Annotated in this window: 63 protein-coding genes, 1 tRNA gene and 1 riboswitch; of the genes, 26 read left to right on the top strand and 38 right to left on the bottom strand. The window is 64.9% G+C overall.

Annotated elements, in window-relative coordinates; genetic code table 11:
* The first annotated feature begins 145 nt into the window (after positions 1 to 145).
* Positions 146 to 715 carry a MipA/OmpV family protein gene (locus tag ASE95_RS14790; RefSeq protein ID WP_268795842.1) on the top strand — a complete coding sequence of 190 codons (570 nt, stop codon included), beginning with the start codon at positions 146 to 148 and terminating at the stop codon, positions 713 to 715.
* Positions 716 to 738: 23 nt separating this feature from the next.
* Here ASE95_RS14790 and ASE95_RS14785 read toward each other — a convergent pair.
* A protein-coding gene (locus ASE95_RS14785; protein WP_156348068.1) for an IS3 family transposase occupies positions 739 to 1,865 on the bottom strand; the annotation gives its coding sequence in 2 pieces (ribosomal slippage) (positions 739 to 1,619 and positions 1,619 to 1,865; 1,128 coding nt in all).
* 199 nt (positions 1,866 to 2,064) lie between these two features.
* Here ASE95_RS14785 and ASE95_RS14775 point away from each other — a divergent pair.
* Positions 2,065 to 2,388, top strand: a complete 324-nt coding sequence (locus tag ASE95_RS14775) for a four-helix bundle copper-binding protein (RefSeq protein ID WP_156348067.1) — start codon at positions 2,065 to 2,067, stop codon at positions 2,386 to 2,388.
* A 34-nt stretch (positions 2,389 to 2,422) separates the two neighbouring features.
* Here ASE95_RS14775 and copD read toward each other — a convergent pair whose 3' ends face one another.
* Entirely contained in the window at positions 2,423 to 3,352 is a 930-nt protein-coding gene (gene copD, locus ASE95_RS14770; protein ID WP_056025251.1) for a copper homeostasis membrane protein CopD, read from the bottom strand.
* A gap of 2 nt (positions 3,353 to 3,354) precedes the next feature.
* Positions 3,355 to 3,726: a copper homeostasis periplasmic binding protein CopC gene (gene copC / locus ASE95_RS14765; RefSeq protein WP_056025248.1), complete on the bottom strand. Its 372-nt coding sequence runs from the start codon at positions 3,724 to 3,726 to the stop codon at positions 3,355 to 3,357.
* 119 nt (positions 3,727 to 3,845) lie between these two features.
* Between copC and ASE95_RS14760 the strand changes: the two genes are divergently transcribed.
* From ASE95_RS14760 to ASE95_RS14720, 9 genes are all read left to right on the top strand, one after another.
* Positions 3,846 to 4,118, top strand: coding sequence for a hypothetical protein (locus ASE95_RS14760; RefSeq protein ID WP_056025246.1), 273 nt, complete (start codon positions 3,846 to 3,848; stop codon positions 4,116 to 4,118).
* Entirely contained in the window at positions 4,115 to 4,555 is a 441-nt protein-coding gene (locus ASE95_RS14755) for a periplasmic heavy metal sensor (protein ID WP_056025244.1), read from the top strand. Before ASE95_RS14760 ends, ASE95_RS14755 begins: the two co-directional genes overlap by 4 nt.
* Positions 4,552 to 5,145: an RNA polymerase sigma factor gene (locus ASE95_RS14750; RefSeq protein ID WP_056025241.1), complete on the top strand. Its 594-nt coding sequence runs from the start codon at positions 4,552 to 4,554 to the stop codon at positions 5,143 to 5,145. Before ASE95_RS14755 ends, ASE95_RS14750 begins: the two co-directional genes overlap by 4 nt.
* A gap of 45 nt (positions 5,146 to 5,190) precedes the next feature.
* Complete coding sequence (locus ASE95_RS14745) at positions 5,191 to 7,167, top strand: copper resistance system multicopper oxidase (RefSeq protein ID WP_056637929.1); 1,977 nt, start codon at positions 5,191 to 5,193, stop codon at positions 7,165 to 7,167.
* 77 nt (positions 7,168 to 7,244) lie between these two features.
* Positions 7,245 to 8,378, top strand: a complete 1,134-nt coding sequence (locus ASE95_RS14740) for a copper resistance protein B (protein ID WP_192125836.1) — start codon at positions 7,245 to 7,247, stop codon at positions 8,376 to 8,378.
* Positions 8,369 to 9,124, top strand: coding sequence for a PepSY domain-containing protein (locus ASE95_RS14735; protein ID WP_056025355.1), 756 nt, complete (start codon positions 8,369 to 8,371; stop codon positions 9,122 to 9,124). Before ASE95_RS14740 ends, ASE95_RS14735 begins: the two co-directional genes overlap by 10 nt.
* Positions 9,124 to 9,714, top strand: a complete 591-nt coding sequence (locus tag ASE95_RS14730) for a DUF305 domain-containing protein (RefSeq protein WP_199860401.1) — start codon at positions 9,124 to 9,126, stop codon at positions 9,712 to 9,714. Before ASE95_RS14735 ends, ASE95_RS14730 begins: the two co-directional genes overlap by 1 nt.
* Before the next feature lie 81 nt (positions 9,715 to 9,795).
* Complete coding sequence (locus ASE95_RS14725) at positions 9,796 to 10,170, top strand: DUF305 domain-containing protein (RefSeq protein WP_056637924.1); 375 nt, start codon at positions 9,796 to 9,798, stop codon at positions 10,168 to 10,170.
* A gap of 58 nt (positions 10,171 to 10,228) precedes the next feature.
* Positions 10,229 to 10,669, top strand: a complete 441-nt coding sequence (locus ASE95_RS14720) for a DUF411 domain-containing protein (protein WP_056637921.1) — start codon at positions 10,229 to 10,231, stop codon at positions 10,667 to 10,669.
* A gap of 35 nt (positions 10,670 to 10,704) precedes the next feature.
* Here the strand turns inward: ASE95_RS14720 and ASE95_RS14715 are convergent, their stop codons facing one another.
* A complete protein-coding gene (locus tag ASE95_RS14715; protein WP_235528337.1) occupies positions 10,705 to 10,992 on the bottom strand; it encodes a hypothetical protein in 288 nt (95 codons plus the stop codon).
* Positions 10,993 to 11,330: 338 nt separating this feature from the next.
* Positions 11,331 to 12,098: a MauE/DoxX family redox-associated membrane protein gene (locus ASE95_RS14710; protein ID WP_056637918.1), complete on the bottom strand. Its 768-nt coding sequence runs from the start codon at positions 12,096 to 12,098 to the stop codon at positions 11,331 to 11,333.
* A gap of 63 nt (positions 12,099 to 12,161) precedes the next feature.
* Here ASE95_RS14710 and ASE95_RS14705 point away from each other — a divergent pair, with 63 nt between their 5' ends.
* Complete coding sequence (locus ASE95_RS14705; protein WP_056637915.1) at positions 12,162 to 12,569, top strand: MerR family transcriptional regulator; 408 nt, start codon at positions 12,162 to 12,164, stop codon at positions 12,567 to 12,569.
* On the opposite strand, the gene ASE95_RS14700 is transcribed toward ASE95_RS14705, so the two are convergent.
* The 5 genes from ASE95_RS14700 to ASE95_RS14680 are packed head-to-tail and all read right to left on the bottom strand — an operon-like array spanning position 12,560 to position 19,275.
* The gene (locus tag ASE95_RS14700; protein WP_056637911.1) at positions 12,560 to 15,781 is read right to left on the bottom strand and encodes an efflux RND transporter permease subunit; all 3,222 of its coding nucleotides are present in this window, start codon (positions 15,779 to 15,781) and stop codon (positions 12,560 to 12,562) included. The genes ASE95_RS14705 and ASE95_RS14700 overlap by 10 nt on opposite strands.
* A gap of 4 nt (positions 15,782 to 15,785) precedes the next feature.
* Positions 15,786 to 16,949: an efflux RND transporter periplasmic adaptor subunit gene (locus tag ASE95_RS14695; RefSeq protein ID WP_056637908.1), complete on the bottom strand. Its 1,164-nt coding sequence runs from the start codon at positions 16,947 to 16,949 to the stop codon at positions 15,786 to 15,788.
* Positions 16,946 to 18,208: a TolC family protein gene (locus tag ASE95_RS14690; protein WP_056637905.1), complete on the bottom strand. Its 1,263-nt coding sequence runs from the start codon at positions 18,206 to 18,208 to the stop codon at positions 16,946 to 16,948. The genes ASE95_RS14695 and ASE95_RS14690 overlap by 4 nt, the downstream gene beginning before the upstream one ends.
* A gap of 55 nt (positions 18,209 to 18,263) precedes the next feature.
* A complete protein-coding gene (locus ASE95_RS14685; protein WP_156348066.1) occupies positions 18,264 to 18,596 on the bottom strand; it encodes a hypothetical protein in 333 nt (110 codons plus the stop codon).
* 46 nt (positions 18,597 to 18,642) lie between these two features.
* A complete protein-coding gene (locus tag ASE95_RS14680; RefSeq protein WP_056637899.1) occupies positions 18,643 to 19,275 on the bottom strand; it encodes a cation transporter in 633 nt (210 codons plus the stop codon).
* Between the two features lie 65 nt (positions 19,276 to 19,340).
* On the opposite strand from ASE95_RS14680, the gene ASE95_RS14675 reads away from it, so the two are divergent.
* Positions 19,341 to 19,739 carry a MerR family transcriptional regulator gene (locus ASE95_RS14675; RefSeq protein ID WP_200918864.1) on the top strand — a complete coding sequence of 133 codons (399 nt, stop codon included), beginning with the start codon at positions 19,341 to 19,343 and terminating at the stop codon, positions 19,737 to 19,739.
* Between the two features lie 3 nt (positions 19,740 to 19,742).
* Here the strand turns inward: ASE95_RS14675 and arsH are convergent, their stop codons facing one another.
* The 9 genes from arsH to merC form a co-directional block, all read right to left on the bottom strand.
* Positions 19,743 to 20,486: an arsenical resistance protein ArsH gene (arsH, locus tag ASE95_RS14670; protein ID WP_056637896.1), complete on the bottom strand. Its 744-nt coding sequence runs from the start codon at positions 20,484 to 20,486 to the stop codon at positions 19,743 to 19,745.
* Positions 20,486 to 20,923 (bottom strand): arsenic resistance N-acetyltransferase ArsN2, encoded by a 438-nt coding sequence (gene arsN2, locus ASE95_RS14665; RefSeq protein WP_327196725.1) that lies wholly within the window; start codon positions 20,921 to 20,923, stop codon positions 20,486 to 20,488. The genes arsH and arsN2 overlap by 1 nt, the downstream gene beginning before the upstream one ends.
* Positions 20,920 to 22,206 (bottom strand): arsenic transporter, encoded by a 1,287-nt coding sequence (locus ASE95_RS14660; protein WP_056637893.1) that lies wholly within the window; start codon positions 22,204 to 22,206, stop codon positions 20,920 to 20,922. The genes arsN2 and ASE95_RS14660 overlap by 4 nt, the downstream gene beginning before the upstream one ends.
* Positions 22,206 to 22,634: an arsenate reductase (glutaredoxin) gene (arsC, locus tag ASE95_RS14655; RefSeq protein ID WP_200918849.1), complete on the bottom strand. Its 429-nt coding sequence runs from the start codon at positions 22,632 to 22,634 to the stop codon at positions 22,206 to 22,208. Before arsC ends, ASE95_RS14660 begins: the two co-directional genes overlap by 1 nt.
* 11 nt (positions 22,635 to 22,645) lie before the next feature.
* Positions 22,646 to 22,978 (bottom strand): ArsR/SmtB family transcription factor, encoded by a 333-nt coding sequence (locus ASE95_RS14650; RefSeq protein ID WP_056637887.1) that lies wholly within the window; start codon positions 22,976 to 22,978, stop codon positions 22,646 to 22,648.
* A gap of 93 nt (positions 22,979 to 23,071) precedes the next feature.
* Positions 23,072 to 24,418 (bottom strand): dihydrolipoyl dehydrogenase family protein, encoded by a 1,347-nt coding sequence (locus ASE95_RS14645; RefSeq protein ID WP_056637885.1) that lies wholly within the window; start codon positions 24,416 to 24,418, stop codon positions 23,072 to 23,074.
* A gap of 55 nt (positions 24,419 to 24,473) precedes the next feature.
* Positions 24,474 to 24,695 carry a GDCCVxC domain-containing (seleno)protein gene (locus tag ASE95_RS18525; protein ID WP_082450164.1) on the bottom strand — a complete coding sequence of 74 codons (222 nt, stop codon included), beginning with the start codon at positions 24,693 to 24,695 and terminating at the stop codon, positions 24,474 to 24,476.
* Complete coding sequence (locus ASE95_RS14640; RefSeq protein WP_156348065.1) at positions 24,695 to 25,102, bottom strand: mercury transporter MerT; 408 nt, start codon at positions 25,100 to 25,102, stop codon at positions 24,695 to 24,697. The genes ASE95_RS18525 and ASE95_RS14640 overlap by 1 nt, the downstream gene beginning before the upstream one ends.
* Entirely contained in the window at positions 25,102 to 25,527 is a 426-nt protein-coding gene (gene merC / locus ASE95_RS14635) for an organomercurial transporter MerC (protein WP_156348064.1), read from the bottom strand. The genes ASE95_RS14640 and merC overlap by 1 nt, the downstream gene beginning before the upstream one ends.
* Positions 25,528 to 25,639: 112 nt before the next feature.
* Here merC and ASE95_RS14630 point away from each other — a divergent pair, with 112 nt between their 5' ends.
* Complete coding sequence (locus tag ASE95_RS14630) at positions 25,640 to 26,035, top strand: MerR family transcriptional regulator (protein ID WP_082450163.1); 396 nt, start codon at positions 25,640 to 25,642, stop codon at positions 26,033 to 26,035.
* Positions 26,036 to 26,152: 117 nt separating this feature from the next.
* Here ASE95_RS14630 and ASE95_RS14625 read toward each other — a convergent pair whose 3' ends face one another.
* On the bottom strand, positions 26,153 to 26,737 hold the full coding sequence (locus ASE95_RS14625) for a recombinase family protein (RefSeq protein WP_056637875.1): 585 nt from the start codon (positions 26,735 to 26,737) through the stop codon (positions 26,153 to 26,155).
* A 331-nt stretch (positions 26,738 to 27,068) separates the two neighbouring features.
* Between ASE95_RS14625 and ASE95_RS17345 the strand changes: the two genes are divergently transcribed.
* Both ASE95_RS17345 and ASE95_RS14620 read left to right on the top strand, forming a co-directional pair.
* On the top strand, positions 27,069 to 27,362 hold the full coding sequence (locus ASE95_RS17345; protein WP_082450162.1) for an AbrB/MazE/SpoVT family DNA-binding domain-containing protein: 294 nt from the start codon (positions 27,069 to 27,071) through the stop codon (positions 27,360 to 27,362).
* Positions 27,359 to 27,745 carry a PIN domain-containing protein gene (locus ASE95_RS14620; protein ID WP_056637872.1) on the top strand — a complete coding sequence of 129 codons (387 nt, stop codon included), beginning with the start codon at positions 27,359 to 27,361 and terminating at the stop codon, positions 27,743 to 27,745. Before ASE95_RS17345 ends, ASE95_RS14620 begins: the two co-directional genes overlap by 4 nt.
* 429 nt (positions 27,746 to 28,174) lie before the next feature.
* On the opposite strand, the gene ASE95_RS14615 is transcribed toward ASE95_RS14620, so the two are convergent.
* From ASE95_RS14615 to ASE95_RS14600, 4 genes are all read right to left on the bottom strand, one after another.
* Positions 28,175 to 28,657 (bottom strand): c-type cytochrome, encoded by a 483-nt coding sequence (locus ASE95_RS14615; protein WP_055817270.1) that lies wholly within the window; start codon positions 28,655 to 28,657, stop codon positions 28,175 to 28,177.
* Between the two features lie 12 nt (positions 28,658 to 28,669).
* Positions 28,670 to 29,905 (bottom strand): molybdopterin-dependent oxidoreductase, encoded by a 1,236-nt coding sequence (locus tag ASE95_RS14610; RefSeq protein WP_056637869.1) that lies wholly within the window; start codon positions 29,903 to 29,905, stop codon positions 28,670 to 28,672.
* An 89-nt stretch (positions 29,906 to 29,994) separates the two neighbouring features.
* The gene (locus ASE95_RS14605; protein WP_056626653.1) at positions 29,995 to 31,146 is read right to left on the bottom strand and encodes a TDT family transporter; all 1,152 of its coding nucleotides are present in this window, start codon (positions 31,144 to 31,146) and stop codon (positions 29,995 to 29,997) included.
* A complete protein-coding gene (locus ASE95_RS14600; protein WP_056626652.1) occupies positions 31,143 to 32,015 on the bottom strand; it encodes a LysR family transcriptional regulator in 873 nt (290 codons plus the stop codon). The genes ASE95_RS14605 and ASE95_RS14600 overlap by 4 nt, the downstream gene beginning before the upstream one ends.
* Before the next feature lie 146 nt (positions 32,016 to 32,161).
* Between ASE95_RS14600 and ASE95_RS14595 the strand changes: the two genes are divergently transcribed.
* Positions 32,162 to 33,229, top strand: coding sequence for a sulfite oxidase (locus ASE95_RS14595; protein WP_055817283.1), 1,068 nt, complete (start codon positions 32,162 to 32,164; stop codon positions 33,227 to 33,229).
* On the top strand, positions 33,226 to 33,738 hold the full coding sequence (locus ASE95_RS14590) for an MgtC/SapB family protein (protein WP_056637866.1): 513 nt from the start codon (positions 33,226 to 33,228) through the stop codon (positions 33,736 to 33,738). Before ASE95_RS14595 ends, ASE95_RS14590 begins: the two co-directional genes overlap by 4 nt.
* A gap of 51 nt (positions 33,739 to 33,789) precedes the next feature.
* Here ASE95_RS14590 and ASE95_RS14585 read toward each other — a convergent pair whose 3' ends face one another.
* Genes ASE95_RS14585 through ASE95_RS14570 form a run of 4 tightly spaced genes read right to left on the bottom strand, consistent with a single transcriptional unit; the run spans position 33,790 to position 36,874 of the window.
* Positions 33,790 to 34,560, bottom strand: a complete 771-nt coding sequence (locus ASE95_RS14585) for an anti-sigma factor family protein (RefSeq protein ID WP_055817290.1) — start codon at positions 34,558 to 34,560, stop codon at positions 33,790 to 33,792.
* A complete protein-coding gene (locus tag ASE95_RS14580; protein ID WP_055817293.1) occupies positions 34,557 to 35,066 on the bottom strand; it encodes an RNA polymerase sigma factor in 510 nt (169 codons plus the stop codon). Before ASE95_RS14580 ends, ASE95_RS14585 begins: the two co-directional genes overlap by 4 nt.
* A gap of 1 nt (position 35,067) precedes the next feature.
* A complete protein-coding gene (locus tag ASE95_RS14575; protein ID WP_055817296.1) occupies positions 35,068 to 36,507 on the bottom strand; it encodes a YncE family protein in 1,440 nt (479 codons plus the stop codon).
* A gap of 1 nt (position 36,508) precedes the next feature.
* Entirely contained in the window at positions 36,509 to 36,874 is a 366-nt protein-coding gene (locus ASE95_RS14570) for a DUF305 domain-containing protein (protein WP_235528336.1), read from the bottom strand.
* Between the two features lie 163 nt (positions 36,875 to 37,037).
* Positions 37,038 to 37,114, top strand: a riboswitch (Fluoride riboswitch).
* A gap of 23 nt (positions 37,115 to 37,137) precedes the next feature.
* Between ASE95_RS14570 and ASE95_RS14565 the strand changes: the two genes are divergently transcribed.
* The 4 genes from ASE95_RS14565 (at position 37,138) to ASE95_RS14555 (ending at position 39,616) form a co-directional block, all read left to right on the top strand.
* A complete protein-coding gene (locus tag ASE95_RS14565; RefSeq protein ID WP_055817299.1) occupies positions 37,138 to 38,493 on the top strand; it encodes a voltage-gated chloride channel family protein in 1,356 nt (451 codons plus the stop codon).
* 124 nt (positions 38,494 to 38,617) lie between these two features.
* Entirely contained in the window at positions 38,618 to 38,890 is a 273-nt protein-coding gene (locus ASE95_RS14560; protein WP_235513449.1) for a DUF190 domain-containing protein, read from the top strand.
* A 119-nt stretch (positions 38,891 to 39,009) separates the two neighbouring features.
* Positions 39,010 to 39,255: a hypothetical protein gene (locus ASE95_RS18345; protein WP_235528383.1), complete on the top strand. Its 246-nt coding sequence runs from the start codon at positions 39,010 to 39,012 to the stop codon at positions 39,253 to 39,255.
* Positions 39,143 to 39,616, top strand: a complete 474-nt coding sequence (locus ASE95_RS14555) for a sulfite exporter TauE/SafE family protein (RefSeq protein ID WP_235528378.1) — start codon at positions 39,143 to 39,145, stop codon at positions 39,614 to 39,616. Before ASE95_RS18345 ends, ASE95_RS14555 begins: the two co-directional genes overlap by 113 nt.
* A 384-nt stretch (positions 39,617 to 40,000) precedes the next feature.
* Here ASE95_RS14555 and ASE95_RS14550 read toward each other — a convergent pair whose 3' ends face one another.
* Positions 40,001 to 40,387: a type II toxin-antitoxin system VapC family toxin gene (locus ASE95_RS14550; protein ID WP_055817303.1), complete on the bottom strand. Its 387-nt coding sequence runs from the start codon at positions 40,385 to 40,387 to the stop codon at positions 40,001 to 40,003.
* The gene (locus tag ASE95_RS14545; protein WP_055818096.1) at positions 40,384 to 40,629 is read right to left on the bottom strand and encodes an AbrB/MazE/SpoVT family DNA-binding domain-containing protein; all 246 of its coding nucleotides are present in this window, start codon (positions 40,627 to 40,629) and stop codon (positions 40,384 to 40,386) included. Before ASE95_RS14545 ends, ASE95_RS14550 begins: the two co-directional genes overlap by 4 nt.
* Positions 40,630 to 40,899: 270 nt before the next feature.
* Between ASE95_RS14545 and ASE95_RS14540 the strand changes: the two genes are divergently transcribed.
* Complete coding sequence (locus tag ASE95_RS14540; protein ID WP_056637863.1) at positions 40,900 to 41,538, top strand: recombinase family protein; 639 nt, start codon at positions 40,900 to 40,902, stop codon at positions 41,536 to 41,538.
* A gap of 353 nt (positions 41,539 to 41,891) precedes the next feature.
* Here the strand turns inward: ASE95_RS14540 and ASE95_RS14535 are convergent, their stop codons facing one another.
* From ASE95_RS14535 to ASE95_RS14510, 6 genes are all read right to left on the bottom strand, one after another.
* Positions 41,892 to 42,413, bottom strand: a complete 522-nt coding sequence (locus ASE95_RS14535; RefSeq protein ID WP_056637860.1) for a hypothetical protein — start codon at positions 42,411 to 42,413, stop codon at positions 41,892 to 41,894.
* A 15-nt stretch (positions 42,414 to 42,428) separates the two neighbouring features.
* Positions 42,429 to 42,617 carry a hypothetical protein gene (locus ASE95_RS14530; RefSeq protein ID WP_056637858.1) on the bottom strand — a complete coding sequence of 63 codons (189 nt, stop codon included), beginning with the start codon at positions 42,615 to 42,617 and terminating at the stop codon, positions 42,429 to 42,431.
* A complete protein-coding gene (locus ASE95_RS14525; protein ID WP_056637855.1) occupies positions 42,607 to 42,831 on the bottom strand; it encodes a hypothetical protein in 225 nt (74 codons plus the stop codon). The genes ASE95_RS14530 and ASE95_RS14525 overlap by 11 nt, the downstream gene beginning before the upstream one ends.
* The gene (locus ASE95_RS14520) at positions 42,828 to 43,454 is read right to left on the bottom strand and encodes a hypothetical protein (RefSeq protein WP_156348062.1); all 627 of its coding nucleotides are present in this window, start codon (positions 43,452 to 43,454) and stop codon (positions 42,828 to 42,830) included. The genes ASE95_RS14525 and ASE95_RS14520 overlap by 4 nt, the downstream gene beginning before the upstream one ends.
* 11 nt (positions 43,455 to 43,465) lie before the next feature.
* Entirely contained in the window at positions 43,466 to 44,041 is a 576-nt protein-coding gene (locus ASE95_RS14515) for a hypothetical protein (protein WP_156348061.1), read from the bottom strand.
* A gap of 484 nt (positions 44,042 to 44,525) precedes the next feature.
* The gene (locus ASE95_RS14510) at positions 44,526 to 48,215 is read right to left on the bottom strand and encodes a MobA/MobL family protein (RefSeq protein WP_162234698.1); all 3,690 of its coding nucleotides are present in this window, start codon (positions 48,213 to 48,215) and stop codon (positions 44,526 to 44,528) included.
* Positions 48,216 to 48,897: 682 nt separating this feature from the next.
* On the opposite strand from ASE95_RS14510, the gene ASE95_RS14505 reads away from it, so the two are divergent.
* Complete coding sequence (locus ASE95_RS14505; RefSeq protein ID WP_056637843.1) at positions 48,898 to 49,791, top strand: hypothetical protein; 894 nt, start codon at positions 48,898 to 48,900, stop codon at positions 49,789 to 49,791.
* Positions 49,792 to 49,919: 128 nt separating this feature from the next.
* Positions 49,920 to 51,230, top strand: a complete 1,311-nt coding sequence (locus tag ASE95_RS14500; RefSeq protein WP_162234697.1) for a hypothetical protein — start codon at positions 49,920 to 49,922, stop codon at positions 51,228 to 51,230.
* A 210-nt stretch (positions 51,231 to 51,440) separates the two neighbouring features.
* Here the strand turns inward: ASE95_RS14500 and ASE95_RS14495 are convergent, their stop codons facing one another.
* Complete coding sequence (locus ASE95_RS14495; protein WP_156348059.1) at positions 51,441 to 52,136, bottom strand: hypothetical protein; 696 nt, start codon at positions 52,134 to 52,136, stop codon at positions 51,441 to 51,443.
* Positions 52,137 to 52,593: 457 nt separating this feature from the next.
* Here ASE95_RS14495 and ASE95_RS18580 point away from each other — a divergent pair, with 457 nt between their 5' ends.
* Entirely contained in the window at positions 52,594 to 54,261 is a 1,668-nt protein-coding gene (locus ASE95_RS18580; protein ID WP_443025467.1) for a recombinase family protein, read from the top strand.
* Here the strand turns inward: ASE95_RS18580 and ASE95_RS14480 are convergent.
* Positions 54,218 to 54,294: transfer RNA gene (locus tag ASE95_RS14480), tRNA-Met, on the bottom strand. The genes ASE95_RS18580 and ASE95_RS14480 overlap by 44 nt on opposite strands.
* Positions 54,295 to 54,318 lie beyond the last annotated feature (24 nt).

Here is a 54,318-nt window from a genome sequence, read left to right as displayed (position 1 = left end):
CGCCGGCATTGAAAGCGGACCGGTCATACGCTGTGGGTATAGCCGTACTCCATCTACCGGGACTGGCGTTTACGACGCGCGGGGATAAGGTGGCTGCTGACATGACCGACCGACCGTCATCAACGGGGCCGAAAAAGGGATAAGGATGCGCTCCGCTCTAACCATCCTTGCGCTAGTCTCTGCTCAACCCTGCTTCGCGCAGACGGACCTGCGGCCGCCCCCCCCCCCCCCCGCAGGTCGGCCTTTGGAGGCAGGCACTGCCGGATGGAGCATCACCGTCGGCGTCGCACCAGTCTTAAGCCCTGCATGGCAAGGCTCGCGAGACATGGCCTTGTCGATCTTTCCCGACCTGCGGATCAACTACAAGGACACCATCTTCGCTTCGATCCCCGACGGTTTGGGTTGGAACGGGGTGAACCGGGACGGGTGGAAGGCAGGACCGCTCGCCAAGCTCCGCTTTGGGCGGGATGAAGAGCGCGGGGGATCGCCGTTCCTCATTACAGGCGGGAGTGACGCGCTACGCGGCCTCGGCGACGTAGATGCAGCTGTTGAGGTGGGAGGCTTCGTCGAGAAACGGGCTGGGCCATGGCGTGGACGGATCGAGGTTCGTCGCGGCTTCGGCGGGCATGACGGCGTTGTCGCCGACGGGTCAGTTGCTTACCAGGCGCGCCGGGGACGGACCATCATCAACATCGGGCCTCGCGCAACGCTGTGACGTGCTCCCCAAAGCTCTACCAGTCATAACTGGAGTCCGGGGTTGGTATGGTGCCCCTCTGGGCGGTGTTGCACAACCCGCCTGGCGGCATCGGCGGGCGTCAGCCCGCCAACACCACTATGCGGGCGCACATGGTTGTAGTCGTCGCGCCAGAGCCGCAGCACCGAGCGGGCATGGCCGAGCGACACGAACAACGTCTCGTTGAGGCACTCGTCACGCAGGCGGCCGTTGAAGCTCTCGACATAGCCGTTCTGCTGCGGCTTGCCCGGCGCGATGTAGTGCCACTCGACCGGTCGCTCCTGCGTCCATCTCAAGATCGCCAGGCTGGTCAGCTCGGTGCCGTTGTCGCTGACAATCTTCAGCGGCACGCCGCGCACAGCGATGATGGCGTCTAGCTCGCGAGCGACGCGTGCGCCTGACAGCGAGGTGTCGACCACCAGCGCCAGGCATTCCCGCGTGAAGTCGTCGACCACTGCAAGAATGCGGATACGTCGGCCACTGATCAGCGTGTCGCTGACGAAGTCGAGGCTCCATCGCTGGTTCGGACCCTGCGGCAGCGTCATCGGCGCACGTGTGCCCATGGCTCGCTTCCGGCCACGCCGGCGCCTGACCCGCAGGTTTTCCTCGCGATACAGCCGCAGCAGCTTCTTGTGGTTCATGACGATGCCCTCCCGGGCAAGCATGATCCCCAACCGCCGATAGCCGAAGCGACGACGCTCAGCCGCGATCTCGCGCAACCGCGACCGCAGGTCGCCATCATCAGATCGCCGATGCGCATAGCGCATCGACGTCCGATCCACGCTGAAGATGGTACAGGCCCGACGCTCGCTGATGCCGAACAACTGCCGCGCATGCTCGACAGCCTTCCGCCGAGCGGCAGGCCTCACCAGTTTTTTGCTGCCGCCTCCTTGAGCACGGCGTTGTCGAGCATCGCGTCCGCCAGCAGCCGCTTCAGCCGGGCGTTCTCGTCCTCCAGCACCTTCAGCTTGCGTGCTTGCGACACGTCCATGCCGCCATACTTCGCCTTCCAGGCATACAGCGTCGCGCTGCTGATCCCGTGTTTGCGGCACACGTCGGCGGTCTTCATCCCGCCGTCCTGCTCGCGCAGCACCGCGATGATCTGCTCCTCGCTGAACCTGCTCTTCTTCACATCCGTCTCCTCACGAAGGCGGACTCTAGCTCAAACTGGCGGAGTTTCAGGGGAGCACGTCAGTATCACTGTGATTACTCCTAATCGAAAGCCACGAACAATTAGCGATAAATGGAAGCACCTATCTAAGGGAAGCACCGGTGCGGCACGTACTGCGAATAAGGGGGGCCTTACGCGGAGAACGACGATGCACCACCACATGAGCGCCGAAATGCAGGCCTGCATGGATGCCTGCCACCACTGCCACATTACCTGTCTGTCGATGACGACGCAGCATTGCCTTCAGGTAGGCGGCCCGCACGCCGCGCCCGACCACATCAAGATCATGCTGGATTGCGCGCAGGTTTGCGCCACCTCGCTCGACTTCATGGCGCGCGGCTCCGACCAGCATAAGCTCGTGTGCGGCATCTGCGCTCAGATCTGCCGGGCTTGCGCGGCGAGCTGCAAAGGGCTGGACGGGATGGAAGAGTGCGTCGCCGCCTGCGAGCGGTGCGCCGAGGAATGCGAGAAGATGGCCGCCTGAGCGGCGAGGCGGGCGGCGCTTGGCCGCCCGCCCTTCACATCGCCGAAGCGGGCGGTTCGAGCGTCCCCAGCCATGCGACGAGCGCCAGGATCGCCACTGCGCAGCTCGCCTCGACCGCGAGGCTGCGCCGCAGGGCGCGAAGCGCGCCGTGATGATCGGCCGCGGCGATCGAGCGCTCGAACGCCGGCGTAAGTCTGAAGCGGTTGAGCGACGCGAGCGCGAGCATTGTGCCGAACAGCGCTAGCTTGGCGATCAGAAGCTGGCCGTAGCGCGTAGTCGGAAGGTCCGGCAGATTGGCGAGGCCGACCAGCAGCCACGCGTTGACGACACCCGTGACGACGATCGTGCCGACCAGGATCGTGCCGACCATGCCGAACCCGTGCAGTGCGCGGTGCGTCAGAGTCAGATGGGCGGCGTCGACGCGGCCGACCGGCCGGGCGACCAGAAGCACGAGCCCGAGTAGGGCTCCGGCCCAGGCTCCGCCCGCAAGCAGGTGAAGAATGTCGGCGCCCAGATGCACCCAGCCAACAGCGCCCTCGTCCATCGCGCCGTGTCCTGTCCAAGCAAGCGTGGCGAGCGCCACGGCCGCAGCGAACGTCACCAAGCCGAGCAAAGCCGCGCGATCGGTTGCCACGAGGGCCGCGACCGACGCCACCACGAGCGCAGCTATGCGCGCTTCCCACGCGGTGCCCGTTGCGGACCCGGAGAGGAGCATCCCGATCGCCTCCTGATCGACCGGCCAGGGCGGTGCCCCGGCCATCGCCGCCGCGAGCAGTGCGAGGGCGATCCCGGAGAACAGGAGGCCGAGCAGGCCGCTTCCGACGAGCCAGGGGCGCAAGGCGAGCGCATTGGCGCGCTCGCCGGCTTTGAGGCCGTAGAGACTAAAGGCCGACAAGCCGAACAACCCGCTCAGCGTTGCATAAAGCGCGACGCGAACCGCGATCAGCGGCCAGTCGGTCTCCACCCTTACTTGACCGCGAAGGCGAAGTTTCCGGCTACCCGGTGAGTGTCAACCGAGACCACATGCCAAGCGACGCTGTAGCGCCCCGCGGCGAGCGGCGCCTTGGGCGTGACGACGAGCGTGCGGCCATCATCGGCGACCCCGGCCGCAGCCGCGACCTTCATGGGCGCGTGCGCGGTGCCGCCATGCGCGGTCATCATCAGGTCCGCGCCCGAGAACTTCGGCATCAGCTTCTCGCTGAACCGCAGCGCGAGGCGCGCGGGCTTGGCGACAGTCGCGTTCGGCGCCGGTGAGGCGGACAGCAGCTTAGGATGAGCCTGGGCGGCGCTGGCGAGCCCGAGGATGGCAAGGGCGGCAGGGATTAGGGCGCGACGCATGCGGTTACTCCGTGATGTTCTGTCCATTCTACGCGGCACGGTCGCGCACCCCTCACGCGACCGATGAGGGATGATGGGCAGCGCTGCGTAACCAGTGTTAGAGGGGCGGAGTGGAAAACATGGATGATCTGGACAGAGCGTTGGTGAGGTTGGCGGGAGCACCTGTTCCGGCTGCGCTGGACGACGTCGAAGCACGTGTTCTCGCGCGCATCGGCACACGGCCGGTCGTGCGACAGGCCGGGCTCGGCATCGGTGCGGTGACGGTCGCGGCATTGGCGATCGGCATGATCGGCGCCGAGCTGCCCGCGACCGCGAGCCCCGCGGTGTCGCTCGCACCGCTCGGCGGGGCCTCGCCGCTCGCACCCTCGACTTTGCTGATCGGCGAGCCGTGACCTCGACCAAGCGCGTCCTGCTGTGTGTCGTACTCGCCTTTCTCGCGGCGATCGGGGGCGTGTTCGTTGGACGTGCGCTGTTGCCCCAGCCCAAGCAGCCGGGCGCCGCGCTGCACGAGGTCCTGCACCACAAGCTCGCGCTCGATGCCGATCAGCAGGCAAAGCTGAAGGTTCTGGAGGACCGGTTCGCGGTGCAACGGCGCGCTCTCGAGCTGGAGTTGCGCGCGACCAATGCTCGGCTCGCCGAGGCGATCGAGGCCGAGCACGGCAACGGCCCGCGGGTCACGGCCGCGGTCGATCAGAGCCATGCCGCGATGGGCGAGCTGCAGAAGGCCACGTTGGCGCATATCTTTGCCATGCGGCAGCTTCTGCGCACCGATCAGACCTCTCAATTCGATGCTGCGGTGGTGAAGGCGCTCACCGACGGCCAGGGGTGAGCCTCGATTGGACCACGCTGTCCGATGGCGAGCTGGCGACGCTCAGCATTGCCGGTCGGCAGGCCGCTTTTGCCGAAATCGTGCGACGCTACCAACAGCCGGTGTTCCGGCTCGCGCGGGCATGCGTCGGCGAACCCGACGAAGCGCTTGATCTGGTGCAGGAGACGTTCGTCGCCGCACACCAGGCCCTCCCGCGCTACGACGGGCAGCGCGCCATGAGAGCGTGGCTTTCGACGATCGCGATCAACAAATGTCGTGACTGGGCGCGAAAGCGCACGGTGCGCCGGTTCTTCTCCTTCGCGGCCCCCATCGATCATCGGGCTGAAGCTGTGGTGGACGATCAGGTGGCAATCGACGACGGCGCAGCCGACCGCCAGGAGTTGGACCGGGTAACAGATGCCATTTCCGCTCTGCCCATGAATCTAAAAGAGGCTCTGGTGCTGCGCACCATCGAGGGTTTGAGCCAAGCCGAAACCGCCGACGTGCTGGGGATCAGCCAGAAGGCTGTCGAAACCCGCCTCTACCGTGCCCGCTCGCGCCTCCTCGAAAAGTTGAACACCGAACAAGGGATCGGCGTGCGGGACGCGTAGAAGGAGTGAAACGGGCCGGTAGCGGCCCACCTTCTAGGAGCTTTCATGTCGCGCGTTCTCGACCGCCGCCAAGTGCTGCGCGGTGCCACCCTAGCCGGAAGCGGCCTTGCTCTGTCGGCCTATATGCCGGCGTGGGCGCAGCCGGTGTCCGCGGGCATCGCCAAGCCGTTGCCGACAGTTTCGGGCGACGACATTACGCTAAAGATCGCTCACCAGATGATGATGATCGACGGGCGGCAGAGCCACGCGATCGGCATCAACGGCACCGTGCCTGCTCCGCTCATCCGCTTGCGCGAGGGGCAGAACGTGCGCCTCCACGTCGTTAATGATCTGGATGAGGAAACCTCTATTCATTGGCACGGGCTGCTGGTGCCCTTTCAGATGGACGGCGTGCCCGGCATTGCCTTTCCAGGCATCCCGGCACGATCGACCTTCACCTACGAGTTCCCGATCATCCAGAGCGGCACCTACTGGTATCACAGCCACTCGGGGCTCCAGGAGCAGGAGGGGCACTACGGGCCGATCCTGATCGACCCCAAGGACCCCGACCCGGTGCAGTTCGATCGCGAGCACGTCATCGTGCTGTCCGATCACAGCTTCCAGCACCCGCACTACCTGTTCGACCGCCTCAAGAAGGAGTCGGGCTACTTCAACCGCCAGCGCCAGACCCTAAGCGGGCTGCTGGCGGGCAAGGATCAGCCGCTCAAAGAGCGGCTGATGTGGGGCAAGATGCGGATGGACCCCGCCGATGTCGCCGACGTGACCGCCTCGACCTACACCTATCTGGTCAACGGCCATGGTCCCAAGGACAATTGGACCGCGCTGTTCCGGCCGGGCGAGCGGGTGCGGCTTCGGTTCATCAACGCATCGTCCATGACGACCTTCAACGTCCGCATCCCCGGCCTGCCGATGACGATCGTCGCGGCTGATGGGTTGAACGTGCGCCCCGTTCAGATCGACGAGTTCCAGTTCGGCCCGGCCGAGACCTATGACGCGATCGTCACGCCGCCCGACATGCGCGCCTACACGCTGGTGGGCGAGAGCGTCGATCGCTCCGGCATGGCGCGCGCGACGCTCGCACCCCGCGAGGGCATGGCTGCCGAAGTCCCGCCACTTCGCAAGCGGCCGCTCGCGACCATGAAGGACATGGGCATGGGCGGCCATGACATGAGCACGATGGATCACGGCTCCATGCAGGGCATGGGAAGCGCTGCGACGGGCGCACAGGCTGGATCAATGGCGGGCATGGACCATGGCGGTATGGACCATGGCGCAGGTGCCGGTTCGATGCAGGGCATGGACCATTCCCAGATGAACCATGGTGCCGCCGGCGCTGCTGCCGGCGCCATGGCCGGGATGACCGCGCCGCAGGGTCAGAGCGGCGCCATGCCCGGGATGGATCATGGGTCGGGTGCGATGCCGGGCATGACAGATGGGCAGCCGATGGCCGGAATGGACATGGGCAGCATGAACATGCGCGATTTCTCGAAGGCCCCGGGTGTGAAGAAGGGTCCGGGTGTCCAGACCATTTCGGCCATGCCAGTCGATCGCACGGGCGAGCCCGGTCAGGGCCTCGAGAATGTCGGGCACCGCGTGCTGACCTATCGCGATCTGGTGGCACTCGATCGCAATCCCGACACGCGGGCACCCGAGCGCGAGATCAAGCTCCACCTTACCGGTAATATGGAGCGGTACATGTGGGGTTTCGATGGCGAGAAGCTGTCGGAGAGCCCCGATCCGATCACCCTGCTGCACGGCGAACGGGTGCGTGTCACCCTCATCAACGACACGATGATGGGCCATCCCATTCACATCCACGGTCACTTCTTCGACCTGGTGACGGGGAAAGGTGCCTATGCGCCCCGGAAGCATACCGTGCTCGTCCAGCCAGGCGGCACGGTGAGCTGGGACGTGACAGGCGAGGAAGGCGATTGGGCGTTCCACTGCCACATGCTCTACCACATGCACGCAGGGATGATGCGCGTCGTCCAGGTCCGCAAGGCCGGGGAGGCAGCAGCGTGAACCGGTCACTCCTTCTCGCCGGCCTTGCCTCGGCAGTCGTCGCCGGCCCTGTGTTCGGGCAGAGCATGGATCATTCCATGCACAACATGCCGGGAATGACCATGCCGGCGAAGCCCGCGGCCAAGGCGACCCCCAAGCCCGCGCGGAAAGCGGCAGCCAAGCCCGCGGCCAAGCGGAAGGCCCAGGTTCGGAGGGCCCCGCGTCGCGCTCAGGCCGCGCCGGCTCGGGTGGCCGATCCGCACGCCGGTCACGACATGAGCGGGATGCAGGGAATGGACATGGGCGCTCAGCAGCAGCCCGCGCCCGCGCAAGATCCGCACGCCGGGCACGACATGTCCGCCATGCCCGGCATGGGTTCCCCGGCAGCAGCCGGGCAGGACCCGCACGCCGGGCACGACATGAGCGCGATGCCCGGCATGGCGATGGATGGTAGCCAGACAGGCGCCAAGATCGGGACCGACCTCCCCCCCGGCAACAAGCCCGCTCCCGCTCCGCCCGGCGATCATCTCGCCGATCGTTTCTGGGGGGCGGATGCCATGGCCAGCTCCCGCGAGAACGACCTGCGGCGCGAGCATGGCGGGATGACCTACTATCAGGTGCTCTTCAATCTTGCGGAGTATCAGGCCCGCAAAGGAAGCGACGGCTACCGCTGGGATGGCGAGGCTTGGGTCGGAGGCGACATCAATCGCCTTTGGCTGAAGTCAGAAGGCGAAGGTGGTTTCGGCAAGGCGCTGGAGAGCGCCGAGGTGCAGGCGCTCTACAGCCATGCCCTCGATCCCTATTGGAATCTCCAGGCCGGCGTCCGCTACGACTTCAAGCCGAACCCGTCGCGCACCTATGCGACGATCGGGATCGAGGGCTTGGCCCCCTACCAGTTCGAGGTCGAGGGCGCGCTGTTCCTCTCCGACAAGGGGGACGTGCTCGCCCGCGCCGAGGGCTATTACGACCAGCGCATCACCAACTACTTCGTTCTCCAGCCCAGGGTAGAGGCCAACTTCGCCGCCCAGGACGTGCGGGAGACCGGGATCGGCTCCGGGCTGACGGACCTGGAGGCCGGTTTGCGGCTTCGCTACGAGGGCCGCCGTGAGTTCGCGCCCTATATCGGCGTGTCGTGGGAACGGCAGTTCGGCGACACCGCCCGCTTCTCGCGGGCGCGGGGCGACGACACAGGGGGCTTCAGCTTCGTCGCCGGCGTGAGGACCTGGTTCTGAGCCCGCGGCTCCGCCTCCACCTTGGAGCGAGCAAGATCCACCGCTGGCTTGCTCTCCTGATCGGCGCGCAGGCGATCGTCTGGTTCACCAGCGGCCTTGTGATGAGCCTGCTCCCCATTGACACCGTGCACGGCGATCACCGGATCGAACGGAACGCCGAGCCGGCGCTGTCGAGCACCCAAGGCTTCGCATCGTTGCCTGCCTTGCTGGCGTCGGCCGGAGCGCCGGTCCGCCAGCTTCAGCACCGAATGCTGCTCGGGCGAGCGATCGTTGAGGCACAGCTTGTGGATGGTCGCATCCGTCTGCTGGACGCTCGCACGGCTGCGCCGATCCCACCATTGGATGCCAGGGTGGCCGGGACGATCGCTCAGAAGGCGTATCGGGGGGCTGGTGTGCCCGCACCCACCATCGAGCGGATTGAACGAGCCAGTACCGAGTATCGCGGGGCGCTGCCGGCATGGAGTGCAACGTTCGCCGACGATGACGCCACCCGAATCTATGTAGCGGCCGAGACGGGACGGCTCACGTCGGTCCGAACAGGAACGTGGCGGCTGTACGACTTCTTCTGGGGTCTCCACATCATGGATTGGACGGAGCACGAGCGGTTCAACACGCCGTGGCTCAACGCTTTCGCCGCAGGCGGTCTCGTCTTCGCAGTGTCGGGTGCGATCCTTCTCTTCATGCGCTGGCCGAGACGGCCGCGCCGCAAAGCCGGGGGGCGTATTTCCAGACAGGGAGTCGCATGATGGACGAGCACCAAGGCAAGATGAACATGGGCATGGGCTACGGTCGTTTTGCGGCAATGGTGGCGACTTCGACCGTTGTCATGTTCGGGCTGATGTACGTGAACGTCTATGCCCTCGGGCATATAGAGTTCAGCCAGACGCGGTTCTGGATGGCCTTCGTGATGGGCGCCACGATGGCGATCATCATGCTCCTTTTCATGTGGTCGATGTACAAGAACAAGCGGACGAATGCCGCGATTATCGGCGGTAGCATCGTAGTGTTCGCGCTCGCGCTGTGGCTCGTCCGCAGCCAGGAGACGGTGGATGACGTGAGCTGGATGAAAGCCATGATCCCGCACCACTCGATCGCGATCCTGACGAGCGAGCGCGCGCACATCAAAGACCCCGAGGTGCGCAAGCTGGCGGACGGAATCATCGATGCTCAGGTTCGTGAGATCACGCAAATGAAGCGGGCCATTGCCAGGCTTGAGGCAAATCCTACGCCTGCGAATGCGCCCGACCTGCCTTCCTATCGTGACAAGCAGGTTCCCCCTCCCCCACCTGAAACTGATGATAGCGTCGGGGTGAATACCCTTCAGCCGATCCGCTGAATTCGATCATGGGCGTGAGGGATACGGTACGCGCGCCCGTATCCCTCCTGTGGGCGGGGGCGTTTACCCAGGAGAGACACGATGAAGAAGATGACTGTTTTGGCCCTCGCGGCCGCGCTCGGCGCCGCTCCGGCCATCGCCCAGATGCAGGGCATGGATCATTCGGGCATGAACCACGGTCAGATGATGAAGCCGACGCCGGCGAACCCCTATCCGCCCTCTGAAATGCAGATGCATCAGAAGATGATGTCGGCCATGGGCGCTGATGCGACCGAGACCTGGGTCCGCAAAATGGTCGAGCATCATCGCGGTGGCATTGCCATGTCGCAGATAGTGTTGCGCGAAACCAAGGACGCAAAGGTCCGCATGATGGCCACCAAGACGATCGCCGAGCAGAACAAGGAAGTCGGCGAGCTGAACGCCTGGCTGCGGGCGCACGGCAAGTCTGCACAGTGATCGGCCCCCGCCCCACCGCAGGGTTTGCCTGCGGTGGGGCGGCCATCTAGGAATAGACATGACCCGCATTCGCCTTCTCGCCACTGTTGCAGCGTTCGCCATGCCGGTCGCAGCCGTGGCTGCCGGGCCGGTGCTGATGCACCGCGATCCGGGCTGCCCATGTTGCGAGAAGTGGGCGCAGCAGGTGAAGGCTCAGTTCGGTCGGGCGGTCCGCGTCGTCGACGACGCGAACCGGCCCGCGTTCATGAAGGCCCGGGGCGTGCCCGCGGACTTGGCCTCATGCCACACGGCCATCATCGACGGCATGACTTTCGAGGGTCATGTGCCAATCGCCGACATGAAGCGGGCTCTGGCAACGCACCCAAAGGGTGTGACGGGGCTCGCGGTTGCCGGGATGCCGATGGGCTCGCCGGGCATGGAGATGCCGGGCATGAAGACCCAGCCCTACGACGTCGTTGCGTTCGGACCTGGTGGACGCAAGGTGTTCGCCCACCACTGAAAAGGAGGGAGGCGCAGACGCCTCCCTCCCCTGGCTTACTTTTTGGGCATTCCGGACATGTCGTGACCGGCATGATCGCCGCCCTTCTTCATGTCCTTGCAGCAATCGCCCTTGCCGTCCTTGCAGCAATCGGCACCGTCTTTGCAGCACGCCATGTCGGCGCAGCAGGACCCGGCCGCGAAGGCTGCGGTCGGAAGGGCGAGCGCCAGCGCTGCGCCGATCAGCTTGAACTTGGTCATTAAAAGCTCCGTCGATTGAATGTGTGAAACCTGTTGGATGGTTACACGGCTCGTGGAGGTGGAGTGGCGGGCGGTATCAGCCACCCGTTCATGACAGGGGCCGGCGACGGCCAAGCGGCGATCGGGAATGAGAATAACGGCTCTGCCCTCGCCAGGGCTTCCCCCGGGACGGCGATGCAGGGCGTCGCGCAGGCCGGCTGAGGTGCCTTCTTGTCCGGTGCCGAAGAGCCTTTTTCCTCGCACCCAGCCATTGCCGAGGCGATCGGAGCTGCTTGAGCACTGGTTTCGCAGATCGGCCCCAACCGGACGAGCAGCATCATCGCAAGCACGGCCAGGACGGCCGTGCGAACGAAGCTGACACGAGGGCGAGATCCGGATTTCACGCCAGCTACCGGCAGCCTTTTGGACCTGAAGTCAACGGCTCAGTGCGGCATCGAGAGCGCTGCCGGAGCGATCACCATCCATAGCGCCATGGCGACCATCATCACGTTCTCAGTCAGCGACAGGAAGCCCAGAGGCACATTGCTGTCCCCACCCACGCAGGCGCACTTGAGTTCGCGTTTGTCGACATAGACCGCCTTGATGACGGATACCGCACCGATCGTCCCGATGACGAGCGCGATCGGCACCGAAAGCCAAGTGAGGACACCAGCGGCCATCAGCACGCCCGCAACACCTTCTGCGTAGGGATAGACGTAGGAATAGGGCACCCAGCGCTTGGCGAGCAGATCGTAGTTGAGGAACATGCTCGAGAAGCTCTCGACGTTCTGAAGCTTCAGCATGGCGAGCACGCACATCGAGAAGGCGATGAACCATTCCCCAGCGCGGACCGTGAACGGCGAGCCGAAGGCAGCGTAGCTGGCCGCGAGCGCCATCAGCGCGGTCATGGCGAACACCGCGACTACGGGCCGGTAAGTGACCGCCTTGGGATCGCGCACCGCCTTGCCGAAGAAGCGGCGCAGATCGTCATAACCCCCTACCCGCTCGCCCCCGATGAAGGTCTGCGGTGTGGTCTTCACGCCGTGCTCCGCCTTGAACGCGTCGGTCTCCTCGCGGGTGCGCAGCCAATGATCCTCGACCTCGTAACCTTGCCGGCGCAGCAGATCCTTGGCCTTCACGCCATAGGGGCAGGTGTGCGTCGGCATCACCATACGATAGACCGTCGCTTTCTTGAGCGCCGCGGTCGCCATCTCACTTCTCCATCCTGTTCGCGGAACCTATATAGGGTCCGTACTATAGTACGGAGTCAAGGCATGGCGGCACTGACGATTGCGGGTCTCGCGCGTGAAGGGGACGTCGGTGTCGAGACCGTGCGCTACTATCAGCGCCGGGGTTTGCTCGATACGCCGGACCGACCCGGAGGCTCCGGCGCGAGCGGCGGTATTCGGCGCTACGGTGTCGATGACGTGCGCCGCCTCCGGTTTATCCGCTCGGCGCAGGCGGCCGGATTCACGTTGGAGCAGATCGGCGAACTGCTAGCGCTCGACGCAACCGACGATCGCGCCCGTGCACGCGAGCTTGCCAATGAGCGCATTGACGCGCTGGACGCCAAAATCCAGGAGCTTGAGCGCGTGCGCGCCTCCCTTCGCCATCTCGCGAGAGAGTGCGGAAGCGGCTCGGCCGGGCCGTGTCCGATCCTCCGGGCGTTCGATCACCTCTGAGGATCGGGCATCGCGCCTGCTTCGTCCGGATCGACCTTAACCGGCCGCCATGCGCCGAAACGGGCGTAGAGGGTGGGCAGCACGAACAGCGTCAGCAGTGTGGCCGAGATCAGTCCGCCGATCACGACGGTAGCTAGTGGCTTCTGCACCTCCGCGCCTGCGCCATGGCCGAGCGCCATCGGCACAAAGCCGAGGCTCGCGACAAGCGCCGTCATCGCAACGGGGCGTAGCCGAAGCAGCGCGCCTTCACGTGCTGCACAGGCCCGCTCCATCCCCTGCCGCATCAGGTCGTGGATGGAGGAGACCATCACCAGCCCGTTCAGCACAGCAACGCCGGAGAGGGCAATGAAGCCGACGGCAGCCGAGATCGAGAACGGCATACCCCGCAGCACCAGCGCCAGGATTCCGCCGACCAAGGCGAGCGGCACGCCCGTGAACACAATTGCCGCGTCACGCACCGAGCCCAAGGCTCCGTAGAGCAGCAGCATAATGACCGCGAAGCAGATCGGCACCACGATCGCGAGCCGCTGGCGGGCTGCCGCAAGGTTCTCGAACTGCCCACCCCATTGCAGGTATGTGCCGGGTGTTAGCTTCACTTGGGCGTCGATCGCCGCCTGCGCATCGGCCACGACGCCCGCCACGTCACGTCCACGCACGTTCGCTTGCACGACGACGCGGCGCTTTCCGTTTTCGCGGCTGATTTGGTTGGGACCATCGCCGATCGCGATGTCGGCTACGCTTGCGAGCGGCACGAACGCGCCATTGGCGGTCGGCACCGGCAAACGTCCAAGCGCCTCGACATCCGAGCGCGCGCTGTTGTCGAGACGGATCACCACGGGGAACCGTCGATCACCCTCGAAAATCACGCCGGCTTGCTTGCCGCCCACCGTGGCGGATACGAGATCCTGAACATCGCCGGCGGTGACACCGACGCGAGCCATGGCGTCGCGGTTTGGGCGGATGTCGAGGAGCGGCAGCCCTTCGGTTTGCTCGACCCGCACGTCAGCGGCGCCCCGGACTTTCCGCAGCACCTCGGAAATCCGCATGGCGGTCGCGTTCATGCTGGCGAAGTCGTCACCGAACACCTTCACCGCGATGTCACCGCGCACCCCGGCAATCAGCTCGTTGAAGCGCATTTGGATCGGCTGCGTGATCTCATAGCCGTTCCCGGGAATGGTCGAGACCTTCTTCTCGATGCGCTCGACCAGCTCCTCCTTCGGCAGGCTTGGGTTCGGCCACTCATTTCGCTGCTTCAGCATGACGAACGTGTCGGTCGCATTGGGCGGCATCGGATCGGAAGCAATCTCCGAGGTGCCTGTTCGCGAGAAGGCGTACTGCACTTCCGGCTCCCGGCTGATCATCCGCTCGACCGCGAACTGCATATGCTGGCTCTGGTCGACCGAGGTGCCGGGCGGACGCCAAGCTTGGACAAGGATGTCGCCTTCGTCGAGCTGGGGCAGAAACTCCTGACCCAGGGTGGTGAAGGCGAGCGCCGCCAGGACAACACCGAGCACTGCGCCGCCCATGGTGAGTGTCGGTCGGCGCATCGCGGCGTCGAGGCCGGGTTCATACCGGCCGCGCAGCCATCGGACGACGCGGCTCTCCTTTTCCTCGACGCGGCCGACGAGGAAGGCGGCGATGGCCGCCGGAACGAAGGTCAGCGACAGGATGAAGGCGAAGACGAGTGCGATAATGACGGTCAGCGCCATTGGCTCGAACATCTTGCCCTCGACCCCGGAGAAGGTGAGCAGCGGGGTATAGACCAGGATGATGATGGCCTGCCCATAGAGAGACGGGCGGATCATCTCGCGCGCGGCCGCAGCGACCACTGCGAGCCGTTCCTTGAGCGGAAGCTGCGCGCCCGTCTCGTGCTGCCGCTCGCCCAGCCGTCGCAACGCATTCTCGACGATGATGACCGCGCCGTCGACGATCAAGCCGAAGTCGAGCGCACCGAGACTCATCAGGTTCGCCGACACGCCGGCGCGCAGCATGCCGGTGGCGGTCAGCAGCATCGTGGCAGGGATCACGAGGGCCGCAATCAGTGCCGCCCTGAAGTTACCGAGCAGCGCGAACAACACGACGATGACGAGCACAGCGCCTTCGGCGAGGTTGCGCGCGACGGTCGAAACGGTCGAGTTCACCAGCTTGGTGCGGTCGAGCACCGGCTTCGCTACGATGTCGGCAGGAAGCGATTTGCCGATGACGGCCAGTCGCTCAGCAACTGCGGTCGCAACCGTGCGGCTGTTCTCGCCGATGCGCATGACTGCGGTGCCGACGACGACCTCGTGTCCGTTTTCTGACGCCGAACCGGTACGAATGCCCTGGCCCGCACGGACCGTTGCGACCTGGCTTAGCTGGACGGGGACGCCCTCCGGCGATGCGATCACCGTTCGCGCGAGTTCATCGGCTGTGCGGACGCGGGCGTCCGAACGGACGAATAGACCCGCACCATTCAGGTTGACGGTCCCGGCGCCGACGCTGGTGTTGCTGCGCTCCAATGCGGTCGCGAGATCGTTGATGGTCAGTCGCATGGCTGCGAGCCGCTGTACGTCGGGGATCACGAGATACTCGCGGTCGTAGCCGCCCAGCGAGTCCACGCCGGCAACGCCTTCTGTGCCGCGCAACTGCGGCGAAACGATCCACTCCTGAACGGTGTGGAGGTAGGTCGCCTTGTCCGCCTCGCTGACGAGATGATCTCCCTCGGGCGTGATGTAGCTGCTGTCGCGCTGCAGGCCGGGCTCGCCGTCGCGGTGCCGCACCTTGTCGAGTTCACGAAACTCGATCGTCCACATGAAGATGTCGCCGAGCCCGGTCGCGATCGGCCCCATCTCCGGCATGATGCCGGCAGGCAGCCGCTCTTCGGCCATGCGCATCCGCTCGGTTACCTGCTGGCGCGCGAAGTAGATGTCGGTCTTGTCGGAAAAGACAGCCGTGATCTGGGCAAAGCCGTTGCGGTTGAGTGAGCGGGTGTATTCGAGGCCGGGGATGCCGGCGAGCGAGGTCTCGATCGTAAAGGACACCTGCCGTTCGATCTGATCGGGCGACAGGGACGGTGCGAGCACGTTCACCTGAACCTGATTGTTGGTGATGTCGGGGACGGCATCGATGGGGAGGCGCTGGAGGGCGAAAACCCCTGCGAGCGCGGCGATTGCGGTGAGCAGCAGGACAAGCCAGCGCCGCTCGACCGAAAAGGTGACGAGGCGGGAGATCATGCGCTTAGTCCATGTCCATTTCGCCGCCCTTGCCGAGTTCGGCCTTGAGCGTGAACGAGTTCGTTGTGGCGATCCGCTCCTGGCCGGTTAGGCCCGAGCTGATGACCACCTGATCGCCCTGACGCCGCCCGGTCGTGACCGGCACGGCGCGAAAGCCGGTGGGCGTGCGGACGAACACGACGGTGCGGTTCTCGACGCTTTGCACCGCGGTCGATGGGACAGCGATGCCGCGATCACCCGTTGCGGGCAGCAAGAAACTGGCGGTGACCGGCTCGCCGACACGCCATGTTCCGCCCGCGTTATCGAGCGTGGCAATGACCTGGACGAGGCGCGTGCTCTCGTCGAGCGCGGGGGACACGAACGATACCCGCCCTTCCTGCCGGCGACTCGCTGCCGTCACTTCTACCCGCGTGCCGGGGCGGATACGTCCCGCGTCGGCAGGCGAGACGGAGGCCGTGATGCTCACCCGAGAGAGGTTCGCCACCCGGTAGAGTTCCGCGTTGGCATCGACCGTCTGGCCGAGCACCGCAGGGCGCGCAATCACCTGCCCCGAGATGGGGGAGCGCATCGCAATACGATTGAGGGCTCCGCCCCCACCACCCGTCGCGCCGAGCTGCTGCTGCGCAAGACGGAGCGCAATGCTTGCCTCCGTCGCAGCGGTGCGGGCCGCAACCAAGTCCTGCTCGGGCGAGACGCGCTCGGCGAAAAGGCGCTGCTCCCGCCGAAGGTTCGATTGAGCCAGCGCCGAACGGGCCCGTGCGGCCTCGACTTCCGCCTTCAGCGATGCAGCCTCACGACTCTCGATGACGGCAATCGGATCACCCTGGCGTACCGATTGCCCCAGATTGCGCGTGAGCGCGACCAACCGGCCCCCGATGGTCGCTGACACGACCTGGACACCTTGCGGATCGCCTTGGACGAGGCCTGGCAGTTCGATGGCACCGGCAACCCCGCCAACGGTCGGCCGAGCGACCTCGATACCAGCATCGGCAATCTGTTGCGCAGAGAGGGTGACCGCGTCCTTGTCGGTTTTCTTTTCGGCCCCCTCGTCTTTCTCCATGCCTTCCATGCCGGCCATGTCGTCGGCCTTCTTTTCACCCCCGCCGCAGCCTGCGAGCGCGAGCGGAAGGAACGCGAACAGGAGCGTCCGCTTGTAGCAGTTCGTCATCGTGCATCCTTCGCGTCGGTGGGCGCCGGGGCGGTGAGCCGTTCCAGCCGGGCCTGTGCGTCATGGTAAGCGGCGAGCGCGTCGATCGCGGCCGCGCGGATCTCGGCAAGCGTGCGCTCAGCCTCGAGAAGATCCAACTGCCCGAACTTGCCCTCGCGATAGCCGATGCGCGCAATGCGGGCTGCTTCCTGCGCCGCGGCCAGCGTCGGGCCGGTCGCGTTACGAGCGGTCGTCGCTGCGTTTGCGGCCTCAGCTTCAGCCGACGCTATGGCCTGTTCGGCGTCGAGCAGCGCCACCCGGCGCTGCGCATCCGCCTGTTGGCGCTGGGCCGAGGCGAGATCTACGCCTGCACGGCCGTTGCTGAACAGCGGTAGCGGCACAGAGAGGCCGAACACAGCCGCCGTGTCGTTCGTGGCCTCCAGTCGGCGTGCCGAGGCGCTGATCGTCACGTCCGGAACCCGCTGGCTCCTGGCGAGCCGGACCTGCGCGGTTGCCGTGGTGAGGTCGGCCTGTGCGGCTGCCGCAGCCAAGGTGTTCTCGCTGCGCACGGGCATTCGCGGTCCAGCCGCATCGACTTGGGCGAACCAGGCGGCATCAAGCGTCGTGGCACCGCGTCCGATCAGGCGAGCGAGATTGCCGAGTGCTACTTGCGCGGAGCGTTCCGCGCGTTCCGCCGCCCCTTCGGCGTTCAGTCGGGCAACGTCGGCGCGCTGCTCTTCGAGCGGGGAGGCACGACCAGCCGCCACGCGGACACGCGCGGCCCGCAAAACTTCCGCCGCGATCCCGACCTGCTCTCGTGCGTTCGCCGTCCGGCGCTGGGCGGCCACTGCATCGTTATAGGCCTGCGTGACCCGGAGCCGAAGGTCGGCCTGGGCGATCACCGCATCGAGCGTCGCACGGTCGAGCTGCGCGTTCGCTACCCCCACGCGTGCGGAGCGCTTGCCCCCAAGCTCCAACGGCAAGGAGAGCCCTACCGTCGTTTCGGACGAGCGCAGCCCCTTGTACATGCCAGTGCCCGCGACGTTCTCGGTCATCGTGTCGAGAGAGGGGTTGGGGCGCAGCCCGGCAACCGAACGTTGGGCTTCGGCCGCTTTTACGCCGGACTGTGACGCCTCGACGGCGGGCGATACGGCGCCCGCTGCGGCAAGCGCCTCGTCCAGGGTCAACGAAGGGGGCGCCGACTCTGTATTCTGTGCCTGTACCGACAGAGTCGATGCACAGGCAGTTGCGGCCAGGACGGCCGCCATCATGCGTTTCATTCTGGGTGCTCCTGACGAACTGGTCTCGGGCGCCACACGGCGCCCGACGCCTTCGTCAGGCCTGCGGCGGTCGAAGTGCTGGGTCGCTCTGGTGTGCGAGCCAGAGCGGAGCCTTGTGGCTCGCGAACTCGGTCCAGCGATAGGTCAGCGCGACGGTGACGCTGGCCTCCGCGGGGGTTGCGACTTGGTGCCCGTGGCAGGCCGCGTGGTGATGCGGATAGCTCTTGTCGGCGTCTGCCGGCACCTCGTCGCAGTCGCCGGCCATCTCTATGGCGGCATTCGCCTGCGGCGCCTCGATACATGCTACGCCTTCGGCAGCGTGTGCGATGCCCGTCCAGCCGGTCAGGACCAGCATCAGGCAGGCAAGGAAGGGCAATAGCTTTCGCATCCTCCGGCTCCATATCATCCCGCCGGCACCGCGTAACCCTGCGCCATCACTCGTGTTCGCTCATCTCGGACAGGGCGCCGCGGGTTATTTCCCACGCCGAATGCAGGAACAGGAGCGCGATCACGCCGGCGACAATGAGATCGGGCCATGCCCTACCTGTCCATGCGACGATTCCTGCGGCAGCGATGACCGCGATGTTGGCAAGCGCATCGTTGCGACTGAACAGCCAGATTGCACGGACGTTGGCATCGCCTTCACGGAAGCGCGAGAGGACTAGGGCGGCACTCACGTTGACGAGCAGCGCGATGAGCCCGAGCCCACCCATCAGTTCGGCTTCCGGTGCCACGGCGTTCGTCGCGCGCCAGATGGCAAAGCCGATGACGCCCAGACCCAAGGCACCGAGAAACAAGCCTTGCGTAAGCGCGATCCGCGACCGCGCACGGGCCGTCCAGCCTAGCGCGACAAGCCCGAACAGGGAGATCGTCCCGTCGCCGATAAAGTCCAGCGCGTCGGCTTTCAGCGCTTGGCTGTCGGCCAGAAAGCCACCGATGATCTCGATCAGGCCAAAGCCGAGGTTGAGCAGGACAACGATCCAGAGCGCACGACGATACGCAGGGTCGCGCTCCGCCTGTTTCGTGTCGCCCGTGCAGCCGCAGGAGGAGGATTCGCTTGCACTCATCCCCTGCCCCTACGATCTACAGTCACTGTAGGAGCAAGCGAAATCGCGAGGATAGCAGCGTGTTGATGATCGGCGATTTGGCGAAGCGGACGGGGACCAAGGTCAACACCATCCGGTTCTACGAAGGGATCGGGTTGATGCCGGAGGCAGTCCGTACCTCCGGGGGACGGCGGACCTATGGCGAGGCGGAGGTTCGGCAACTCGGCTTTATTCGACATGCGCGCGAGCTGGGCTTTTCTGTCGAGGAGATACGATCGTTGATCGCCTTGTCGGCGAACCCCGATCGGGACTGCCACGAGGCGGGCGCGATAGCTCGCCGGCATCTTGCCAGCGTGGAGGACCGGATCACTCGCCTCATTGCCATGCGTGACGCCCTGAGTGATGCGACCCGCGCTTGTGATGGCGGTAAGATGGCGGACTGTCGGGTGATGGAAGCGATTACGACCTTACCCACCAGCCGCTAGCCATCACGCCCGGGCCACGGCGATGCTCGACAAATCAGTTGCGGCATCGACTGGCACGCCGGCCTGCTTCCGCTCCGAGTAGCGGTCGACGAGCTGAACCGCATGGGGGCGCAGGAGGACGGTGAAGCGTACCAGCTCCTCCATCACGTCGACGATCCGATCATAATAGCTCGAGGGCTTCATTCGGCCTTCCTCGTCGAACTCCTTGTAAGCCATGGCGACCGACGACTGGTTCGGGATCGTGAACATCCGCATCCAGCGGCCGAGCAGGCGCAGCGTGTTTACCGCGTTGAACGACTGCGATCCGCCCGACACTTGCATGACTGCTAGCGCGCGCCCTTGAGTCGGGCGCATTCCCTTCATTTCGAGCGGCAGATGATCGATCTGTGCCTTCATGATGCCGGTGATCTGGCCGTGTCGCTCAGGGCTGCACCAGACCTGTCCCTCCGACCACATCGACAGCTCGCGCAGCTCGTGGACCGCAGGATGATCGTCGTCCTTCACCTGATCGGGAAGCGGGAGGGTCGATGGATCGAAGATGCGCGTTTCGGCCCCGAAGAGGTGCAGGAGGCGCGCGGCCTCCTCGACAGCGAGCCGCGAGAACGACCGCTCGCGTAGGCTCCCGTAGAGCAACAGGATGCGTGGCGCCGGATCGAGGGCACCCAAGCCCAGCGCGGGTTGCTGGCGAACGAAGGCGGGATCGAGCGCGGGAAGGCTGTCAGGATCGGTCAACGGACGAAGCGGCATCAGAGAGCTTTCACGAGATAGGCGGCCGAGGCGGGGCAGAGCGCGGTGAACTCGTGCGACGTGGCAATGGTCGCCGGAGCGCATTCGCGGCTTGCATCGGCAAACCCGAGGCTCCGGAAGAATGACGTGGCCGTGGTCGTCAGCAGGTGGAGGTGCACCACTCCGGCAGCGCGAGCTTGCTGTTCGAGCGCGGCGATTATGGCACGGCCGCTGCCGCGCCCTCTGCGATTGGTGACGACGACAATCGAGCGAAGCAGGCGATCGGCTCCCTCTCCTTCCAGACCACCATATCCTATCAGGCCTTCGGCATCGTCGAAGCGGAAGAAGGTGCGGCCGGGTTCGCCCAAGTCCGCGATCGGCAGTTTGGCTGCAGTCAAAGGGGCTGCCATCTCGTCCAGATCGCCGGATCGAAGCATGGTGACGACCATGCTCGTCATGCGAGGCTGATCCTGATCGCAAGCGCCGCGAGCGTGATCAGTAGCACCGGCACCGTCAGCGTGACACCGACCCGGAAGTAATAGCCCCACCCGATCCGCACGCCCTTCTGGCCGAGAACATGAAGCCACAGAAGCGTCGCGAGCGACCCGATCGGCGTCAGCTTGGGGCCGAGATCGCAGCCGATCACGTTCGCGTAGATCATCGCTTCCTTGACCGCGCCCGTGGCATGCGCAGCGTCGATTGACAGCGCGCCCACCAGCACGGTCGGCATGTTGTTCATCACCGACGACAGTACGGCCGCGATTACGCCGGTTCCGAACGCGGCGCCCCACACACCACCTTGCGCAGTGCGATCGAGCAGCGCGGCGAGATGGTCGGTCAGGCCTGCGTTTCGCAAGCCATAGACGACCAGGTACATACCCAGCGAGAAGATCACGACCTGCCACGGTGCACCGCGCAGCACTTTGCCGGTCTGGATCACGTGACCCCGGCCTGCGATCACCAGCAGCAGGACCGCGCCGGCAGCGGCAACGGCGCTGACGGGCACGCCCAGAGGTTCGAGCAGGAAGAAGCCGGCGAGCAGCAGCGCCAGGACGATCCATCCGGCCCGAAATGTCGCGGCGTCGCGGATCGCCTCACGCGGAAGCCGGAGCGCCCCCACGTCATAGGCTTGCGGGATGTCGCGCCGGAAGAACCACAGGAGCGCGCCGAGCGTCGCCGCGATCGACACCAGATCCACCGGCACCATCACGCCGGCATATTCACCGAAGCCGATCTTGAAGAAGTCGGCCGACACGATGTTGACGAGGTTCGAAACGACGAGCGGCAGGCTCGCCGTGTCGGCGATGAAGCCGGCCGCCATGACGAACGCCAGCGTCGCCTTGTCCTTGAAGCCCAGCGCCCGCAGCATGGCGATGACGATTGGCGTCAAGATCAGCGCCGCGCCGTCATTGGCGAATAATGCGGATACTGCCGCGCCCAGCAGGACGATAAGGACGAACAGCCTCCGGCCATGCCCCCTGCCCCAGCGTGCGACATGCAATGCTGCCCATTCGAAGAACCCGGCTTCATCGAGCAGCAGGCTGATGACAATGATCGCGATGAAAGCGGCGGTCGCGTTCCAGACGATGCCCCAGACCACCGGCACGTCCGAGAGGGTGACGACGCCAGCGAGCAAAGCGACAATGGCACCGCCCATCGCGCTCCATCCGATGCCGAGCCCTTTCGGTTGCCAGATGACGAGCGCGATCGTGGCGACGAAGATCAGGACGGCAAGCAGCATCAGGCGACGCGCTGACCCGAGGCGTCCACGACTTGCTCGCCATCCTCCTTCGCGAAGGCGCCTAGCTGGCCTGTCGGCAGCAGATCGAGGACCGCTTCTGACGGGCGGCATAGCTTCACGCCCAGCGGTGAGACGACGAGTGGCCGGTTGATGAGGATTGGGTGCGCCATCATCGCATTCACCAGGACATCGTCGGACAGCGACGTGTCGCCTAGGCCCAGCTCCGTATAGGGCGTTCCCTTCTCGCGCAGCAGATCGCGCGGGGTGATGCCCGCACGATCGATCAACTCCACCAGCAACGCACGTGAGGGAGGTGTTTTCAGATATTCGACGACATGCGGCTCAACGCCGGCGTTGCGGATCAGGCCGAGAGTGTTGCGGGAGGTGCCGCATCCGGGATTGTGATAGATGACGATGTCCACAGCCACAGGGGTTCCTTTCAGCAACAGGGAGCGAGTTCGGCGACGAGCGGCGCGCACAGCTCTGCGTTGCCGGCGCAGCAATCCTTGACGAGGAACAGCATGAGTCCGCGCAGGCCATCAAGATCGGCGCGATAGATGATCGAGCGGCTATGCCGCTCGGATCGCACCAGGCCGGCGCGCGCCAGAATGCCGAGGTGAGCCGACATTGTGTTCTGCGGCACGTCGAGCTGGCGCGCGATCTCGCCAGCAGCCATGCCATCAGGCTCATGCCGCACCAGCAGGCGAAAGACGTCGAGGCGCGTGCCTTGGGCTAGCGCCCCAAGCGCAGTGATAGCCGAATCACTTTCCATATATCCAGCATAACGGATATCTGGAACAGCGCTAGTCCGTCCCTACCCTGTTCAGGAAGCGGTCGATCGCAGTGATCCTTCAGGCCGCTTACATCAAAGCATGGAGCCGACATCCGATGCCCCGGTCGGATACGCGAACATCGTCGATTTCAGATCGCCCGCCGTAAGGCCATGCCGGATCGCGAGCGCGAACAGGTTGATGACTCCCTCGGCATGAGGTCCGACCAGGTGGGCGCCGACGATGCTGTCGTCGCCTTCATCGACCAGCACCTTGAACCCGTAGACGGGTTCGGCCGCTTGCCGTGCGGTATACCAGCCGGGCACGAAACTGCTGTTCACGCGAAAGCGGACTCCCCGCTCGCGCGCCTCGGCTTCGCCGAGCCCGACCGATGCGATGGGAGGGAGCGTGAAGGCGACGCTGGGCACGCCCCGATAGTCCGGCCGGAGGTGATTGCCCTCTAGCACGTTGCCGGCGACCACCTTGCCATCGTGGCTCGACACCGGCGTCAGCGGCGGACCCATCTGGGCAGCGTCGCCAGCAGCATAGACCGCCGGGTTGGAGACGCTTTGCAGATGCTCGTTGAGCTTGAGGCGGCCATGTTCGTGCGCGATCCCCGCCGCATCCAGGTCGAGCGCTTCGAGCGCCGGCCTTCGCCCACCGGCATGGACGACCAGATCGGCCGCGAAGCTCTTGCTCTCTCCGCCCGTCGAGGCGCGAACCGAGAAGCCGTCGCCTGTCTTGTCGATCGCCTCGACCGCTGTATCGAGCTGTACGTTGATGCCTGCGTCGCGCAGCCGCGGCATCAGCCAGCCGACGAGATCGGGGTCGAAGCCGGTCAACATGCGCGGCCCGCGCTGGAGGATTGTTACTTCCGCCCCGGCATTCGCCGCGATCGTCGAGAACTCGGCCGCGATGTAGCCGCCCCCGACAAGTATAATACGCCGGGGCAGGTCCTCCAACGTCAGGAATGCCTCATTGTCGATGACATGCCCTTCGCCGGGCAAACCGAGCGGGACCGGCGCGGCACCGCTGGTAATGAGGATGTGCCGCCCGACGAGAGTCTTTCCCTCTACGACAAGGGTGTTTGCGCCGGTGAAGTAGGCTGGACCATGATAGGTTTTTACTCCCGCGTCATGGTAGCTCTGTTCCTGCTTGCCTGGCACCGGATCGGTGAAGGTGCGCTTGAACGCCATCAGCTCGCGCCAGTCGATGCGGTCATCACCCACCACGCCGTTGCCGCGCATCCGGCGCGCGTCGTCGATCACGGCCGCACCGTGGCGCAGCATCTTCTTTGGATCGCATCCGCGCAGCGCGCAGGTGCCGCCATAGGGCCGGCAGTCGATCACGGCGACGCTCTTGCCCGCCTTGCGGACGCGCATGGCCGCGACCCGCGCCGCGGTTCCCGCGCCGATGACGATCAGATCATAAGTTTCGGGCATGAGCTTCTTACCTGTTGCGGATGTAGGCGGCGCTCAGGTGCTGTCGCCAGGCGCATCAGGCGCAGCAGCTTGCCGTTGATCCCGACGCGCGCGCCTCTTGGATCGGAGGACAGGGCACATCACCGAACGAGCAATATACGCAACAGTCCCCCGCATTGGGGCGGAGCACCGCAGCGCAACCCTTGCAGTCGTAGAAGAACTGACAGGCATCGGTCGGCATGGTGTCTGTCGATTGGTGACCGCACTTCGGACAGGTCAACGTGGAGGTAAGCAGCACTACAATATCCACTTCATCAGCAAAGGCTCAATCGAGTCCCAAATAGCAGCCAATCCGACCAGCGCCGTCGCCGCGATCAGAAGGCCGATGGCTCGGCGCGGCGCGGCATCGGCCGCGCAGGCGTCTCCCGCCGTGCAAGCCGTTTCGCGTTTGCGCCACCACATGATCCAGGCGACCACGAGTGCGACCCCGCTGAGTACAAGAAGCGGCGTGCGGATTGTCGCCAGCTCGGCGAGGCTACCGGCGAGCCCGGCACCCACGCCGATCGAGGCGAGCGCAAGCGGCAGGACGCAGCAGGCAGCGGCGGCCGTAACTGCGCTCAAGCCCAACGCACTCGCGATTGATACGACACCCCAAACGGGCGGCGCATCCGGTGCCCAGGGTCGCCTTGCGGCGGTATCCGTCATTATCTGTTCCTCGACGGGACCGGGTTGCTGAACCGCCGTCCGGGAGGGGAAACCAGATCGACAATCGAAACCCCGATCATCAACACCAGCCCCGCATAAAGCACCCATTCCGCCCGGATGCCACGAAGCGACATTAGCAGGGCGGCGATCAGGACGAGCACAGGGCCAATGACCCCAAGGGCTAGCCGGAGCCAAGTTTTGTGTCGGAATCCGCTGCTAAGGTTTGCCGCCAAAACGACGAGAGCGGAGAGCGGCAATATGTACCGGATGAAGGGGCCTTCATACTGACTTAGAAAGCTTAAGCCGATCCCGGCACCGAGGCTGCCAAGAGCCGGAAAGCACGCTGCACAACCGAAAGAGGCGATGATCGCACCGATCACGCCCGTCTTGTCGGCTGTCCGCGTCAGAGCGTCTTCATTAGGCACATCGTTTCCCTTTACCCGCTCCGCCTAAGCGACCCGCACGTCGTCCGGCTTCTCGACAAGATCGTGACAGAGGTCATATATGCACCCTCCAGTAACTGTAGGGTCAAGTGCCGTGGCTTTGAAAATTGGCGACCTCGCCAATGCGACCGGCACGAAGGTGCAGACGATCCGCTATTATGAGGAGATCGGATTGCTGCCTCCGCCTGCGCGAACCGAAGGCAACTACCGAACCTACGACGAGGCGACACTTCGGCGATTATCATTCATTCGTCGCTCACGCGACCTTGGGTTCAGCCTTGATCGGGTCCGGGAGCTACTTGGCTTAGCCGACCATCGCGATTGGTCCTGCACCGCAGTCGAGACAATCGCGCGTGAGCACCGGAAGGCGATTGAGCGCAAGATCGCTGATCTATCAGCTCTTGACCACGAGTTGGCGCAAATCATCGACAAATGCGGGCACGGGACGGTTGCCGAGTGCGGTATCCTTGAAGCGCTGTCTCCGTCCTAAATCGACTTTTGAGCGCGGTTCTCAAAAACGGACGGCTTCAACGCAACCGACCAGCTCACGGACTTTCATGGGCTGTAGAGCATCATAACGCCCATGTCAGAAGAGACGATGCGAACGCTAAGCGTCAGTTCCTTCCGCGCTGATCGCTTCCTGCTCCGGTGCGGGCAGATGGCGATAGAGGGTAGGAACAGAAACGCCGATGCTCGGCGCAATCTCGCGAATGGTCATACCGGATGCCAGAAGTTTGCGAGCCGCCTCCAGCCGCTTTGGCGTCATTACCGTCTTTCGACCGCCTACCCTGCCCTCACGCCGGGCCACGACTAAGGCAGCCGTGGTGCGTTCGCGATTAAGGTCGCGTTCCATTTCAGCCATGGCCGCCATGATGTGGAAGACGAGCTTACCGGCGGTGCCGGCTGTGTCGATCCCGTCAGTCAGCGATCGGAACCCAACGCCGCGCTCGGCCAGATCAGCGGCTAGATCGACCAATCCTTTCATCGTTCGACCCAAGCGGTCGAGCTTCCAAACGACCAATACGTCGCCGGGTCGGGCATGAGAGAGCGCGTCGGCCAAGCCGACGCGGTTCGCCTTCGCGCCGCTTGCCTTGTCGCTGAAGGTACGTTCGCAACCCGCCTCGCGCAAGGCGTCGAGCTGGGGCGTCAAATCCTGTTCGGGCGTCGAGACCCGTGCATAGCCGATCAGCATGAAGCGTTCTCAAAACTCATCTCGCGTGTCTAGCACGAGCACCAGCAATCGAGAATGTGTTTTGATACGCCGGTGACCCCTGCTAGACCTTCTCACATGGCGGCGCTTCAAAATCGATCGTTTGTGAGGCCAGCCGCGAAGACCCAATAGGTGTCATCGATGTGCCATGGGCAATGGTCCAGCAGCATCACAGAAGCCCCCGGCCGACAATCTCCATGAATTGACAGAGGCTTGATCACGGCCAGTCATGGCCTATGCCGTCCAAACCCGTTGTGCCATTTTTCCTTACATGGCATAGTTCAACTTGTGAGTGATCGGAGAGGTAACAGCAGTGGCTACACAAACCATAGATATCAAAGTGGCGAGCAATGGCCGCATGGTGCTTCCGGCGTCAGTCCGAAAAGCTATGGGGTTGCACGGTGATGCCAAGGTCATCCTAACGGTTGAGGACGATCAGGTCCGCCTGTCGCCAATCGGCCATGGCGTAACGCGGGCACAGGCGTTGTATCGCGAGCATGCCAAACATGTGCGCACGACCGACGACTTCTTGGACGACCGCAGGGTCGAAGCCGCCATTGAACACGGTGAGGCTGCATCGGGTGGAGAGGAGCGAGGCGTACAATGACGTCCGCAGTTCTCGACGCATCTGCCGTGCTCGCGTTGGTTCGAGATGAACCCGGCGCCAGTAAGGTCGCTCCCCACATCGGACGTGCAGCGATATCGGCAGTCAATCTTCAAGAGGTTATCAAGGAGCTGCTTCTCAGCGGCCTCGACGAACCCCTCATCCGCGAACTACTTGACGAACTTCGGCTAGATGTTCGTGCCCATAATGTCGACGCAGCCTACGCCGCTGCCGCTTTGCACGAACAAACGCGTCAATTTGGCCGCGGTCTTGGTGACCGATCATGCCTTGCACTGGCTCTCCAGCTCGGCGTCCCTGCTCTGACCGCCGATCGCGAGTGGAAGAAGGTGAAGGTCAAGAGCCTGAAGCTCGAGCACATCCGCTAGCCGCAGCCTACTTCTGCCTCGATCAGAGTCGCGAACTTCGTGCTTTCGACGACAGTAGTTCCGCATGCTGAATCGGAAAGTTGGCGCTCGGACTGCTCCGCCTTCGGAGAAGCCCCTGCCCCCCACCTGATACAAGTCTGGCGAATTGTTTGGTCGTTCTTGGGCATACCCTCTGCGTTCCTACTCTGGCCGGTCCGATTTCCGCCAAAAAGGGACATTAAGAATTTAGCTCGGATTGGCCCTTTGGTCCGCCTGGAGTCCTAACCAAGGAGGACCAAACGGCACCCTACCAAACGGCACCGATGAAGCTTCATTGAGGGTTGAAGCTCTTCCTTCTGTCCGCTCGCAAGGCAGTGTCGGCGCGTTGCAGTTCACTGCTGGCGACCGTCCCACAAACGATGGTATTTCGGGATTATGGAAGGAGATCGGTTAGCCTGTTCCACCTGAGGCATCGGGAGCCGCCTTGGGGTCGGGATCCTGTGCCTTGCCTGTCGCGGGTGCCGCCTTGTGGCTCGGCATAGCGATGAGATAGGCGACGATCGCGTTGACGTCCTTCTCGGCCACCGGAGCCTTGTACACTTCGCGCATCTTGGTGACGGTCGCCTTCCACTGATCCGCCGATAGCGCAGGCTGGGTCAGCGCCATGCTGGCCGAGTGGCACGAAGTGCAGTTGGCGTTGATGACGTCGGCGTGCGGACCATCGGGGTAGGTAACGTCATCGACCGGCAGGTCGACGCTGGTCGAGGCGAGCGAAAAGCCGCGGGCTGAGACGCTGGTGGGCGGTGCCGGCTCGGATGTCTCGGAGATCGGGGCAGGCGCCTTGCGGCTGCTCGGCGCCCCGATCGAGACGAGGATAATACCGGTCAGGCCGATCAGGCCAGCGGCCATGATGCCGGTAGACGGGGTCTTCATGCTACTCGCTCCTCAGGCCGCGATGATGGTGGTGGTTTCGATGTTGCCGCGCATGAACCCGCCCGGGTTCCAGATCGGCTTCATCGGCTGGGCGACCCCATTGGTGTTCCAGCAGCGCACCATGATCGGGTTGGGACCGCGTCTCAGCGGCACGCGACCATCCCACCGACGGAAGCTGTACCTGCCCTCGTCCACTCCGAGCGTCGTCTTGTACCAAGTGCGCCCACCATCCGACGAGACATCGACCTTGGCGACGCCGCAATCGCCGCCCATCGCGATGCCGCCGACCGGGATCGACGCCTCATAGGCGATCGCCTGGCCATCGGGCAGGCTGGTCATCCAGCTGCGCGGGATCATGCGATTGATCGGCACGGTCGGGAAGTCCTTGGCACCGGGCGCGACATTCGCGCCGGGTGTCGCCGGTATCTTGTAGGCCTTGGCCATCCAATACTGGTCGTCAAGGCCGGGCAGTACCTCGATCGCGTTCAGCATCTTGACCCAGTAGGTCGAATACCAGCCCGGGACGATCAGCCGGCAGGGAAAGCCGTTGAGGAGCGGCAGCTGCTCGCCGTTCATGCCGAAGGCGATCATCACTTCGCCGTCGCGGGCATGGTCGATGTCGAGCGCCTTCTCGAAGTCAGGGGCGTCCGCCACAACCGGCTGATCGAGCGCGCCAAAGCGCACCTGTACCGCGCCTGCCTTGACCCCCGCGAGGTCCAGCACGTCGCGCAGGCGCACGCCGAGCCATTTGGCATTGCCCATCGCGCCGTTGCCCCATTGCGCGCCGGCGACCCGGGGCTGGAACAGCCCACGGCTGTTGCCCGAACACTGGTTGACCGCCGCCATCTCGACCCGCGGCAGGCGCAGCAGTTGGGCGAGGCTAATCGACAGCGGTCGGTTGACGTGGCCGAAGACGTTGAGGCGGAAGCTCTCGACGTCGATCGAGGTTGGAATGTCGGCCCAGTGCCAGCGAACGAAGAACTGGTCGTTGGGCGTGAACACCGACTTGTCGAACACGTCCATCGGCGTCTCCAACAGCGGAGGATGGATGCGTTGGAGGATCATGCTGCCCTTGCCAGGAAAGGCGCTGGTCATCGGCCGCTCGGCATTGCCGCCAGGCAGCTTCAGGTCGACGAGCTGCTGCGCCAGCGCAGGTGCTGCGGCAAGGCCGGCGGTGCCGAGCGCCGTACGCCTGAGAAAGCGGCGACGGCTGGTTTCACTCGCCAGCGCGGCGTCAAAATTATCCATGACAAGGCTCTCCTGTGGCCAGCCACGCTGGCGGTTCGAAGCGGCGTTCTGCAAGTGATCGGACCGATTGATCCGATCATCAGGGTGGATCAGTTCGGGGTAGCGATGCAGGGCGAGACGAACAGGTTGCCGCGCCATGCTCCGGCGAGTGTCTTGGCACCGACCAGCAGCCACATCGCCGCGAGCGCGACCGTCAGCACTGTGCCGACAATACCGAAGAAGCCTAGGTTCAGCGTCGTACCGAGGCGGAAGGTGGCGACGGTGTAGACGCCGAGCGGGAAGGTATAGCCCCACCAGCCAAGGTTGAATGGGACGCCGGCGCGCCAGTAGCGGATGGTGATGAGCGTCGCGAGCGCCAGCCACCACAGGCCGAAACCCCACAGACAGAGCCCGGCGACGACGCCGATCCCTTGCGCGACGGTACCGACACCGACCAGCCCATGCGCCGCGAGGATCGCCGGCGCATCCGCCCCAAGCACCAGCATACCCAGCGCCCCGGTGCCGATCGGCCCCAGCGCAAGCCAAGAGGATGCCGCCATGCTCTCGTGCGGGAGCTTGTGGAGCGCCATGCGCAGGATCAGGATAGCGAGGATGCCAAACGCGACCGGCACCGAATAGGCCCACAGCACGTAGGAAGTGGCGAGCGTCACGATCTGCGCGTGAGGATCGGTCAGATGCGGCGCGAGCAGCCCGCCGCTGGCACCCGCCACTTCCGCTGCGACGACCGGCAGCAGCCATACCGCAGTCATGCCGTCCAGGCTGTGCTCGTGGCGGGTAAACATCAGGTAGGGGATCAACACGCCGCAGGCGAGCGACATGGCGACGTCGATCCACCACAGGACGTGTGCGACCGGCACGATGCCGTTACCGAACCGCGCGATCCCGAAGGCGAGGCATCCGTTGATGATCGTCGCCAAGCCCATCGGAATGGTCCCGATGAACATTGACACGGTGTTGTGGCCGAAGATGCGCCGTGCCTCATGCCCGAACATCGCCCAGCGCGCGCCATAGAGACCGGCGAACAGGATGAAGAGCGCGATGTTGAAGAACCACAACACCTCGCCAATCGGTTTGAGCGCGGGGCCGATATTGGGCACCTGCGGCAGCGCGAGAGCGAGGATGCCGGTGCCCATCGTCGCGGCGAACCAGTTGGGTGTGAACTGGCGGATCATCTCGCGCGGGTGATCGAGCCTGCTTAGCGGCTTGAGGCCGGTCAGGGCCGAAGGTGCGTCGGCAGTCATGCGACCTGCTCCTTGATGAGGTCCGTCAGCGCGTCGGCCGCGCGGGTGCGATAGCGTTCCTTGTGGCGCAGCGCGTGGAAGGCGCGATCGGGTAACCCAAGCGGCAACTCGACCAGATCGCCGGCCTTGAGCGCGCGTGCGACAACCAATCGCGACAACACAGCGACGCCGGCACCGGCCTCGACCGCGGTACGCACCGCCTCGTTGGACGGCAGCGTCATCGCTACTGTCAGCTGGGCCGGATCAAACCCGCGCGTTCGCAGCACGTCCTCGAAGGTCGAGCGCGTGCCCGAACCCTGCTCGCGGACGATCCAGCGTGCAGCGCGAAGCCAGTCCTCGTCGACGCGCCCGGCGTCCTCATGGCCGACCAGCACCATCGGGTCACGCCCGACATTCCAGAGGGCGAGCGCCGGTTCGTCCACCTCGCCCTCGACGAAACCGAGCTCCGCCGCGCCGCTCAGGATCTGCGCTGCTGCACCTTCGGTGTTGTCGATCGCCAGTTCGACCGCGATCTGCGGGTGGCGTTCGTAGAAGGAGGCGAGCTTTGCCGGCAACCAGTAGCTCGCGATCGTCTGGCTTGCGACGATCCGCAACGAACCACGGGCAAGCCCGGCATAGTCCGCCAGCATCGTCTCGGCATGCGCTGCCCGCCCCAGCACTGCGCGCGCTTCCTCCAGAAAGCCGCGGCCTGCTTCGGTCAGCTGGATGCCACGCCCGACACGGTGAAACAGAGGAACCCCGTAGCGCGCTTCGAGGGCCGCGACCGCGCCGGAGGCAGCGGACTGCGTGACGTTCAGCACCTCCGCTGCCTTGGTGACGTGTTCGCGCTCGGCGACACCGACGAATATTCTGAGTTGCTCCAGGGTCATGCAGCTTATATCGCGCAATCTTATCGATACGACCAACCGTTTGATCCGTTTATTTCAATCTGAATATCGGAACGATCGGTAATCCTTCGTCTGCGATAGTCTTGAAGATTTGAAGCGATCCGCGCGCTTGCGGCGTTGGTTCGTCCATGACTGATATGATCGAGCGCAAATCCGAGCCCTACAACGCCGAGCCGACGCCCGGCGCGCTGATCGAGCGGTTCCTGACGCCGCAGGCGCTGTTCTACGTGCGCAGCCATGGTGCGGTGCCTGATCTGCCTGCCGATCACCGGATCGAGGTCAGCGGGATGAGCATGGAAAGACGCTCCTTCTCGGTGGAGGAGTTGAAGAGCGCGTTGGCCACGCGGACGGTGACGGCAGTTCTCCAGTGCGCCGGCAACCGGCGCACGGATCTTCAGCAGTTCGCAAAAACGTCCGGCGACCCGTGGGACGTGGGCGCGATCGGCAATGCGGAGTGGACCGGCGTACGACTGTCCGACGTACTGGATGCCGTCGGTGCGCCGGATGCGTCCGACCTGTTCGTGGCGTTCACCGGAGCGGACGAGGTGGACGTCGAAGGCGAGGAAGCATTGTTCGGGGTCTCGATCGCCATGGACAAGGCGCGGCAACCCGACGTCCTCATTGCCTGGGCGATGAACGGCGAGCCGCTGACGCCCGAACACGGCGCACCGATCCGCATGGTGGTGCCGGGCTATGCCGGGGTGCGGAGCGCCAAATGGCTGACACGGATCGAGGTGCGCGAGACGCCATCCGACGCACCGATCCAGGCGCACGACTACAAGCTCTTTCCTGCCGATGTGACGAGCGACACCGTCGACTGGAGCCAGGGTCTGACCATCAATGCCATGCCGCTCAACGCCGCGATCTGCGTGCCCGGCTCTGGCGAAAGCTTGCCGGCCGGGGAGGTGCGGATCGAGGGCTATGCCATCGCCTATGATCGCCGCGTCTCTCGGGTCGAAGTGTCGGTAAACGGTGGTCGCGACTGGCAACAGGCGACGTTCACCGATGATCCGGAGGCGCACTGGGGTTGGCGGCGCTGGACCCTCGACGCCACGCTCGACAAGGGGCGCCAGCACCTTGTCGTGCGCGCCTTCGACGACACTGGACAGGGTCAGCCCGAGCGGCCGGATACGATGTGGAACTTCGCTGGCTATCTGTGCACCGCCTGGCATCATGTGCACGTGCTGGTCGAATGATCGAAGCGTCAGCGGCACCGGATCTCGGCTTTTGGATCGATGCGATCGGGCGGCTGGTGGTGGCGACCGCGGCTGGGATGGTGTTCGGCTGGGAACGCTCGCGCGAGAACCGGCAGATCATGGGCTTGCGGACGCTGGGCCTCGTCGGTCTGGCGAGCTGCATCGCCGTGCAGGCGATCGTACACAGTGGCTTGCCGAATGTGAACGCCGATGCCGCAGGACGGGCGATGCAGGGCATTCTGTCCGGCGTCGGCTTCATCGGTGCCGGCGCTGTGCTGCGGGTCGGCCAGGGTCAGGAAGTGCATGGATTGGCGACTGCCGCATGCATCTGGGTAACAGCCACGATCGGCGCGGCAGCAGGGTTGGCGGTGTGGCCGCTCATCATCGGCGGGTTGAGCCTTGCGATGCTCGTACTGTTCGTCGGCGCTCCACTCGAACGTCGCATTCGCGAACGGGCCAGGCTGACTCCGGCAGAGGCCGACCGGAACGATGCCGCGCGCAAGCCGTGATCCCGCTGGTCCGCCCAGTGCCTGTCGGCGCTGAGAACTGGCCAGGTGCTATCAGGACACAAGCGCCGCATCGGCCTGGCGCTGGACCTCGTTGGCGATCGGATGCAGCTCGGCAGCGGGGCGCTCCCCCACCACACTATAGCCGATCCCGTCGACCGCCCATGTGACCCGGCCCATGGTCCCGCTGGACGTGCTGGTCATGCTTGCGCTCTTGTCGATTTGCATGGGCCTCGTCAGCACCGCAAGCTTCGACGCTTGCGGTCCATCATAGAGGAGCAGCGCTGCAGGGCCGTGGGGCGTCGCGACCAATCGCCCCCCGCCATAGCGGTAACCCGCTGTGCTGAGGTCCGGGATGGTCACGCGCTCACCCAATCGGCTGGAGGTCCATCGGATCAGCATGGCGCGCTGGTCGGGGCCGATTTCCGCCGGTCGAATCCGGTCGGCGGCATAGACACGGAAATTGTCGCTCGCCTCATTGGCCAGCGCCGCGATGCCCGCGTGGGGTTCGCCGCTCCACCGCGCGCTCGACCAACCACCGCCAAATCCGACCGCCAGCAGAAGCGACGCGGCGATGGCGAGTTGCCAAGGCGGTTGGCGTTGCCGTCCCCTGATGGCTGCGACGCGCATCGTCGCCGGGATCGGTTCCTCCGCGATGGGAGCGAACAGGGACGCAAGAGCTCGCGCCTGCTCCGCCTGCTCCCGCAAACGGGCATGCACGTCCGGCTGGCCTTCAAGGTAAGCGTCGACCAGACGCTGCCGCTCGGGCGACAGCCTTCCATCGATCCACGCGGCCAGATCGTCCTCTCCGATCGGGCTGGTCATCGAATACTCCTTAATCGTGGCCGTTCACCCTCGCGGAGGAGCGTCGCCAGACGGTCGCGCGCCCGCGATATGCGCGACATCACCGTTCCCAGCGGCACGCCGACGACGGCAGCGACTTCCCCATATGACAGACCTTCGACGGAAATGAGGAGCAGCACCGTCCGCTGCTCCTCGGGCAACGCATCAAGTGCGCGCAACAGGTCTCGGTGGTGCAGGCCTACGTCCTGATCGGCCGGGCGGCCGAGCGCAGCGTCGTCGACGAGGTGGAGCGGAACCGCCGTACCTCGCCGACTGTGCTGCCGCTGATGGTCGACCAACAGATTGTGCAGGATCGCGTAGACCCATGGGCGAACCTCCGCACCCCGTCGCTGGCGCCAGCGCCCGACCGCGCGCTCAAGGCAATCCTGCACCACGTCATCCGCCATCGCCGGATCGCGCAACCACGACCGGGCATAGCGGCGCAGACCGGGGATCAGTGGCTCGATCGCGGCGGCAAGTGGGTCCATCTCAGTCGCGCTGCACCTGCACGATGCGGCCCGGAGCGCCGTTCACCACCTCGGCGACCGCCAGAAAACGCCGGGGTGCCGCGGTGCTGCCTTGAACGATCTGCCGGATCGGACCCGACGCGTTGACGATCGCCGCACCTGCCGGATTGCTCATGAAGTTCGCAAGCGGCTCTACCGCACCGCTGCCGTCCGCGTTGGCGGTGAGCACGAGCATGTAAGGCTTCTTGGGCTGCAAACCGGTAACGGCACTCTGCACGACCTGAATGATGCCCTGGTCGAAGAGGGTAATGCTGCTTGCAGCACCATTGCCGCGAACCGGCCCCATGTTCAGATGCACCGCCTTGCCTGCCGTACCGAGCGGTTGAAGATTGTCGGTGCCGAGGCCTGTCGGAATAGCGTTCGGCACATAGGCGATCGCCTGCGGTGCCTGTCCGACCGGCACGGTGGCAACGACCTTGTTGCCGGCGGTGTCGATCGCGGCAAGTTCATCAGCATTCTCCAGCCCGACATAGATGCGCCGGCCGTCGCCCGATGGCCAGACACCGTGCGGCATCTTGCCGACCGGGATGGTGGCGACAAGCGCGAAGTCGGACGTGCGGAACACCTTCACCGCGTTTTCCCCGCCTACCGTGACATAGGCGAACTGTCCCCTGACCGTGCGGGCGAAGTTGACGTGATTGGTGATCGGTCCGGTATCCAGCACCTTGAGGATCGCGAAAGGCGGCTTGGCATCGAATGCGACCGTCTTGCCGATGTCCTTCAGCGTGAACCACACCTGCTTGCCGTCCGGCGTCGCGGCGATGTTGGGACAGAACGGACTCGGCTGCGCCACCTGTCCGACCTGCGCGTGGGTCGAGACATCGAACACGGCCAGCACCGGATTGAACGAGGAACAGACATAGCCGTATCGGCCATCGGGAGAGAAGATCGTCATGCCCGGACCACCGGGCGTCTTGATGCGACCGGTCTCCTTGTACGTCTTGGGGTCGAGCACGGCGATGTAATCCTCGCCGCGTACCGTAACCCACACCTCCTTGCCGTCCGGCGTGAAGAACGCCTCATGCGGGCTGCGCCCGACATAGGTCGTGTGCTTGACGGTGTTGGTGGCGGTGTCGATCCACGACACGGCGTTGGATCCGATCGACACGACCGCCAGTGTTTTCCCGTCCGGCGAGAAGCCGAGGCCGTGAACCAGCACCTGCCCCTTGTAGAGCGGGGAAAAATTCATCGGCTGCGGATCGCCGAGCTTGATGACGCCGAGCAACCTGTTGTCGGCCGGGTCCGTCACCGACACCGTGTTGGAGAATTGTTCGGATGCATAGACGCGGTCGCGGTGGCTGACAGGCACGTCCTTGGCGTTCCACGGCGCCTGCTGGGCCATGGCAATGCCCGGTGCGGCGCTCATCAGCAAGGCGGCCGAGCGCAGGAAGGTCCGGATCATGTCAGTGCTCCATATGGCTGTGGTAGTCGCCGCCCTGCGTCGGGGCTGGCGTCGAAGGGGGTAGCGGCTGACCAATCGCCAACTTCATGGCGGCGATCTCCTGCTGCTGATCGATGATGATCTCCTGCGCAATGCGCTTGAGCTGCTCGTTATGACCGTAGCGCAGCTCTGCCACCGCCATATCAATGGCGCCCTGGTGATGCGGAAGCATCATTGCGACGAAGTCGCGGTCGACGTCGCCGGACGGCTTGACCATCATGCCCGCCATCATCCGGTCCATCGCGGCAGATACCATGCTGGCGTAGCCATCGGCGGGGGCGGCCGCGACTGCGCCGGTGAGCATGGCCGAAGCAGTCAGACCCAGCATCCAATTTCGTCTACGCATAAGCCTCCGGCGCATCAGTCTCGAAAGCGTAGACGACGCCCGTCGAGATTTATTCCATGGTTGAGCCAATTATTGATCCTCAGCAAAACAATGGTCTCATCGTGACCCTGCCGATGGTTGACCAGGTCGCCGTCGGACAGCATATGCTCGGCACGGCGATGGATTTCCGCCGGGCCATTCGGCCGAACCGCCCTCGCAAGGGTCGATGATTCCTACCAGGCGCCGCAAGGCAGCAAGGAGGAATCGTGCGCGCGACATTTCGCAATCTCTACGACCAGTTCAACATGGCAGCGTTCATTCGCGATCGCCGCACCCATGCCATGTCGGTGCTGCGATGGGCCTTGATCCTGGTCCCGATGGCCGCAATGGTGGGAACGCTCTGCGCGGCTTTCTTGTGGAGCCTCGATGCCGTGACCCGGCTTCGCTTTGCCTTTCCCTGGCTGCTCTACCTGCTGCCGATCGGCGGGTTCGTGGTCGGACTGCTTTACCATCTGACCGGCCGCTCGGTGGAGGGCGGCAACAACCTTATTGTCGAGCAGATCCACGAACCGGGCGGGGGGGTGCCACTGCGGATGGCACCGCTGATCTTCTTCGGCACGGTGGTGACCCATCTGTTTGGCGGTTCGGCCGGGCGCGAAGGCACCGCCGTCCAGTTGGGCGGCAGTCTCGCCAGCGGTTTCGGTCGCGCGCTCAAGCTCGATGCTGACGGCACCCGCATCCTGCTGATGGGGGGCATTGCGGCCGGGTTCGGCGCGGTGTTCGGCACGCCCATCGCAGGGGCGGTGTTCGCACTGGAGGTGTTGGCGATCGGGCGTGTCGAATATCGCGCGCTGGTGCCGTGCCTGGTCGCGGCACTGGTCGGCGACTGGACGTGCCTTGCCTGGGGCATCCATCACGGCGTCTACCGGATCGATGCGCTGGTGCCGGTCGATGCGCTGCTCGTCACCAAGGCGGGCGTCGCCGGGGTTGCGTTCGGGCTGGTCGGTCTCGCCTTCGCCGAAGCCAATCACACGCTCGGCGGGTGGCTCAAGCGCATCGTCTCCTATGGCCCGTTACGCCCCGCCATTGGCGGCATCGCGGTCATCGCGCTCGTCTACCTGTTCGGAACGCGCGACTATCTCGGACTCGGCACGTTGGCAGCGACGCCCGACAGCCTCACCATCGCCAGCTTCTTCGGACCGGACACGCATCCGTGGAGCTGGGCGATCAAGCTGCTGTTCACCGTCGTCACGCTCAGCGCCGGCTTCAAGGGTGGCGAGGTGACACCGCTGTTCTTCATCGGCGCGGCGCTCGGCAACGCACTCGCCCCCATGTTCGGCGTGCCCACCAGCGTATTCGCCGCGCTCGGCTTCGTCGCGCTGTTCGCGGGCGCGGCCAACACCCCGCTCGCCTGCACCTTCATGGGCATCGAACTGTTCGGCGCTGCCTATGCGGTGCCGATCGCGGTGGCCTGCTTCGTCGCCTACCTCTGCTCCGGTCATAACGGCATCTACCTGTCGCAGCGCGTCGCGGTGCCGAAGGTGCCGGCGACCGGCCTCACCCCGAACGCGACGCTTCGCGAGGCGCGGGCACACCGCGCCTCGCGAAGCCCACGCTCCTGATCCCCCCACCAATCGAGGGTTTGTCCATGCCCAATCGTTTCACCGTCCAGCATCGCGAAATCGGCATGCTGCGTATCTACATGAAACCGTCCGACCGAATTGGTGAGCGCAGCCTGCGTACGCTGTGGGCTGCCAAGCCGCTCTATCGCGAGCTAATCCAGACGGCATCATCAATGCCGTCGCGCAACACACGCACTATGGGTTCAGCAACCACGGCCAGATCCGCGAGAACGGATCGGAGGCGGCCGATCCCCATCTGACGATCTGCGTCGAACTCGTCGGCGAACGCGACCAGCTCGACCGGTTCTGCCGGCGACATGGCGACCTGCTCGGCGACAAGGTGATCGTCTACAAGCAGCTGGAACACTGGTCGGTCATGCCGCGGTTCGACCGATGACACCAATGATCGAATATGGGCTGCTGATCGTCGGTGCATTTGCGGCTGCTGCAATCTCGGGTTCGGCCGGGTTTGGCGGGGCACTGCTGTTGCTGCCGCTGCTGATTTAAGTCGTCGGCGTGACCGAAGCGGTGACGCTGCTGACGATCGTCCAGATCATCGGCAACGGTGCGCCGGCCGGGATGGGCTGGGCTGGCGCCAATCCGTTGGCGGCCCGTGTTGCTGTTCCTCTCCGCTGCCATACCGTTCTCGATGCTGGGCGCATTGTCGTTCGCGTCGCTACCGACGGCGCTCGTTGCGCGGATCGTGGGCGTGGCGATCCTGCTGTTCGTCATCCTGAAGGCCACGGGCATGATCGCGTTTAAACCCTCGCGCCGCGTGCTGGTGATCGGGGGCGGTGTGACCGGCCTGTTGTCCGGGCTAGTCGGGAGCGCCGGGCCGCTCGGCGCAGCGGTGTTCCTGAGCCTCGGTTTGCCACCGCTTGCCTATGTCGCGAGTGACGCGGTCGCCTCGATCGTGATGCACAGTGCCAAGACAATTGTTTACGGCGCGACGATCGACCTTGGACCAACCTTCTGGCCGCTGGCGATCGCGATGGGGCTGGCGATGATCGTTGGCACCTGGGCGGGGTGCTTGCTCATCAAGCGTCTGCCCGTTGAGCGCTTCCGCCAGCTCGTCATGGTCCTGCTCGCGCTGATCGCGACCGAGATGATCGTCATGGGTTAGTGGGAGGATTGTCGCGAATATCCTGAGTTTCGCTACACCAGCTCAAGCGTGGTCGGCTGACGGCGTAGCTGTCGCGAATGTCAGTCGCGGAATTACGCGACTTTCAACGCACATCTGCGACACGCTAACCTGTGCGTTAACGGTGTCGCTACGCAGGAGCCGGTGCCCGGCTCGTTCAGCTGAGCCGCAGCCAACCGCGCGGCCGGACGGCGGCTTTCAGGGAGCAGAAAAGTTGTCCTGAATGACTTACTATGGGTCGGAAGTCGCCCGGCAGCTTTCGCCGAAACGCCGCCCAACAGCGGACAGGCGGTTTTCCACCAGGATGCAGACCTTCCGCTTCCAGAGGATCGACAGGTGGTTGCCCCCTGCCCTTCCCGCCAAGTTCTAGCGGATCGTCACGACCTTGACCTCGACTGCATCCGCGATCTTCTTCCAGTTCTGGTCGCTGGTCCAAGCGGGCAATCCATCCCGTCGGGCTAGAGCCAGACAAAAGCGATCTCCAAGGCTAAGGCCCGCCTCGGCCGTCGCGGCGCGCAGCCGCCCGGCGATTTTCGCCAAGGCCTTGTCGGCCGGCACTACCGTCAGTGGCAGCGGATCAAGCATGGCATCAACTTCTCGCTCGGGCATTCCGGTATGAATGAAGTGGGTCACCACCTCAGCGTAGTTCACGCTGCTCACTCGCGCACCGGCGATACCGGCTGCAACCTTGGTAGATCCCTTTTCACCCTTGATCATTGCGATGAGAGCCGAGGCGTCGAGAACCACGCTCATTCGCCGCTATCTTCGCGACGCCGATTGAGGAATGCGTCAACAGAGGCGTCGGGATTACCGCCGGTATATTGCTCGGCCAGCGCCTGCGCCCTTGCCACCGCTTGGCTGGCGGTTCGCAGAACAACGCCATCTTCGGTTTCGTCGAGATATACCGCACCGCCACCCGTCAGGCCCAACCGCTTGCGAACGTCAGCGGGCAGGCTCATGCGCCCGTTTGGCGTTATGTTGATCTGTAGCGTCATGACGGCCTCTGTACCTCTGATCAGCATCGTCATCATCTTCTAGGGATATCCCGACTTAGCAGCAACCGTCCCCACGGTATGCCAGCGAGCCTCGTTTGTACCACACCGTTTGGATTATGCCTCATCGACGTGAAGCTGCCCCACGTGCATAATCTCCGGTGCTTTTAACGTATACCGTTTTGTAACCGGTGCGCTGCCGGTACCTTTTAAAGGGTCCGGTGGATACAAAAAAGACTAGAGAAACAAGAACCACGTATCGAGGACCAAATTATGTTTGTTCGTGCCTACCTGCGCGCTTCCAGCTCCGAGCAAGACGCAATGCGTGCTCGTGGAGCCCTCGATAGTTTTGCCGCCGAGCGAGGCTTGCGGATCGCGGCGCGCTATGTCGAAAACGAAAGCGGGGCCAAGTTGCACCGGCCCGAGCTGTTTCGCTTGTTGGCTGATTGCGAAGCAGGTGACGTGCTGTTGGTGGAGCAGGTTGACCGACTTTCCCGGCTCACCTCTCCAGATTGGACGCGGCTTCGCGGCATGATCGACGCGAAGCAAGTCCACATCGTAGCGCTTGATCTACCGACCTCGTGGGCGTTGACGGAGCCGGCTGACGAATTCACTGGTCGGATGTTCGCTGCGGTCAATGCCATGCTGCTAGATGTTCTCGCGGCTGTAGCACGCAAGGACTATGTGGACCGGCGTCGCCGCCAAGCCGAGGGGATTGTAAAGGCTAAGGCCGCCGGCCTTTATAAAGGGCGGCCGGCCAACAAGGCACGCAACGCCGCCATCTCGTCACTCCTCCGCGACGGCCGCACCTGGCGAGAGATCATGGATGCGACTGGTTGTAGCAGAACCCTTCTTGCGAAGATCGCTCGCGGTCATCGACTTTCAGAGCTGAAAATTGAGGCGAGCGACTGACGCGTGGAAGCGCTGTGGCTTGCGAGACAAGCGAACATCTGATCACGATGGATACGACGCTCGCAAAATCTTCTGATTGAGTAGTGTTGGCCTAACTCGCATGCGCGACCGCGACGGGCTCGGCTCAACAGCGTTGCTTTGCAGAATCTAGTCCGATCAGCGACATATCTTAGAAACACAATCGGACATCGGCAATTCACCTATCAACCCCAAACCAGTACGGACAAGCTGAACCATTATGAAGCGCAGGTGTGAATCGTCCGTTTGAGACCACCGAAGGTACACGGGTGCGAAGGCTCCTCAGCCGGATAGGTGAGCTGCCCCAGGTCTTTGCCGGCGCACGAGACCCGCCCTCACCTAATGACCAACGCCAGCCATGCCGCTGCCCTCTTCCGTGCGTCGGCGAGGTCCGCTGGCGTCGCCCAAGGCGACGCGCGTGTTGTGACGGGGCAGCGCTGTAGCAACCAGGCCCGATTAGCCTGCATCTCGCCCGCAATAGGTTCCGCATCATCAATCGTCAGCCAGAGATCGCCATCCTCGTGCAGCGCCGGCTGGACGGGCATCTGCCAGCGTGTTTGCGAGCGGCCCCACAAACCGAGTGCGAAGGCAGGCTCCGCATCGGCGGTACTGACGATCAAGGCGTCCGAGCGCGCCTCGCGCATGGCGGCATCGACGAGCCGACGGGCAAACGGCAGCCCGGCAGTGGTCGGCACCAGCAGCAGCTGAGCGACATGGACGTAGAGATAGCCGGCGAACGGCGGGGACAAGTTCGGACCGGCATGCTCGAACTGCCAGTTGGCGCGCTTCGCGATCGCCAAGGCGACCGAGAGCGCGCGCGCCGCTGCAGCCCACCGTGCGGCAGGGTTATGGGTCATGATGGTAATTCCTTGTTACGAGTAGCGGTCGGCGACGCGCCACATCCTGATCTTTGCGATCGGCATCGCGCCCGCCACGTCGCGAAGCAGACGAAGATCGGTCAGTTCCGGTTTTGTACGCAGCCGCTCGGCAATGCTGGCGCCGTCCAGCAGATCAAGCGGGCGCTCGAGCGCGGCACCGATAGCGACGGTGTCATTGTCCACAACGCAGCTCGACCCGCACCAGCACGTTCAGCAGGAGCGACACATGCTCGTGCCGGTCGGCCGCGACTGCATCGAAGACGCTGAAGCCATCTCGCAGATGTCCGGCCTGACCGGCGTCGAGCCTGAGCGCGGAAGTCACCAGCCCCGGATTGACGCTGTGGGCATGGAGAAGCCGGCCGATCTCCTCGACCTCCCAGCGGCACCGCGCGCTCATGCAGGCTGCTCGCTTCCATGCGCGAGCAGCGTGCGGAAACGCTCGTGCACCATGTTCCACACGCGGTCGCCCATGAGCGCGGGCACGTAGCTGCCGAACCCCGCCCAAGGCTCGACACGCCGTGGTCCCGCCACGAGCAGGTGAAGGTGCGGATCGTTGCTGCGTGCGGCGCGGGCGGGCACGTGCTGAACGATCAACACCGCGACATGGTGGTCGCGCGCGAACTCGACCGCCATTTGCCGACCGAGCTCCCATTGCCGATGCAGCCGGTCTGGGCGCCAGGTGAGCGTCAGATAAGTGAGCAGCGCCTTGCCGTCGGCCGGGTGCTCGGCATCTACGGCCTCGAACAGCGAGCGGGGGTCCCCCAGCCTGTCATCGGCACAGCGCGGCAGGACCACGTCTGCACGGTGCGCAACCAGCGTCCAGTCGTCGGAGCTCGCACCTACGACGGGATTGATCTTGCTGCGCGCAAATGCCGCGGCGCTGTTGGCGCCGTTCTGGTGGAGCGGGCGCAAGGTGCCGGCCATGCACCGTGGACCCGGCTGCCCGGCCGGAAGGCCGAGCAGGTTGAGGTGGGTGTGCGGATTGGCGGGGTCACGCACATGCCCCTCGTTGACGAGCACCGGCCTTGCGATCACCGGATCTCTCCCGGTGCAGGCATGAGGCTGGCGAGTTCACCGCCTGCCCGGATGATCCCGGCGGCGCGCTGCGCCATGGTCTGGTAGGGCGGGACCAGCTCGAGCACGAAGCCTTCGTTGCTGACCGACACCGTCGGCCCGAACGCGGGCGGCACCAGCCACAGCGCGCCGTCGCGCGACACCCACAGCTCCAGTTCGTTCATCGACCACGGATCGGCGCCGGGCAGGAGCCCGAGCGACAGATCGACCGAAGAACGCACGATATCCTCGTCGACCGTGGCGACACGGACGAGGACGACATCGTAGCGCTGCTCTGCCGCCAGGCTGGCGACGGCGTTGCGGAAGAGCGGGGTGGGCGTGGTCGTCACGGTGAGCACCGCGCCGCGCTCCTCGACATAGATGGTCGCATCGGGCAGCGCCGCTTCCAGCGTACACGCGTAGCTATCGCTGACGTCGAGCGCGTTCAGCAAATAGCCGAGCACGGCCGACTCCAGATCGAACGTCGGCAGGATGATGATGGACATGTAGAAACCTTGAGACTTGATGGTCCGGTGCCGGTCGGCGCGGGACAAGCCCTTCTTCGCGATTTCACCTCGCTTCAGAGCTCAAGCTCTTCCCCCTCGCCCATTCCCCTTCGCTACCAGCGACCGCGCCGCACGCTGCCGCGGTGCGGCGCCGGTGCGATCGTCAGACGCGCACCGGCGTTCTTGCTGGCGAGCGCTGGATGCGCGGTCGCGCACACCCCGTCGTGCAACCGCCTGCCAGGCGCAGCGATCGATCTGTCGGGCGGTCTCCCCGACCGTGACCGGGCGCGTCGCACCGGCGACGTCGAGGCGGCAGTGTCCGGTCACATGCATGACCACCGCCGTGACCGCTGACGTCATCGGCCTGTCGGCGATCCATTGGCCGATCACTGCCGCGGCCACCAGCAGCACAGCCGCAGGGGCCGCCCATGATCGAAATCCATGCCATCGCATCTTGCTTCTCCCGACACATTGTCAGGAGCTCATCCCCCCACCCTCCGGCCGTGCGGCCCGTGGGCCTCCAGCACGAATGTCAGCGGCTCTTGTCCGAACGTCCCGACAACGCGGCCAAAGCCTCGAGCGACATGTCGACGCCCTGTTTCTTGGCGGCCCGGCGGCGCGCCTCGATGCGGCCAGGATCATCCGGGTGGGCTTTCCTGCCGGACGACAATCGCTCCTGCGTCCGCCCACGCCAATAATCTACGCTGCTGGCGATGACCCGGCCGACGTCGGGATCACTACCGGCAGCGCACAAGGCCGCGAGCAGTCGCGCGTCCCAGTTCTCTGCCGCTAGGACCTTCGCGGTGTTCGGATCGCCCGTAGCGAGCCCTGTCAACACGGTTTGAGGCAAGGCCTTGCTGCGGCTGGTGGTCAATAGCCTGCGCAGTTGCTCGCGCATCGCCATCCATCGCCCGGCATAGAGGCGCTGGAGGTGTTCGGCATCCAGCATTGCCGCTCGCCGCAGCACGTCGACATCGTCTGGTATTGCCTGATCGACCGCGAGGACGAAGGAACTCCCCCGCCCCGTCTCATCATCACTGATGACGCGGCGGAGCGGCAGGAACGATAGCGCGCCCAGATCGGCGCTGACCGACTGAACGTCGGCGACTGAGGAAGGCGGGGGTTGGTTTTCCGCCGCGTCGATGATGACCTCACCCGTCACGCCACCAGCCGTCGTTCGATCATGGCCGCGCTGACCTGTGTCGGCGTTGCCGTGCGTACCAGCTTCCGATGCATGATCGCCATGCAGCATCGCATTGCGCGACCGTGCGCTGCCCAGCGCGGGCACACCACGCAGCGCGCCTGCTGTCGCCAGCGACCCGACCTTTGCGAGCGACGTCGGTCCACTTTCGTCCTTGCTCCTGATCCGGACTGCCAGGGCCAACAGCGAGGACCGGCCAAAAGGCTTGAGCGGGTTCTGCACCACATGATCCGACAAGGCCGGGCTCGCCTGCGCTGACCGAAGGATGACGGAAGCCTCGGATACCGGCACCTCCGGCGCCAGGTTGAACCGAAGCGTCCCCGTATCCACCGGCTGCGCTGCCACGCCAGCGACCGACTGCTCGGTGGCAGGGGTGGCGCGTGCGGCGGCAAGCGAACGGACCGGTTCGGCATCGACAACAGGTTGAGGCTGCTGCAAGGCAATAGTGGCTGGAGCAAGCCCGACCGCCTGATCGGCTGCGCTAACCGGAACTTGCGCGGCGGGGGGCGACCACGCGGCTGGCCGGTCGCCGGACAGCGGAACGCCAGTGGGCTCAGGATCGTCGGCGCCTAGGCTCATTGGCTTTACCGGTGCGATGCTGCTTTTGGGCGGAGGTGCTGTCGGGAAGACCGTAGCTGCCATAGGGGTAGCGCTGAGGAGCGAAAGCACCTCGATGCGACCCGGAGCAACCGTCGCTGGTACGGCCACGTTGGCGACCTCGGACACTGGCGAGTCCTGCATGGCACCAACCCGACTGGTCCGATGGCCTGGTCGATCAGCGCTCGCTCCGCCACTTTGCATGGTGATCGCGGCGCGCTTCGCAGCGTTCCGTTCGCTTGCGGCAAGCCTAACCTCGTGCGCGCGCAATGCCGCCACGAACGTCGGGTGATCGCGAAAGCGCCGGTACGAATTTGCGACCGCAACGATCTCCTTGCTCTCGCCAGGTCGACGCGCTTCGATCAACGCCGCGATGCCGTACCGGCCCATGAACGCAATCGGCCGCTGCACGCTTCGCTGCTGATGCGCCGCCATGCTCGCCAGCGCCGCATCGACGCGGGCCGTGTAGCGCGGGTCGCGCAGCACCGCCATGTCGAGCGGGCCGGCACCCACGACCATTGTCTTGCCACCTTGCTGGACGAGATGGACAAGCGGCCAGCCGGATCGCGCCGCTTCCTCCTGTGCGCTCGACGACATATAGCCGAGCAGCGCATCAAGGTGGCGGTCGCCTATGAGAGGGGCGGGATAGCGGGCGTGCGGCAGAACCGAGCCGGTGCGCCAGACGGCGCCGGCACGTCGCTTCGCGAGCTGCTCGATCGCCTCGGCTTGCACGGCGTGCAGGTCACGCTCGGCCCTGGCCACTCGCTGGCGATAGCGCTCGACCTCGTCGATCCACGGCTCGAGCGCGTCCTCGATCTCGGCGAGGTGCTGCGCGGCCAGCAGGTGGCGCGCGCGGATGAAGCGCTCGTTGCGCTGATCGTCGCGGCGTGCCCGGCCTGCTTCGATGGTTTCGATGATCTGCGCGGTGGAGGCCAACAGGCGTCGCGCCGCCGACTCCGCTTCGGCACGTTCGAGGCCGAACCGATCGAGCGCCGCGCGGCCGTCCAGCACCGCGTCCGACAACGTACAATACCTATCCCGCAGTCGTAGCAACACAGCGTCACTGTCGCTGCCCGCCAAGCCATCGTTGTCGAGACTTGCCTGCATGCGTTTGATGAAGTTGCCATGCTCATAGGCGCGCGTCGACTGCTCGCGCTCCCGACGCCGGTGCGCGGCGCTCCACGACGAGGACGCATTCTCCCGATCGGTGGCGACCTGCACGCCTGCGGCCACCAGCCGTGCGGCGGCCGTGCCGAGATGCTTCTCCGGCGTCTTGTCGATGCCCATCTCGATGTACGTCCGGGGATCGTAGCTGCGCTGGCTGCCGCGTGCCGCAAGCCGCGCGTTGACATGCACGGCATGGCGCGTGCGCAGCGTCTTCATGTCAGCCTTTGCGGCCTCCAGATGGTGCAGCCGGGCGCGCTCTCCGGCACTGACGGCGCCCAGCAGGACCGCGATCTCGCCGGGACGTAGCTTGGCAGGCTGGCCTTGCTCCGGACCGAACCGCCACTGCCCGTTCCGTCCTTGCGTGCAGCGGCCCGGATACCAGATCACATGGAGGTGATAGTTGCGGGCATCGTTGCTCGCATCGGGCGCGTGCACCACGATCGTGTAGCGTACCCCGATCGCGTCCAGATCTCCGGCCAGCCCCGCGACGATCGCCGCGATGTCCGCGGCGTCACACTCATCCGGCAACTCGGCGGCGAACCGTGCCTGGGTGCGCCCACCACGAGGGCGGGGATAGTGGATCAGGCGCTCATCGCTGCTGGCACCGAACCGCTCCCCAAGCGAGGTCGCCCAGTTCACCGACGCCTCGTTTTCCAGCGCGACGACGCTGCGCACGCGAGGCTTTCGTTTCTTCTTCTCCGACACCTGCGCATCGGCTGCAAGGCGCTCTGCGACGATCTGGCTGGCGACGCTTGCCACCGCTTCCGGCATGGTCGGATCGGAGGCGATCGCCTGCCAGTCGGCAACGGTTCCGCGCTGGTGGAAGAGCTCGACCCGCTGCATGCCCGGTGATCTCTCCGCCGCCCAGGCTTGCTGCCAGAATGCTTCGCGCTCGCGGGCAACATCGCTGATGTTCGATCTCACCAGCACCGCGCGCGAAGGCCCGTGCATGCTTGCACCGCGCTCTTGCTCCGGCACCTTGGGCGCCTCCAGATAGCGGTCGAACGCTGCCGCTCCGCCGTCGCGTTGGGCTTCGTCGCTGACGTAGCGCTCAAACCGCGTAGCCGGATCAGGCACGCTCCCGGGCTCAGCCTGTGCACCCGCCGCAGCGCGGCGGTGCGGCGTCGCGGAACGCGCATCCTTGCTCAGCCAGGTGCCGGCGAAATGATAGCTGGTAGCCCCCGCAGCACTGCGCGGCCGACCGTCCAGCGGTGCCGGTATCCGGAGGTCGATCGGCTCGCGCCAGCGATTGCGCATGAGCGTGCGCGTTCGGCCCGGGCTATCTTCCTGTCGGACCGGGCGGCCGAACCGGATCGTGCCCGTCAGCTCCTCTTCCTCCAGCCGCGCCCGGAAGCGTCGAAGCGCCGCGCTAGCATGGACGAGGTCGGACGGGACAGGCACGAGCGTCGGGCTCCGGATGAGGGCGATGGGGAGGAGTCTGGTCTGGAAACAAGGAAGTTGGAAGCCCCCCGACGTGCACCTCGGGCCTGCTTCCCACCACCTTCCGGAGGCCATGCCGCAGGACCCCGCCTCGCCACCCTCGGGGTGGACGGGACGGACCGTCACGCACGCACGCTCGACGCGTGCTGCGGCGCGGTTCCCGCGCTTCCTCTTGCGACCGCTAAGTGGATCGGCTCGCCGAGACCGCTTAGCATTATTGCGCAACTTCTACCTTCTGCTCCCTTCCGACGCGCCCGCGCACACGTGCGGGTGCCCGCCTGCGCCTGCAGGCGCACGTATGCGCGCTCCTTGCGCGCGTGTGCGTACGCGGGCGCGCACGCGACCCATTGAGATTCAAGGTTACCCATCTCGTCGCCGTGCGGGCGGGCCACGCTTCGACGTCGGATCTCCGATGGTCGGGGCCGCTCGGGAGTGTGATGACATGGATAGGGCAGGACACGGCTTCGAGCCCGAAGTGCGTCACGCATTGGCGGCATTGATGGCGCGCATCGGGCAGCTGGCAGGCGACGATCCACGCTCGGTCGTGCGGGCCGCCGAGCTGTTCGAGAGCGCGCGCCGCGGCGACGATCTCCACCGGCTGCTGCTCGATCTCGTGCCTGCCGATGTCGATCCTGCCCAATGGCATGACTGGCTGGATGGCGGTGCGGCGCTGCCCGTGCCGCCCCGACTGGCGGACCCCGATCAGGGGCGCAAAGCTGGTGCGCGCGGCGCGCATGTCTCGGCGGCGCGGCGCCGGGAAGAGGCGGCACGCGAGCTGGCGCTGCTCGAGGACAAGGTCGCACACGCCCGCGCCGTGCTCGCCGACGCGGAGGCCGCGGAGCAGGCAGCGGCCAGCCACCTGCGGCAGGTCGTCGCCCACCGCGTCCTGACCGACATCAGCCGGCAGCTCGCCGGCGCCTTCAGCATGGGACCGGCCTGGACGCTGATGCGTGCGGTGAGTGGCTACATCCGCGATGATCATGCGCTGGGTGAAGGCATGGACGAGCATGCCCGTGTGCATGTGCGATCGCTGCTCGACACCGCGTCCGCCGACAGCACGGAGATGCTCGACCTGCTCGACCTCCATGCCGGCGACACGCTGCTCGAGCTGCGTCTGCGCGCCGCGATCCTGAGCGTCCTGCGCAAGCACCATGAGCCGGTGAAGCAGGAACTTGCCGAGCGAAATTACGACCCCAGGAAGCTCAGCTCGGCCGCCCGGCGCGTCCACCGCAAGACGGCAGAGCGCAAGGCCGCAATCCGCTCAGGTCCAGGCATCGTGAGCGATCGGCATGACGTGCTTGGCGGCTTCCCGGCACGTACCCACGTTGACAGGGAAGAGCGAGAAATAGACGTGTTCGAAGCGGCCGCCGCGGCCGACGAAAAGCCGTTCTGATCACCTTCACCGACATCATCATACTGCCGCGCAAGGGCTTGGTAATCGCCGGCGGCGTAGTGGGCAATTTCTGCCCGCAGCGATCCACCTTAGGCTTCACCCGATCACCCATTCAGGAGATCACTCCCGTGCCCCGTCGCCTCAAGTCGGCTCGTCTCAACAGCGCCTGGCGTGTGCCCGGACACGGTCTGCGCGACATCCTAGATTTACTGGACACCCCCGCTGCTCGGGCAGCGATCCTGGGCGCCGTACCGGCGATGGTGACTGACATCCTGACCGGTCAAAGCGGCGCACCTGATCCGCTTCACGTCCTGCTTGAACGTCTGCATGACACCGGCGACGACACGGCCAGGATCATACAGATTCTGGACGGCTCGCTGGATGATCCGGCAGCGCTCTCCGATGCCACGCTGCTGGGCGACCTCGTCATCCCCGAAGGCTATGTGCCGGCACTTGAGACTGGCGATTGGGTCGGCTCGATCGTGCCGCCGAGCCTCGCCGCCGATCTGGGCATCGACCCGGTCGAGCATGCCGCATCGCTCCAGATGCTGCGTAGATCGGATCCGGACGGCTGGTCGCTCCTCGTGGGCGGGCGCTTGAGCTCGGCAATCTGTCTAGACAGATCCTTTCACGGCTGCTCGCTCGAGGCGAGCGACCGTATCATCCGTACGCAGGCGCTGCTCTTCTACGTGATCGCCACCAGGATGCGCGCCGCGCTGATCCGGCGCTGGACGACCCGCCCGATGACCGAGGCCATCCGCTATGAGAAGAAGTGGCAGTATCGCGGTCGCATGATGATGACCGCACTGGTCGCGCCGGCGCGGCAGATCGAGGCGGTCTGGAGCGAGGCAGCCGACCGCTCCGATCACGAACGATTGGCCGGATCGTTTCTTGCAAACTCTAACCTGATCGAACTTGCCGAAGCCGTGCAGCGGCGCGTGCCGCTGCTGGCTGGCCGACGCTCGTTCCCCGAAGCCGCACGAATGATGCAGCAGCATCTTGCATCGCCGCTGCGTACGCTCGCGGCCATGACGCCGGAGCTGACGCGCGACGCGGGGCTTGGCATGCAGGACTTCGTGGAAGCGAGGCTTGGCGTCTCGGCGCCGCACGCGACCGTGATCCTGGCCGCCGCGCTGCTGGGTGCGCCGCGCCAGATCGATGCCGGGATCGAAGCGGCGCGTGCGCGCTTGCCCTTGCCCGCTCTTCCGGATCCGGTCCGCGACTATGTGCCAGGCCGGCGCGCCCTTACCCGGACCACGCAGTGGCTGCGTCTGCAGGCGCGGACCGACCGTCATGCCCATTCCTACGGAAATGGCGATGCCGACGATGCCGCCGGGCGCAAACTGGTCAGGAAAGCTCTCGACGCATTTGCACGCCGGCACCCTGCCAGCGCCATCGATGCGCTCAGGATCGATCCTGCATGGTGGCTAAACCGGTAGAGCGTCAGGTGCCGCTCGTCAGGCAAAGATGTCCTGATCGTCGCCGGTCGAGCGCCCACCGGTCTACCGGCATGACGTGCCGATAAGCTAAATATCGGGCACAAAAACCGGCACCGTCTGAAATGACGATGCCGGTTGCGTGATCGACAACGATTCACATGCACCAGCACGGTCGTTGAGACCTTATGTGTATTGCTCCTCGATCGATGATTAAGCGCGCAAGCCGAACGGCGTCCATGCACGCGGGCGATCGCTCATCGGATACGCTGCGGCCCATGCCTCCCGACCCGCTACCTTGTTTTCTAGGGTCTCTCTGAGCAGGTGGTGCTGTGCAGGAAACTCCTCATCCCGAAGGCGCTGGAGAAGGCTTTCATAGCCGTAGCCGTGCCCGATCTGCTGCGCCACGGTAAACGCGCGACGGAAAACCACCCCTTCGTCATCACGCTCGATCATGAGAAAGTCGACGAGCCAGCCGTCAATCTCGAGGTCGCCGTCGATGTCGTATGCCATCCTCTGCAAGCCGGTCAGGCGTACGATCAGGCCGTCTTCCGCCGCCTGATCGATCGCTAGATTGACGCTGCTGCGGATCACGGCTTGCTGCTGAAGCCGCTGATCGATGACACTTGCCTCATCGATGACGGCGTTGACGAGCTTCTCGACCATGGAGCCGTGCTCGCGATAAAACCGACCATCGTTGATTCCGACCTCAATGCGCAGCGGCTGAACGATGCCTTCAAGCATGATGGTCATTTCGCACCATACAGTTGCAGCGGCACTGTCGACATCACCAGCGTAAATTCGCATCCTCCCACCATCGACCAGAATGTCTGCAAATCCCTGAGACACAAGCCCTTCTTTTACAGCATCCTGCAGAGAAATCAGGTCGTCTATGATGCTTTCAGCCATTTTCATTCCTCCAAGATGTACCTGGAAGATAGCCAACTAATCCTAATCAGCCCTTTCTCCGTTGCAGGTCGGTGATGAGAGTTCGTGGGGAGAGAGCTCAGCAGAACGCCTGACCGTCGCTCTGCCATCCGAGCGCCTAAAAACCGGTCATTCCACTTTTCGATCGCGAAAGGAGACCGCCTGTGACGGTCCCCTCGCCCGTGCTAGCAGACAGCGCGATGCTTCAAGCTTGTGAGTCCCTGTGATTCGATTCCGGGTTACCCACGTCTGGCGTGCCGTTGCGCTGCACGTTGCCGGCATGGATCAAGAAGCTCGCCTACCCAGTCAGAGGCCAATTGTAGCCGGGCGGTCGGACGCAGACAGCCTGCGAGCTCTTGTTCGGCTCCTTGCTCGCCAGGCAGCCCATGCCCATCACCGTGCAACGCGGATCCCTGACGACTTGGAGCGTTGAAGCGCCATGCTGATGAAGACGCCGCCCCGCATCGCGCTATATGGTCGCCACTCGACGGCGATGCAGAGTGCCACGTCGAGCGCGGACCAGACGGCCTCGTGCATGAAGCTGGTCGATTATCTCGGCGGCACCGTGGCTGCCACGTACCTGGACCCGGAGCAATCCGGCTACCGCCGCGATCGCCCTGGTTTACAGAGGCTGCTGCGCGACGTCGAGGCGGGCGCTATCGACATGGTGGTGTGCGAAGCGCTCGATCGCCTGGCGCGCGACGCGGAGGACGTCGCGTTCCTGGGCAAGAAGCTGATGTACCACCGTGTCGCGCTCCACACGGTTTCGGAGGGTCATGTCGACGAGATCAAGTTTGCCGTGGCAGGCCTGTTGGGCGCAATCTTCCTCAAGCACCTTGTCGAAAAGACCGTACGCGGCATGGAGGCGGCGGTACTCGCCGGGCGCTTCGCCGGCGGTCGTGCCTATGGTTACAAGCGCGTCATCCGGCTCGATGCAAAGGGCGAACTCATCCGCGGATTGCTCGGAATCGATGAAGAGCAGGCGGTCATCGTTCGACGGATCTTCAGCGAGTTCGCCGCCGGCGCCTCCTCCATCCAGATCGCCACCCGGCTCAACGCTGACGGCATTGCAGGACCGCGCGGTGGCCAATGGAACGCCTCGACGATCCGCGGCGACCAGAAGAAGGCGACCGGCATCCTCAACAACCCGCTGTACGCCGGGAGACTGGTGTGGGGACGACGGCAATGGCGGCGCAATCCCGACAGCGAGCAGCGCGAGCGCCGCTACCGGCTGCGCGACCGCGCCGAGTGGGTGGAAGTGGCCGTGCCCGAACAGCGCATCATCCCGGACGCGCTATGGGATAGCGTCAGTGAGCAAATCGAACGACGCCGCCGTACCGACGCACAGGTGCCGGTAGCCCGCCAGAATCGCAAGAAGCATCTGCTCTCCGGGCTTATCCGCTGCAGCTGCTGCGGCGCAGGCTATACCATCTCCGGCAAGGACTATTACCGCTGCGCCGGACAGAAGGAGCGCGGCACCTGCACAAACCGACTTTCGGTACGCAAGGGGCCGCTCGAAGTAGCCACGCTCGCAGTCTTCCAGCACCATCTGCTCACCGAAGAGCATGCGCGGCTGTTTGCCGACGAGTTTGCGCGCGAGATGGAGCGCCTGAACCAGGCGATGATCGACCAGGAACGTACGTCAAGCGACCGGCTAACCATCGTCACGCGCGAAATCGACAATCTGGCGGCAAACATGCTCGCTGGCGTTGCCAGTCCGACGTTGATCAAGCTGCTATCGGACCGAGAAAACGAAAAGGCCGCACTGGAGGCCAGAGTGGCACAGCGCAGGCCCAACAAGCCGGCTTCACCAGTTCTCCCGCACCCGACGCTGATGCGCTTGTTTGAGGAAAAGGTCAGCAAGCTGCGCGAGACGCTCGACGATGAACCCGTTCGCGGCGAAGCCGCCGAGATCCTGTCGACGCTCATCGAGAGCGTGACGATCTACCCCGACGAGCCGTGCGGTCCGGAAGCGGAGGTCGTTGCGAAAGTGTCAGATCTGCTGGGGTGGGCCACAAACGACAACGCCGCCTCGAAGGGCGGCGATTGTAGTTCTACGACGGTGGTTGCGGGGACAGGATTTGAACCTGTGACCTTCAGGTTATGAGCCTGACGAGCTACCGGGCTGCTCCACCCCGCGCCGAGGTATTCCTGCCATGGATGG

Origin of the sequence: Sphingomonas sp. Leaf231, assembly GCF_001421995.1 — a bacterium.
Lineage (GTDB): Bacteria > Pseudomonadota > Alphaproteobacteria > Sphingomonadales > Sphingomonadaceae > Sphingomonas.
Note: the sequence above shows the minus strand (reverse complement) of the source record. Positions and strands in the feature narration are given on the sequence as shown.

What these genes read in the sequence shown, in the direction of transcription:
- ASE95_RS14700 (WP_056637911.1), bottom strand. Translation starts at nt 15,781, where the DNA reads ATGATCTCCCGCCTCGTCACCTTTTCGGTCGAGCGGCGCTGGCTTGTC.
- ASE95_RS14710 (WP_056637918.1), bottom strand. Translation starts at nt 12,098, where the DNA reads ATGGCGACCGCGGCGCTCAAGAAAGCGACGGTCTATCGTATGGTGATG.
- ASE95_RS14555 (WP_235528378.1), top strand. Translation starts at nt 39,143, where the DNA reads ATGCTGGGCGCATTGTCGTTCGCGTCGCTACCGACGGCGCTCGTTGCG.
- ASE95_RS14495 (WP_156348059.1), bottom strand. Translation starts at nt 52,136, where the DNA reads ATGGCTGAAAGCATCATAGACGACCTGATTTCTCTGCAGGATGCTGTA.
- ASE95_RS14505 (WP_056637843.1), top strand. Translation starts at nt 48,898, where the DNA reads ATGGCGCGCATCGGGCAGCTGGCAGGCGACGATCCACGCTCGGTCGTG.
- ASE95_RS14510 (WP_162234698.1), bottom strand. Translation starts at nt 48,215, where the DNA reads ATGCGCAATCGCTGGCGCGAGCCGATCGACCTCCGGATACCGGCACCG.
- ASE95_RS14620 (WP_056637872.1), top strand. Translation starts at nt 27,359, where the DNA reads ATGACGTCCGCAGTTCTCGACGCATCTGCCGTGCTCGCGTTGGTTCGA.
- ASE95_RS14625 (WP_056637875.1), bottom strand. Translation starts at nt 26,737, where the DNA reads ATGCTGATCGGCTATGCACGGGTCTCGACGCCCGAACAGGATTTGACG.
- ASE95_RS14705 (WP_056637915.1), top strand. Translation starts at nt 12,162, where the DNA reads ATGGCGGCACTGACGATTGCGGGTCTCGCGCGTGAAGGGGACGTCGGT.
- ASE95_RS14685 (WP_156348066.1), bottom strand. Translation starts at nt 18,596, where the DNA reads ATGCGAAAGCTATTGCCCTTCCTTGCCTGCCTGATGCTGGTCCTGACC.
- ASE95_RS14745 (WP_056637929.1), top strand. Translation starts at nt 5,191, where the DNA reads ATGTCGCGCGTTCTCGACCGCCGCCAAGTGCTGCGCGGTGCCACCCTA.
- ASE95_RS14585 (WP_055817290.1), bottom strand. Translation starts at nt 34,560, where the DNA reads ATGACCAGCCCGATCGGAGAGGACGATCTGGCCGCGTGGATCGATGGA.
- ASE95_RS14640 (WP_156348065.1), bottom strand. Translation starts at nt 25,102, where the DNA reads ATGACGGATACCGCCGCAAGGCGACCCTGGGCACCGGATGCGCCGCCC.
- arsN2 (WP_327196725.1), bottom strand. Translation starts at nt 20,923, where the DNA reads ATGACGAGCATGGTCGTCACCATGCTTCGATCCGGCGATCTGGACGAG.
- ASE95_RS14645 (WP_056637885.1), bottom strand. Translation starts at nt 24,418, where the DNA reads ATGCCCGAAACTTATGATCTGATCGTCATCGGCGCGGGAACCGCGGCG.
- arsH (WP_056637896.1), bottom strand. Translation starts at nt 20,486, where the DNA reads ATGCCGCTTCGTCCGTTGACCGATCCTGACAGCCTTCCCGCGCTCGAT.
- ASE95_RS14580 (WP_055817293.1), bottom strand. Translation starts at nt 35,066, where the DNA reads ATGGACCCACTTGCCGCCGCGATCGAGCCACTGATCCCCGGTCTGCGC.
- ASE95_RS14605 (WP_056626653.1), bottom strand. Translation starts at nt 31,146, where the DNA reads ATGACTGCCGACGCACCTTCGGCCCTGACCGGCCTCAAGCCGCTAAGC.
- ASE95_RS18580 (WP_443025467.1), top strand. Translation starts at nt 52,594, where the DNA reads ATGCTGATGAAGACGCCGCCCCGCATCGCGCTATATGGTCGCCACTCG.
- ASE95_RS14760 (WP_056025246.1), top strand. Translation starts at nt 3,846, where the DNA reads ATGGATGATCTGGACAGAGCGTTGGTGAGGTTGGCGGGAGCACCTGTT.
- ASE95_RS14730 (WP_199860401.1), top strand. Translation starts at nt 9,124, where the DNA reads ATGGACGAGCACCAAGGCAAGATGAACATGGGCATGGGCTACGGTCGT.
- ASE95_RS14550 (WP_055817303.1), bottom strand. Translation starts at nt 40,387, where the DNA reads ATGAGCGTGGTTCTCGACGCCTCGGCTCTCATCGCAATGATCAAGGGT.
- ASE95_RS14775 (WP_156348067.1), top strand. Translation starts at nt 2,065, where the DNA reads ATGAGCGCCGAAATGCAGGCCTGCATGGATGCCTGCCACCACTGCCAC.
- ASE95_RS14545 (WP_055818096.1), bottom strand. Translation starts at nt 40,629, where the DNA reads ATGACGCTACAGATCAACATAACGCCAAACGGGCGCATGAGCCTGCCC.
- ASE95_RS14590 (WP_056637866.1), top strand. Translation starts at nt 33,226, where the DNA reads ATGATCGAAGCGTCAGCGGCACCGGATCTCGGCTTTTGGATCGATGCG.
- ASE95_RS14740 (WP_192125836.1), top strand. Translation starts at nt 7,245, where the DNA reads ATGCACAACATGCCGGGAATGACCATGCCGGCGAAGCCCGCGGCCAAG.
- ASE95_RS14525 (WP_056637855.1), bottom strand. Translation starts at nt 42,831, where the DNA reads ATGAGCGCGCGGTGCCGCTGGGAGGTCGAGGAGATCGGCCGGCTTCTC.
- ASE95_RS14595 (WP_055817283.1), top strand. Translation starts at nt 32,162, where the DNA reads ATGACTGATATGATCGAGCGCAAATCCGAGCCCTACAACGCCGAGCCG.
- ASE95_RS14610 (WP_056637869.1), bottom strand. Translation starts at nt 29,905, where the DNA reads ATGGATAATTTTGACGCCGCGCTGGCGAGTGAAACCAGCCGTCGCCGC.
- ASE95_RS14660 (WP_056637893.1), bottom strand. Translation starts at nt 22,206, where the DNA reads ATGCTGCTTGCCGTCCTGATCTTCGTCGCCACGATCGCGCTCGTCATC.
- ASE95_RS14615 (WP_055817270.1), bottom strand. Translation starts at nt 28,657, where the DNA reads ATGAAGACCCCGTCTACCGGCATCATGGCCGCTGGCCTGATCGGCCTG.
- ASE95_RS14725 (WP_056637924.1), top strand. Translation starts at nt 9,796, where the DNA reads ATGAAGAAGATGACTGTTTTGGCCCTCGCGGCCGCGCTCGGCGCCGCT.
- ASE95_RS14790 (WP_268795842.1), top strand. Translation starts at nt 146, where the DNA reads ATGCGCTCCGCTCTAACCATCCTTGCGCTAGTCTCTGCTCAACCCTGC.
- ASE95_RS14690 (WP_056637905.1), bottom strand. Translation starts at nt 18,208, where the DNA reads ATGAAACGCATGATGGCGGCCGTCCTGGCCGCAACTGCCTGTGCATCG.
- ASE95_RS14680 (WP_056637899.1), bottom strand. Translation starts at nt 19,275, where the DNA reads ATGAGTGCAAGCGAATCCTCCTCCTGCGGCTGCACGGGCGACACGAAA.
- ASE95_RS14570 (WP_235528336.1), bottom strand. Translation starts at nt 36,874, where the DNA reads ATGCTGGGTCTGACTGCTTCGGCCATGCTCACCGGCGCAGTCGCGGCC.
- ASE95_RS14675 (WP_200918864.1), top strand. Translation starts at nt 19,341, where the DNA reads ATGATCGGCGATTTGGCGAAGCGGACGGGGACCAAGGTCAACACCATC.
- ASE95_RS14600 (WP_056626652.1), bottom strand. Translation starts at nt 32,015, where the DNA reads ATGACCCTGGAGCAACTCAGAATATTCGTCGGTGTCGCCGAGCGCGAA.
- ASE95_RS14575 (WP_055817296.1), bottom strand. Translation starts at nt 36,507, where the DNA reads ATGATCCGGACCTTCCTGCGCTCGGCCGCCTTGCTGATGAGCGCCGCA.
- ASE95_RS14540 (WP_056637863.1), top strand. Translation starts at nt 40,900, where the DNA reads ATGTTTGTTCGTGCCTACCTGCGCGCTTCCAGCTCCGAGCAAGACGCA.
- ASE95_RS14535 (WP_056637860.1), bottom strand. Translation starts at nt 42,413, where the DNA reads ATGACCCATAACCCTGCCGCACGGTGGGCTGCAGCGGCGCGCGCGCTC.
- ASE95_RS14720 (WP_056637921.1), top strand. Translation starts at nt 10,229, where the DNA reads ATGACCCGCATTCGCCTTCTCGCCACTGTTGCAGCGTTCGCCATGCCG.
- copC (WP_056025248.1), bottom strand. Translation starts at nt 3,726, where the DNA reads ATGCGTCGCGCCCTAATCCCTGCCGCCCTTGCCATCCTCGGGCTCGCC.
- ASE95_RS14695 (WP_056637908.1), bottom strand. Translation starts at nt 16,949, where the DNA reads ATGACGAACTGCTACAAGCGGACGCTCCTGTTCGCGTTCCTTCCGCTC.
- ASE95_RS14650 (WP_056637887.1), bottom strand. Translation starts at nt 22,978, where the DNA reads ATGGAAAGTGATTCGGCTATCACTGCGCTTGGGGCGCTAGCCCAAGGC.